The following is a 57,126-nucleotide window of genomic DNA, read 5'->3' on the forward strand; positions in this document are numbered from 1 at the left end:
GGAGCGGTTGGCTGACGCCTAACCGCTCCGGCGGCCCGGCTGAAACCTGAAACCTGAAACTACTGTGCGGCTACGGGAGCCGTGTATTTTCGGAGTTCGACGCAATCGCCGGGTAATGGATGCGGGTTCCAGTGGTGATGAATGGCCAAAGCCGCACCCAATGCCGAAGCCTGGGCTACCGAGGCCGCGTAGACCTCCACATCGGGAAAAGCCGTAGCCAGCAAATTCATATAAATCGGGTTGTTGCCGAAGCCTCCATCCACAAAAATCCGTCGAACAAGGGACCGTTGCGCTGGTGAGTCAGCAAGCACGAGCGAGGTTGATATGAGTTGCTGTGCCATGATGTCGAGGAGTAGCTGATGGTAGGCTTCGGCATACGAAGCAAATCCGGTTAGGTCGCGTTCGGCAAACAGCGACCCCTGCATCGAGATCATCGTTTGGCCTTTTGAATCCCCTTCCGACGTTACCTGACTTACCCGCTGGCGCAACTGGTCGATCAAACCGGGGTTATACGGCACCTGTTTATAGTGGTCTGCCGAAACCTGAAAATGATCGGCCAGTCGTTTTGTCTGCTGCTCATGTTCATACCCGGCAAACAGCCGCGACGATTTCACGGGCTGGCCTTTGTAGTGCATGAAGTTCAAACAATCATACTGTAGCTCTTCGGGTGTGAGCGGGCTACTGTTGAACGGATTCATGCTGACGCACCAGGTTCCGGTCGAAATCAGCACAAAAGCCTCCTGAAACGAGGCTAAGTACGGAATCAGAGCCGCCGAACTGTCGTGCAGACCTACCCCTACCAGAATCGAGGCACCGCCAATATCCAGTGGAACTGCCGAATCGGACGGAACAATGGGGGCGAAAACCGCGTCGAGGTTCTCCTGCCTGACCCACCTGTGGTAATCCTGCCGGTCGAAATCCCAGAGCAGGGTGTGGCACCCAATGCTGGTCAGTTCCGAAACGGGCCACTGGCTAACCAGATAACTCACGTATTGGGGCAAATGCAGCGAAAAGGCCACCCGGCCAAACAAATCAGGCCGCTCGTGTTTGAGCCGATAGACCTGTAAACCTGAGTTCAGGCTCCTCAGTGAAGGCGATGCCGTTTGCCGGGTGAGTTCATTCTCCGGCCCATACTCCTCAAAAAACCGCTTCAATAGGGAAGCCGGATACGCTTTGAGGTAGTTAGACAGCGGCCCAACCGGTTGCCCATCCCGGTCAATATGGACGAAACTGGCTCCATAGGCCGAAAAATTCACTGCCCGAACCGTAAACGGCGACAGTGCCATCACCTCAGCCAGCGACGATTTCACCCAGTCGATTAATCGGTTCAGGTCTTCGCACAGATCGCCCTCCTCGTCGACCACCTCGACAAACAGTTCTGATTTCTCCCAAACGATTTGATAGCGCTCGTCGAAGAGAAACAGCTTTTTATTGGTCTTACCAATGTCGAAGATGGCGATAACGTTCATAGGCAATGAGTGAATGAGTGAATGAGTGAATGAGTGAATAGCTGCCGCAAGCACGGTCCGGCGCTCCGGTTATTCACTCGTTCGCTCATTCGCTCATTCACAATTAGTTAAAGTCCCGTAGCTACCGTCTTTGCACCCCGTTCGCTGATGAGTTGCTGGCGGACGTTGGCCTGTCGATACAGGGCCAGTGGGTTTAAGGAGCCTCCTGCCCGGCGACGGGCCTCGGCGACCAAAGGCCGCACGTCGGTCCGAAAAGCGTCCTGCAAAATCTCCTGCGCGCGAACCGGGTCGTTGGCTTCGCGGGCTTCTTCGAGGGCTTCCCGGTCGACCAGCAGGGCCTGAGCATACGCCAACTGAATGGCTTCGACCGACTGAAGCAGGTCTTCGAGCGGGTCTTTCACGTTGTGGCTGGCATCAATCATCCAGCCCAGACTGGTGGCGTGGTTCATGCCGCGAGCGTCCATCCCGTCGACTAATTCGGTAAAAATCAGAAACAATTGATAAGGCTTAATGCTGCCCGCCGTGAGGTCGTCGTCGCCGTATTTGGAGTCGTTAAAGTGGAACCCGCCAAGTTTACCCTGATGCAGCAGAATGGCCACAATCTGTTCAATGTTGGCGTTGGGCAGGTGATGCCCCAAATCGACGAGGGTGTAGGCTTTCGGGCCGAGTTTAGTAGCGTATAAAAAGCTGCTGCCCCAGTCGCCAACGGTCATCGAATAGAAATTAGGCTCGTAAGCTTTGTACTCCACGAATACCTTCCAGTTATCGGGCAGGGCTGCGTAAATTTCCTCCAGACTCGACAGCGTCCGGTCGAAGGCTTTGCGGAAGTTGAGCTGGCCCGGAAAGCAGGACCCATCAGACAGCCAGACCGTCAGCGCGTCTGAACCTAAGGCCACCCCATGCCGGATAACCTCAATATTGTGCTCGATAGCCTGCCGACGAACGGCGGGGTCGGTATGGTGCAGTGACCCGAATTTATACGTTTGTTTTTGGTCGGGTTGATCCTGAAACGTGTTGGAGTTCACGGCATCGAACCGCAGTTTATGCCAGTCGGCTAATTCTTTAATACCCTGCGGGTCAGTCGGAATATCCCAGGGAATATGCAGCGAAATGGCACCACTGGCACGGTTCAGCGCGTGTAGCAGACCCACATCGGCAATTTTCTCTTCCAGCGAACGCGGCTCTCCCCCACCGGGAAACCGCCCGAAACGGGTGCCGCCCGTGCCCAACGCCCAGCTTGGAATGGCAATCTGAAACGCCATCAGTTTCTGAATAACTGGCTCGGCAGTAGCCACTTCCTGCGTCCAGTACGACAGTTTCCGCTGGTGGCTTTCCAGTTGGCTCTGGTTATACTCAGCTATGTGTTCGGGTTCGAGTTGCATAAAGGGTTTAAAATTGATATGTATCCATTTTACGGGATTTCAGTCCTATTGTCGGTTCGACAATTTATCAGCCCACACATTTACGTGTGGGTTTGCAAAACCAAATTCATTTCATTCCAACCGTTTCAACGGTTTTACACCCCCTACCCTCATGAGTCATTCCAAATCCAAAATCTGGGTTCACGTTGTCTTTTCCGCCAAAAACCGCCAACCATTAATTATACCCATCATTCGACAAACCGTGCATGATGAATTACAAAATCAACTCATTGCTCTGGACTGCTTTGTTGAGTGCATTGGCGGTGTGGCCGACCATGTGCATCTGCTGTTTCTGCTCAACCCCAAAAAAGCCGTTGCCGATGTGATCAAGCAACTCAAAGGCGGCAGATCTCATGCGTTTAATCAGGCTAAACTGACAGCCACTCATTTTGCCTGGCAAATTGGGTACGGCGCCTTTTCCGTCAGCGAAGCACATGTGCCGCGTGTTCGGACGTATATTCTAAATCAAGAAGAACACCATAAAAATGTAACATTCGCAGAGGAATATCGCCGATTTATGGTTCATTATGGGTTAGCGACCGATAATATTGGTTAACCCTGAAAACCGTTGAAACGGTTAAGAATGGCGCGGGATTCGTTTATTGAACCCACAAATGAATTTGTGGGCTGATAGAATGCAACCCCTGCTCCGCGCTCCATGCTCCCTGCCCATCATTACCGCACAAACGCCATCGCTACGCCACCGTCTACGTTCAGGACGTTGCCGGTCGATTTGGACAACAGCCCATTCACGAACGCTAAGCAGGCGTTGGCAATGTCGTCGGGCAGGATGACTTCGTTCAGGAGCGTCCGTTTGGCGTAATAGCCGGGCAATTCCTCTACCGTCACACCGTAGGCTTTGGCGCGGCCTTCGGCCCAGGCACCCGCCCATATTTTCGAGTCGGAAATGACCGCGTCGGGGTTGACGACGTTCACGCGGATGTGGTCTTTGCCCAACTCGGCGGCATTCAGGCGGCTCAGGTGCAGTTGAGCCGCTTTCGCCGAACCGTAGCCCGCGTTGTTTGGGCCGGACACTAAGCCGTTTTTGCTGACAATATTGATTATGTCACCGCCTAATTTCTGTTTCCGCATCACCTCAACGGCCTGCTGGGTGACAAAAAACTGACCTTTCACCAACACGTCGTACAGCAAATCCCAGTCTTTTTCGGTATGTTCCTCGATGGGTTTGGAAATACTCAGGCCCGCGCAGTTGACCACAATATCGACCCCACCGAACGCCAGCGCAGCCGCCTGATACGCATTGGCAATAGTTTCGCCGTTGGTCACGTCCAACTGGGCAGCGGTGTAGGCATCTTTGCCGTATTGCTTGTTGAACTCCTCATCAGCGCCCGCTAATCGGTCAGCATCGTTGTCGTTGATAACCACAACGGCCCCTTCAGCTAAGAACGATTTGGCAATGGCTTTGCCAATGCCGCCCGCACTGCCCGTAATGAGGGCAATCTTCCCCGACAGGGGTTTGGGCTTCGGCATCCGCTGGAGTTTGGCTTCTTCCAGCAGCCAGTATTCGATGTCGAAGGCTTCCTGTTCGGGCAGGCCCACGTAGTCCGAAACGGCTTCGGCCCCTTTCATGACGTTGATGGCGTTGGTGTAAAATTCAGCCGCTACCCGTGCCGTTTGTTTGTCTTTGGCAAAGGTAAACATGCCCACACCCGGCCACAGAATCACCACCGGATTCGGGTCACGAATGGCGGGGCTGTTCTCGTGTTTGCTGCGTTCGTAATAGGCCGCATAATCGGCGCGGTAGTCGGCAAAGGCTTTTCCTAAGTAGGCTTCGCTGTCGGCGGCAGAGAGTTGCACGGGGTCGAGCACCAACGGGCGAATTTTGGTCCGCAGAAAGTGGTCGGGGCAACTCGTGCCCAAACGGGCCAGCCGGGGCAGGTCGTTCGAGTTGACGAACTCCAGCACGCGCTCATCGTCGGTGAAATGGCCAATCATCCGGCGATGCCCCGACGCCAGACCGCGCAGCACGGGCATGAGCGAAGCCGCCTGTTTTTTGCGCGTGTCGGCATCCGTATTCTGGCGGGCTGCCCCCCCAAAGACGGGCCGTTTTTTACCGAAGTTCTGATTCAGAAATTCCGATGCCTGCTCAATGACTTCGAGCGTGTTCAGGTACGATTCGTAGGAGGTATCGCCCCAGGTGAACAGACCGTGTCCGCCGAGAATGACGCCCCGAAGGTTCGGGTTTTCGCGGACGGTCTGCTCGAGTTTCAGGCCCAGGTCGAAGCCAGGGCGCTGCCAGGGAAGCCAGGCTAACTGGTCGCCCCAGATTTGGTGCATAATAGCTTCGCCGTCGCGGCTGGCGGCAATGGCAATGAGCGCGTCGGGGTGGAGGTGGTCGATGTGTTTGAAGGGCAGCAGGCCGTGCAGGGGCGTGTCGATGGATGGAGCCGCGCACTTGGGGTCGAACAGGCAGTGGTTGAATAATTCGACCATTTCGTCCTCGAACTCCAGCCCCCGGTAGCGGTTTTTGAGGGCGTGCAACCGGTCGACGTACAGATTCGCGCAGCCTTTTTTGGTGAGCGTCCCGATGTCGCCCCCGGAACCTTTGACCCACATTACCTCAACGGGTTCGCCGGTGAGCGGATTGGTTTCCAACAGTTTAACCGATGTATTCCCTCCGGCATAGTTGGTCAGGCGCAGATCGGCGCCGAGCAAATTGGAACGGTAAATAAAGAGTGCGACCTCATCGCCAGCCAGTTCGGCCGCCTTTTGATCATCCCAGAGGTAGCTGACGTAGTTGAATGCCTGGATTGTATTCATATAAGTTCAGTAAGTAGTATCGATTCGAAATTGTATTTTAGTTAAGCAAAGTACGTCTTGCCGGTTTTCTCCTGCTTCATGTACTCTCCTGCATGAAAGAGATTCTTTGGTTACTATTGATTCTTTAGATTCTAATTGTTTCTGTGGATTCTATTGATTCTGTTGATTAGCTTTTTAACAAAACCATAGCATCCAAAGAAACAACAGAATCAACGAGCACAGGAGGGAGCAGGTAAGTTTCGGTAATAAACCAGGATAAATTTGTTACGAATTATGACTGGGTCACCGCTACGATGATTAACGTCTTTCATGGCCCCGTTCGTTATCGATGATTCCTAATTCATCATTAACGAAAGTGGCTGTATTCTTAGGGTCGAACAGCTTCTAAGGGCCTCACGAACGACAAAAATTTAGAATTGAGTCGGACAAAATCTGGCAACGTCAAGCTACAGGTCGTAACGGTTACCAACGGTTTAAAACAGTATTGTAATTGATTTCTTTATGCAAGTTCTGATTGGCATCATTTACCACACGATTGGTGGCGGTTTTTCGGGTAGCTTTTATATGCCCTTTAATAAAGTGAAAGGGTGGGCCTGGGAAAGCTACTGGATTGTTGGAGGCCTTTTTTCCTGGCTCATTGTACCTCCCTTAGCCGCCTACTTAACCATCCCCGATTTCGCAGCCATCATTGCCTCGGCTGATGTGAATGTTAAGATGCTCACGTTCGTATTTGGTTTGCTATGGGGCATCGGTGGGCTAACGTATGGCCTGGGCGTTCGCTATCTGGGCATGTCGCTGGGGAATTCAGTCGTATTAGGGTTCAGCTCGGCTTTCGGTGCACTGGTACCTTCCATATATTATAATGTCAACCCAGCTAAAGGGAAAGTCTCGTTTACCGATATGCTGGGCTCAGGTGGGGGTCAGTTAGTATTGCTGGGCGTACTGGTTTGCCTCATCGGAATTGCAATCTCGGGTAAAGCCGGCATGATGAAGGAAGCTGAACTTTCGGAAGCCGAGAAGAAAGCTTCTGTCAAAGAGTTCAGCATTGTGAAGGGCCTGACAATTGCCGTGATCTCCGGTATTTTAAGTGCCTTCTTCAACTATGGAATCGAAGCGGGCAAACCCCTGGCCAATCAGGCTGTTGTGCAAGGTTGTAATCCACTGTTTCAGAATAACGTAACCTACGTGGTACTGCTATGGGGCGGCCTGACCACCAACTTTTTGTGGTGCATGTACTTAAACGCCAGAAATAAAACCTTCGACAATTATACCAATACCCGGACGCCCATTCTGGCCAATGTTCTTTTTTCGGCAACCGCTGGTACCATGTGGTTTCTCCAGTTTTTCTTCTACGGGATGGGTGAAAGTAAGCTGGGCAATGGTGCCAGTTCCTGGATTACGCATATGGCCACCATCATTCTGACCGCGAATATGTGGGGCTTGTATCTGAAGGAGTGGTCGGGGGTGTCAGCCAATACCTTTCGCACCTTCATCACCGGCATTATCGTGATTCTTATTTCAATCGTCCTGGTGGGGATCGGCAATTCCCTTTGAGTAGAGAATGAACTCATGAGCACCACGTCCGGGCAGGTAATTGTGCTGGGTCTGGCCGTTTGTATGCTGGAAATTTCCATCTGCGGCATTGCCGGCATGATGAAAGAACGCACCCTGACCGACGAGCAAAAGAAGGAAACCATTGCTGAATTCGATATTCGCAACGGCTTCTACATGAACAATGCCGCGCTGGTGATTATTCTGCTGGGTGGCCTGACCACCAACGCCATCTGGACCATCTACCTGAACATCCGCAACCGAACCTATTCCGACTACGCAAACATCTCGACGCCCATCCTGACTAATATCATTTTCTGCGCGCTGGCCGGCTTCACCTGGTATTTCCAGTTCTTTTTTTACGCACTCTCGACAGTAGTAGTGGACTTTGGGAATTACCTGGCGGCCTGAGGAATAAATTCGGAAATTTCAGCCCACAAATTTATTTGTGGGTGTCAAAATGGTGAAAATGATTGTCGTTTTAACGACATTCCCTATTGATGGTAACGCAGAAAAACGGTTAAAACCGTTGCCGATACATATTGGCTGTTTTTTTGACCCACAAATAAATTTGTGGGCTATCAATTTCCATCTCCCTGCTCCCTGCTAAAACACCTCCCGCGCCACTTTCATGATGTTATCGGCTTTGCCCATGGTATAGAAGTGCAGCACGGGCGCACCGGCGGCTATCAGTTCGCGCCCCTGCTGAATGCACCACTCCACCCCTACCTGCCGGGCCTGCTGGTCGTTCTCACAGGCTTCCACCGCCCGCACGAGGTCGTCGGGGATTTCAAGGTGAAACAGTTTGGGTAATATCTGAAGCTGTTTGCGGGTACTAAGGGGCTTCAGGCCCGGAATAATGGGCACCGTAATGCCTTCCTGCCGACAGCGTTCGACAAAATCGAGGTACTTTTTGTTGTCGAAAAACATCTGCGTCACGATGTAATCCGCGCCTTTGTCAATTTTCTGTTTCAGATACTGAAAATCAATGTCGTGGTCAGCAGCTTCAAAGTGCTTTTCGGGATAGGCCGCCACACCGATGCAAAAGGCACTGGGCGCCAGGGCCGTATCTTCCTCGTGCAGGTAAATACCCCGGTTCATGTTGGCCACCTGCTCTACCAGTTCGCTGGCATACGCATAGCCGTTTTCTTTGGCTTTAAAAGTCGTAAACGGCTTGGCTGGGTCGCCCCGGAGCACCAGCGCGTTGTCGATGCCGAGGTAATGCAGGTCGATCAGGAAGTCTTCCGTTTCTTCGCGGGAGAAGCCCCCACACAGCACGTGCGGCACTGGATCGACGCCAAAGCGGTGCATGATAGCCGAGCAGATACCCACCGTACCGGGCCGTTTGCGGGTCACGATTTTCTGGATGGTGCCATCGGGCAGGGGCCGTTCGATGTATTCTTCGCGGTGATAGGTTACATCGATAAACGGCGGCTTAAACTCCATCAGCGGCTCGATGTTGTCGAGCAGGTTCTTCAGATTATCCCCTTTGATGGGCGGGATGACTTCAATCGAAAAAATGGGTTTGCCGCTGGCAGCTTTTATGTGATCGGTAATTTTAGTCATTAGCTACTTAAGGTGTTCCATTCATCCCGGCTGATGTTCGCTTGTTTGAGTAAGCGATTCAATAAATTTATACCAATAAGGCCGGAATAACATCTCCGTGTCGAATACCAACGAGTAGCCAGCCCTCAATGACCTCAACCAATTGATTTCGACATTCCTCCACTGTGGACCCATACGCCAACACGCCCGGTAACTCAGGCACATCTGCATAAAACATGCCTTCCTCCAATTCGTAATGTGCCCGGCGTAAGGCCGCCTGAATAAATTCAGCAATCATGCGTGGGGATATTAGGTTGTCTATCCGAACAAAAAGATATAGAATGAGCCTGTACTTCCATTCTCATGGACAATCATCAGCAAATATACGTACCATTCGCGAACCATTGCGCTGCCATTGCCCACAACCAATACCCTGACCACCTTCCAGGCTTAGTTGGGCAACTTCATCAATCAGAAACCTAAGTAAACCACTGCCCCTATCGTCCTTTGTTTCGCAAACCATATCAATATGCTTAACCTGAATAACCGGCACGCCCTGCAAACCAGTTTTATCGGGGTCGGCGTAGTCGCTTCCCTCCTGCTTGTCTCAATGGGTACGCGGCCTGTCGGACCGGAGATGGCGCCCGCCCCTAAGAACATTATTTTCATTCTGGCCGACGACCACCGCTATGATTTTATGGGCTTCACGGGCAAAGTGGCCGGTTTGCAAACGCCTAACCTCGACCGGCTGGCGGCCCAGGGCGCACATGTTCAGAATGCATTTGTCAGCACCGCGCTCTGTTCGCCCAGCCGGGCCAGCATTCTGTCGGGGCAGTACGCCCATACGCATAAGGTGGTCGATAATTTCGCACCCCTACCCAAAGGACTGACCTTTTTTCCGCAGTATTTGCAGAAAGCAGGCTACCAGACGGCTTTTCTGGGCAAGTGGCACATGGGCAACACCGACGACAACCCGCAACCGGGCTTCGATTACTGGCTGAGTTTCAAAGGCCAGGGCGTTTATTATAATCCGACCTTCAACATCAACGGCAAGCGGGTGTCGCATACCGACAGCAGCTACACCACCGACCTGCTGACCGACTACGCCCTGAAATGGCTGAACGGGGTAGACCGCAAAAAACCGTTTATGCTGTACCTGTCGCACAAAGCGGTTCATGCCCCATTTGAACCCGCCAAACGGCATCAGAACCGATACGCGGCCATTCCCATCAAGTACCCGCGCTCGATGTACCTGACCGCCACCGACACCAGCCGAGTCTGGGGACCTAAATCCACTACCGACCCTGAAAACGGGGGCCTGAAAACGAATCTGGCCGATATGCCCAACTGGGTGAAACAGCAGCGGTATAGCTGGCACGGCGTCGATTACATGTATCACGGGCAGATTGGCTTCAACGATTTTTACCACCGCTATGCCGAAACCCTGCTGGGCGTCGATGACAGCGTGGGGCGGGTGCTGAAATGGCTGGAAGACAATGGACAGTTGGCCAACACGATGGTCGTGTACATGGGCGACAACGGCTTCTCATTCGGGGAGCGCGGGCTGATCGACAAGCGGCACGCCTACGAGGAGTCGATGCGGGTGCCACTGCTGGTCCACTGCCCCACGCTCATCTCGCCGGGCCGGAGACTGACGCAGGTGGTGCAGAATATCGACATCGCGCCTACGTTGCTGGCCTATGCCGGACTGCCTAAACCCACGCAGATGCAGGGAAATTCGTTTCTGCCCCTGCTGCGGGGTCAGCCGACCGGAACGCCGGGCCGCCCATGGCGCGACCGGGCGTTTTATGAATACTACTGGGAAACGGACTTTCCGCAAACGCCCACGATGTTCGCCGTGCGAACCGACCGCTACAAGTACATTTTCAATTACGGTGTTTGGGATGCCAACGAACTCTATGACCTGCAAACCGACCCCGACGAGGTGAATAACCTGATTCGCAACCCGCAACATCAGGAAACAGCCCGGCAACTCCGCGACCAGCTTTTCGACTGGCTGGAAGGCTCAAAGGGGATGCAGATCCCCCTCAACCGCGTCCGGCAGCAGCGATTCGATCACCGGTTTAAGGGCACGTATTGATTGGGTATGCAGATAGAGCGTGTGGAACAATGCCTTTTAGCTTGGGTGAGTGACTGGGTCTTCGCGAGTCCTAAAGCTATGGACTGAAAATTGCCCCATACATCGGCGGGCGGATTTGTAAACAAAAATCACTACTTTAACACTTCGTCAACGCTCAACGCTGTGAATGTCCTAATGCGCTTGCCATCCAGATGGGGTTTATTGACCACGCTCCTGGTAACCCTGTATGCCTGTGTCGATTCCTTCAAACCAACCCTTGACCTGAACACAAACTTAGTTGTTGTCAACGGCATCATTACCGATCAGTCCGGCCCACAGGCGATCAACCTGCGCCGGTCCCGCTCCACCAACGACAGCAGCATTGTTACCCTCCCCATCCGCCGGGCAATGGTGCAGGTACTCGTCAACGGCATCACACTCATTAACCTGACCGAAGCCGCCGACTCGGGCCGCTATGACTTCCCGGTCAACTTCCGGGGGCGGGTCGGCGATAGTTACCAGCTTCGTTTTGTAACGGCAGAAGGGTCTCGCTATGAGTCCACTGTGGAAGTGATGCCCGCCGTACCGCCCATCCAGCGGGTATATGACCAGTATAATCCCAGCGGCCCCAATTCCACCGTCGACAAGCGACCCATACCCGTTAATGATGTATACGTGGATTACCAGGACCCCGCCGGGCAAGCCAACTTTTACCTTTGGCGGTGGACACTCTACGAAAGTCAGCAGTGGTGCAAAACCTGTCGGCAGGGCCGCTACCAACTGACCGATACGGGCAACGGCCTGACGGGAGCCTGCGTACCCGACCCCCGGCTGCTCACCTACGAATACTACGATTATAGCTGTTTAGGCTTCTGCTGGGATGTTTACCGCAGTCAGTTGATTAACGTATTTTCGGATATTTATACGAACGGTCAACCTCAGTTGGGCCGATTGGTGGCCCAGATTCCGGTTTACCAGCGAGATGCGGCACAACTCGACATTGAGCAATTTGCCCTGACAGCCGGAGCCTACCGCTATTATAAGCTGTTTGCCGACCAGACCCAGAACACTGGCACCCTCGCCGACACGCCCCCCGCGCCCACGGCCGGTAACGTCCGTAACCTCGACGATGATAGCGAGAACGTGGTGGGCTACTTCTCGGCGTCGGCGGTAGCGGTCAATCATTACCGGCTCGACCGTCAGAACGTTCCCGTCAGCGTTAGTAAGTTCGGGAATCTTTTTTACGCCCAGAATGGCCGTTCTCCGGTGCTTGAATCACCGCGTGGTGATCCGTCGATGCCCTTCGCGGGTTTGCCCTCGGCCCTGTGCATTCCCTGTGCCAATCGTACCGACAAGACGCCCATCGGCTGGCGTTAACCCCACCACTCACTCGTTATGAAACAATTTTACTGGCTGCTTTTGTTGCTGCTATGTTTTAATCACCACCGGGCCAGCGGGCAGTTGGTTACGCTGAGCGGCACCGTTCGCGACTCGGCCAGTAACCAGCCGTTGGTGAAGGCCGCCGTGATTATCGACTATAAAAAATCCCTGACTGGCACCACGACCGATGCTCAGGGACATTATTCGCTTCAACTGACACCCGGAGAACACCTGATTGTGGTGCGCCATATCGGCTACAAACCGTTTCGCCGGATTGTGAAACTGGCTGACCAGCAGACGGTAGTAAACGCGAAGATGGCCACCTTAGCGAGTCAGTTAGAGGAAATTGTGGTGTTGAGCAAGGGCTACGACCGCAACGTTCGGGAACCGCTGCTGGGTGTTAGTCAGATCAGTGTCGAAACCCTCCGCAAACTCCCCTCGGCACTGGGCGAAGTGGATTTGCTGCGCGGCTTGCAGATGCTGCCGGGCGTTACCAGTGTAGGCGAAGCGGCCAACGGGGTCAACATCCGGGGCGGCACCACCGACCAGACGCTGATTCTCTTAGACGACACGCCCATTTTCAATCCCACCCACATGTTTGGGTTGTTCTCGGTCTTCCCGCCCGATGCCGTGACGGGGCTGGACCTCTATAAAGGCAATGTTCCCGCCCGCTACGGCGGACGGGCCGCGTCGGTGATGGACATCAGCCTTCGGAACCCAAACCTGAACGAGTTTCGATTAACGGGCGGGGCCGGGTTCGTGTCGGAGCGATTGACCGCCGACATTCCCATCGTGAACGGGAAGTTGGGCCTGCTGCTTTCCGGGCGGGGCGCATTTACGGACTTTTTGCTGCCCCTGGCGTCGAGTCGGCTGGACGGTATCCGGGCTAAATTTGGCGACGGGGTTGCCAAGCTATTCTGGCGCGTCAACGAACGCAACACGCTCACGCTGATGGGGTACGCCAGTACCGATATTTTCCGAACGACGCTGCTGGGCAGCCTCGCCAATGTCAACGCAACGTCGAACCAGTACGACCACCAGTCCACCAACGCAATGGCCCGCTGGCTGCACGTTATCTCACCCCGATTGAACCTGCAAACGACCGCTATTTACACCCATTACGTCCCCAAAATCCGGTTGCCCGAACTCAACTCCACCAATGAGGTGGTGCTGCGGTCGAGTGTGCTGCAACGACAGGGTAAGGCAAACCTGAATTACCAGTTAACGAATCAGAAAGTAGAAGTGGGCATTAATGCGACGCACTACCGCATTGAGCCGGGAACGCTCTGGCCCGGCAGCAGCCCCAGCGTCAATTACCTGACAACGCCCAACGAAAATGCGCTCGAACTGTCCGCCTATGCCGACGACGAACTGAGTATTAGTCCCAAACTGGCTATCTCGGCGGGTCTGCGCTACTCGCGTTTTTTGTCGCTGGGACCGGGTGTGGTTCGGCACTACGCAGCCGGTGGACCGGTGGATGACTTCTCGGTCGTTGATTCGACCCGCTACGGCCGGGGACAGGTTAGCCAGACCTACGGCGGCTTAGAGCCACGGTTGGGCATCCGGTATGAACTTAGCCCGAGTTCGTCTGTCAAGCTGGGGTATAACCTCATGCGGCAATATTTGCAGGTAGTCACCAACACCACTACGCCCCTGCCCACCGCCCGCTGGAAAACCTCCGACGCGCACATTAAACCCCAGATCAGCCAGTTGGTATCGATTGGTTACTTCCGAAATCTGAAAGACAACATCTACGAACTGTCCGTTGAAGCGTATTACCGCGCCACCCAAAACGTGCTCGATTACAAACCGGGCACCAATTTTCTGCTACAGGCGTACCCCGAAACGGAATTGTTGCAGGGGCGCAGCCTGGCCTACGGCATCGAGACTATGATTGCCAAGAAGAAAGGCGAAATTACGGGCTGGCTCAACTACACTTACGCCCGCTCGCTGAACCGGGTCGATCAGGGACGGGGCATTCAGGAACGAATTAACGGCGGCAACTGGTACCAGGCCAACTACGACCGTCCGCACACCGTCAATGCGTCGCTCACTATCGCCATTGATAAACACAACAGCTTTGGGTTTACGTTTGCCTACAGCAGTGGCCGCCCCTACTCGGCTCCCACTGGCTACGTATCCTTCGAGACCATCACCGACCCGTATCAGGGAACGCGCACGCCCTTCGTGATTCCAGGCGGTGGTGACATTGTGCTGGGTCCGATTCAGACGAGTGTGTACCCGTATTTTGGCGCACGGAATCAGCAGCGTTTACCCGATTACCACCGGCTCGACTTCTCCTGGAACATCTATAACGCGACCATGAAAAGCCGACGCTGGCAGGGGAACTGGGTGTTTACAGTGTATAATGTGTACGGGCGAAAAAACGCGTATTCGGTTTTTTTCCGCACCGAGAACTACAAGACCAACGCCTACAAACTCCAGATTTTCGCGGCCCCTATCCTGTCGCTAACCTATAATTTTGTGTTTAAATAATGTTAATCAGCGCTTTATCGCAATAGTTCAGCAATACATTGCGCTGTGTACGGATGCGTTAGCATCGTTTCGTGACTGGCACCGGGGATGACTATGAATTTATCCTTTTTCGATAACGAAGCCTTTAGCTGATAAGCCACGCTATGCGTGTTTTCGGTACTGATCACCACAACGGGCGCCTGAGCCTTTTGAACAGCCGACTCGGTTGGAAAAATAAACCCATTTACGGAAGGTAACGGGTAAAACAATATGTCCGTAAAGCGATCACTGAAATCGCCACCCGCCGAAGCCGGGTCGAGGAGCAGGGTTAACTTAGGGGCATTATCTGCTGCTACATGAGCCGCAATACGTCCACCCAAGGAATAACCAACCACAACGATGTTTTTCTCCTGATAGCGTTGTTTCAGGTAATTGTAAATGGTTTGTGCATCACTGTAAAAATTGGCCAGCGTGATGGCCCCTTTGCTTTTACCGTGCTGTCGATAGTCCGTAATGAATAGATCGTAGTGAAGTGTAAGAAAGGAAGGCGCGATGGCTCGCCAGTGTGCCGCCGTTTCCCTTCCAGAAACAAACAACTCTCTTTGACTGCGGTGCTTTGAAGAGTAGCGCGTTCAGCAAACCCGCCTTTGGCGTTTTAATAGTCAGTTCCTCAAAATCCTGTGTGAACTCAAGTTAAACTCCGTTGGCAGCGAACGGGACCGGTAGCGATTTGTCTGTTGGGCTTTGGTCGAATAGAGAAATAAATAGGTGCTTATATACCCTAAGACCGCCAGGCTTAACCCTCCCCAGAGCCATATTTTTCGGTTCATTTTGGCCAGCATCTTTTCTTATAAAGGCAGACGAACCCAAAAGTAACTAATTGACAGAGAGCGGCTTGATTAAAAAATGTTAAATCCTTAACCTGTTCAGGATTTCTCAAAACAGTATGTTTTTGCCATCATTAAAATCCCAGGTAAGTAATTTTCATCAATGCAAGCAGTTTTAAAAAGGTGGTTGAGTTGGCAAAAGCTTCTAAAAAACGTCCTGTCTTCACCGCGAAAACATCACTAACCGGACATAAATGCCGTTGGCCGAAGCCGTGCTCCAGGGTTGAATGTCGAGCCGGCGGCCCAGTTCACTTCGATTTTTCACTTCGTGTAGTTTGGGAATCCCCCACCCCACCAACGAGCCGAAGGCTGCCCCTACCAGCAGGTCGCTTGGATAATGTTTTCCAGCTTCGTAGCGTAAAACCGCCGTAGCCGTGGCCAGCCCCAGCGAACCCACCCACACAATGGGCTTCAGGCGTGAATTCGGGAAATAGTGTCGGAATACTTCGCCCGTGAAGACTGCCGTAGCAAAGGCGTTTGTGGCATGGCCCGAAAAAAACGACTGTCGGGCATCACGGGTAAGTTTCTCATCCAGGGGCGCATTGGGGTTATAGACATATGGACGGCTACGCTGCGTTACGGCCTTCACGCTTCCTTCGATGCCATTGGCCAGCAGCAACGTTTCGATGTACATAACCCCCACCGTTTTAACCTCCTGCCGTATGGGTTTGGCACCGAGCGTAAGTACGCTTACCAGGGCCAGATTGCCCGCTAAAGTAATATCACTAAGACGGTCGGCGGTAGTTGACCAGTTGTAGGCAGCCTGCCGGTCGAAAGTGTTCAGATTAGCCCGGTTAAGGGCGGCAACTTCAGGTTTGGTGAGTGGGTCAACGGTTTTGTTGAGTACCACCGACGCGCCCAGGGAAGCGGCTCCTACGCCCAGAAACGTAATCTCGCGGCCTGTTCTTAACTCATAGGGCGACTGGGCGAAGGAGGGCGTAATAAATAATGAACAATGGATAATGAACAATGAGCAGCGTCTCATCTTAAGTCCATATACCTTCAAAGAACCGTCATCAAATCCAAGCATTACACATTATTCATTATTCATTACACATTATTCATTCCTACACCACCTTCACCACTTGCGGCTCTTCGGCCAGATACACTAACCGACCCTCCACTTCAGGAAAGCCCATTTCCCGATATAGGTTTGTAAAATACCGCAGCGAACTGACCGGGTCGCTAACGGGCGAGTCGGTAGTAGACACCGTAACTGATTCGTACTGAACCAGAACGATGCGCCCGTCGGGATAGTACACAACCCGGTGCGGGGCGCCGTGCATACGTTTGCTGCTCAGGATGCTCCGGTCAGTGTCAATTCGGAGCGACGAATCGAACAGAGCCGCCAGGGCGGGGTGCCTGACAATGGCCGTCAGATTGGCCTTCAACGCTTCGCACTCGACCTTGCGGACGAGGCCCTCGCTGACGAGTTGCCGGAGCACGCTGTCTATTTTTTCCGGGCCGCGCAACAGGCTCAACGCGGCACAGAGTTTACGGTCGCGTTCGCGGGTGCGCTCGAAGGTCGCCACGTCGAACATCCGGTCGGCCATCCGGCGCAACTGCAAATCCTGCCCGCGATGCCCGCTCACAATCTCGTCCAGAACTATCTCATCGAGTTCATCGTCCGCTTTCCTGACCGGACGAAACTCCCCGCAGAGGCTGATTTCATAGCTGTACTGGCCCTCCTGCCAGGCACAGCCGCAAGTACGGGCCACCTCACTGTCGCGCAGGAAAGCGTGTAGCCAGTGGCTGATGGTGTTCTGCGGGCCTTTGCTGAAGTCTTTGGCCTCACTGATGACATAGAGCCGGTCGGTGGGGCGCGTGAAGGCCACGTAGAGCAGGTTCATATTTTCCAGAAAGGTGCGGGTCATTTCGTCTTCGTACTGAGCCGCCACCGATTCGGGCGTGCCCCGCAGTTTGCTGGTCGTGTTGGCCGGGGCCGAGAGCAGGCGGGCAAACTGACCCGTGCCGGTTTCGTGCGCCAGCATATCGGTGCGAATGTCGGTCAGGTCGAGCCAGATGGTGCTGTCGTTGATGGGTTCGACCCGCCAGTTGGCGAACGGAATAATCACCACCGGAAACTCGAGCCCTTTGGCCTTGTGAATCGTTTGAATACTCACGGCGTTTCGGGCGTTGCCTTCCACCGAAATCTTCTGCCGGACGCCCTCCCAGTACAGCAAAAAATCGCTCAGATGCCCACTGCGTTTCTGGTTAAAGGCAAGCACTTCGTCCAGAAATCGAAACAGAAACGGATTATGCTCCGCCTGATTGAACAGGTTAAACTGGGCGGTCAGCCGCTCGGCTAATTCGTAGGGATTGAGCTGACCAAGTGCATACGGATCAAGCGGATAGCCTTCAGCCGCCAGATGATCGTACATGGCCGAAATATCGCCCTCGGCCACTTTTTGTAGTTTTTCCGTCAGGGCGTCGCCGGGAAAAATACCCTGCACCACCCGATGAAACAGATACAGCAGTTCGTAGCGCAGCATTCGCTGGTCGGGCCGCTGGAGCACCTGCATGAGCGTGACGAGCCACCGGACCGGTTCGGAAAACTCCAGCGACAGCGAATCGGCGGAGACCAGCGGAATCTGGCGGGCATTCAGTTCATTAGCTAATGCTTTCGCATGGGATTTTTTGCGGCACAGAATCGCAATATCGCCGTAGCGATAGCCATCGGCCAGCGACTTGTCCAAGTGCCCGATGGTTGTTTCGAGCATCCGGGCCGTGAGGTCTTTATCAGATTCGTCGGTCTCAGCGCCAGCTTTCGCCACAAAGTCAAGCTGCACATGCCCGGCTATCTGGGCATTGGGCTGGGCTTTCTGGTGAAACGCCTGTTGGGCATCGAACACCTCGGCTACTTTGGGATGCTGATGCTCGAACTTACGGGCTGTGAACTCAAAAAAGTCGTTGTTGAAGCGCACAATGGGTTCGGCGCTTCGCCAGTTGGTATCCAGCAGTTCATCCACCAGATGCCCATCGAGCATGTCGATCCGGTCGGCAGTCCAGGAACCGGGATTGTGCGCCTGTTTCAGGCTGGTCAGGTCTTTTCGGTGAAGGGCCACAATCTGGTCCATGTCGCCCCCCCGGAAGCGGTAAATCGCCTGTTTACCGTCGCCCACGGCCAAATTGAAATGGTCGGCGCCGAGGGCATTTTCGATGAGGGGCAGGAGATTGGCAAACTGGAGCCGGGAGGTATCCTGAAATTCGTCGATCAGAATGTGGTTGTATTTCGTGCCCAGCCGCTCGTACAGAAACGGCACGGGTTCGGAGGCTACGATGCTCAGAATCTTCTTGTTGAACTCCGAAATATGCACCCGGCCGTCTTTTCGGAGCAAGTCATCGAACTCCACCTTCATCTGCTTCAGCAGGGCGAGTTTCTGCAAATGGGGCAGCAAACACTCGAACAGCGTTACCTGCCGACCATTTGTCTCGCGGCTTGTGTTGATTTGGGTAATGCAGTCGCACAACTCAGCCGCCATGTTATCAATCATCGCCTGAACGGGCAGGGGCGTTTTTTTGCCGTACCAGTCGCCGTTGTTGATGGCGTTGTAGACCCGCGTTCCGGCTTCTTTTTGGGCATTCCCTTCGGCAACGGTTTTAATGAATCCTCCTACCCCACTGAGTCCATAACTAAAATCAGTTTCACTTAAACCTGCGCTGGTGATGAGCGTCCAGGCGCGTTTTCCAAGCCCAACAATCTCGTTTTCAACCTGTTGATTGTGATTCAGTAACTGCGTTCGGATGGCCCGCAATGCGGCCGGCGACAATTCCTGGGCGGCATTAACGGCTTCGTAGAACTGGTCGGAGGTGAGGTTTCGGCCAAACTCTTTGAGCACGTCGGGCAGTTGGTTCCAGCTTTTTCCTTCGGTGGCCGCGTGGGTATAATATTCGCTCAGAATGGTCGTAATTTCGTCCATTTCCTCGGTTCCGGCTTTTTCGATGAGGTTATCAATCGCCAGTTCGAGCACTTCGTCGGTTTCCAGTTCGACCTCAAACGAATACGGCAAACCGAGTTCGTCGGTAAAAGCCATGACCACACGCTGGGTGAACGAATCTATCGTGGTGACGCTGAAATCGGCGTAGCGATGCAGGATGGTTCTGAACACAGAGGAGGCCTTCCGGCGCAGGTCGGCTTTGGCAATCCCGAATGAATCGGCCGGAGGCAACACGCCATAAAGGTCGGCAACTAAATCATTGAGCAGGGGCGACTCATCGGTTCCGGCAATGTCGGCCAGGTTTTTCAGGATCCGGTTCTTCATCTCGTTGGCGGCTGCGTTGGTAAACGTCACCGCCAGAATATGCCGGAAATAATCGTCCTTCGCCCCCGGCTGCAAGGCCAGTTTCAGGTACTCTTTGGCGAGCGTGTACGTTTTGCCCGACCCCGCCGAAGAACTGTAGATTTTGAACATAAGAAGCGTGGCGCAGGAAGCCAGGCGCGCGGAAACAAACTCCCCGCTCCTGGCTTCCTGCTCCTGGCTAAAAATTATACCGCAACCCCACTCCCGTATTGAGGCTTAGGAAAAATGGAGCCTGAAGAACTTCAACGTAGGCGCCGGTTTCCAGAAAAAAGGAGTAGGGTTTACTGGCCGGGAAAACCTCCAGTCCGCCAATGCCCGAGCCGCCTAACGAGAGCGCATTTTCGTATTCACCATTGAGCCGGGGCGGATAATAGCGCCGGTTGTTAACCTGCCCGCCAAAGCCATAATAGGCCCGGATGCTTTCGCTTTTGGTGAGGGCCTTATGCCAGATAAGGTGCCCCTGAATGGTTAACCCAACACTTTTGTACTCGCCGGAGCGATAGCTTCGTTTGGTGCCATACAGCCCGCCATAGGTGCCGATGTTGAGGTCGAAGGCTTTATTGGTCCCAAAATATTTGCGGACATTCACGCCCGATGGTTCGCCAAGACGAAACCCGACCGACCAGTTGTTGTATTGTGCCTGGGCAAGATTAGTGGTCATCAGACAGCCCATCAGGGCGAATGTTAACCCCAAAAACAGTTTTTTCATAGAGTGATTTTTTGCCATGCTGACGAACCAGCTATCATCTTGTCACATTAAACTTGTCGTAGGGCGGATGGTCCGATGGTTGAGGCATTTGCCGAAGTACTGCCAACAGCCGCTCGTTTTCGGGTCGGGTACCCACCGATATTCGCAGGCACCCAGCACACAGTTTGACCTTCGAGCGGTCGCGAACAATCACCTGCTCCTCAATCAGGTACTCAAAAACCGCCTTTGCATCGGTGAACTGCACGAGCAAAAAGTTGGCATCCGACGGGTGAACAACCTGCACCATTGGCAAAGAACGCAGATTTTCGGTCAAAACCGTTCGTTCCGTCAAAATTTGGGCAACCATGTCATTCTTTTCCGCTTCGTGATGGAGGGCTTCGAGCGCGAGTGCCTGTGTGGGGGCCGAGATGTTGTAAGGCGGCTTAATTTTATTCAATACCCCAATCAACTCCTCCGAGGCAAAGCACATACCGAGCCGCAAAGCCGCCAGTCCCCACGCTTTCGAGAAGGTTTGCAGTACCACTAAATTCGGGTAGGTGTCCAGTTCGCTCGTCCAGGAAGGGGTACTGGCAAAGTCGATATAAGCCTCATCCACAATCACTAACGACTGCCGGGCCGCTTCGAGAATCGTCCGAATGGCATCGGCCTGAAGCAGATTGCCCGACGGATTATTGGGCGAACAGAGCCAGATGAGTTTGGTGGTATTCGTGATTGCCGACAGCACCGCGTCGACATCGACCTGAAAATCGGGCGTCAGTGGCACCTTGATTAGTTCGACATCATTCACGGCTGCTGAGACCTCGTACATGCCGTAGGTTGGCGGCATAATCAGCATACGGTCCGACGATTCGGAATCCCGGCCCGGCACACAGGTTGCCCGAACGAGCAGGTCGATGGGTTCGTCGGAGCCGTTGCCTAAGAAAATCTGCCCGGCCCGAACGCCTTTGATGGGAGCCAGCCGTTGCTTGATGGCCCACTGATGCGGGTCGGGGTAGCGGTTGTAGGCACCCTCTGAAGTTGTCGAGCCCCCGAGCGTCGGACCGTATGGGTTTTCGTTGGCGTCCAGAAACACGCCTATCGTGCCGGTGTACTCATCGCGGGCCGAGGAGTAGGGCGTGAGGGTAAGAATGTGCGGACGGAGGAGGTTGGTGAGGTTAAATGACTGCATTATATTAATTTCTGAAAGAATCGAGGATCGAATTCGATTGGCTCGACGGCCACTAATTGAACTTCGGCAAAATATTCCTGAGCCGGATTGAGCAGGTAATTGTATTCAGCCTTCACAATGACAGAAGGTACTCGTAACAGTAGCGACTCATTCGTATTCAGCCACTCGCTTCCGCGTTGTTGGGTATACGTCTCGTCAGCCTTCCAGTTTGCGGGCAATTCGCGGCTGGTAATACTTGTCAGCGGAACCGTATCCGGCACATATAAAACAACAATCCGATAGTCGACCGGGGGTTGCGACTGGTGAATATGAACCAACGTTTCCAGAATCGCCAGCGACCGACTACTGGCCGCATACAGAGCGGGCTGACCTATCTCGTTCCATCGGCCACCATACACGGCTGCTCCGTTGCCCGACAAATCCTGTTCGTACTTCTGCCGGGTAACTCTATATAACTCCATCAGGCAAAAATCCCGTGCTCGATCCGGCCCAACTCGCGGTCAATAATGCCAATTCCTTTGTGGGTTTTGAGAAAATCGACCGGCCGCCGATTACCGAGGGCTAAAATTTCGTCATGCAACCAATCGCGAAAATAGTCTTTTCCCAACGCATCTTCCCCGTGTTCAAACAGTTCAGCTAAGGCAACAACATGGTCCGAAACGATGTCACTAAGCCGGTCAGTATCCTGATACCGTTGTAGATTTCGGGATGTAACAGGCAGATACTGGACTAATTCCTTCGACTCGATTCCTAACGATTCAGCCAGATACCGAATGGTTGCTTTCGGAATTCCCTGCTCGATAAGATGAATCAGGTCAGCTTCATTACGAATAGATTGGCCCAGAATCTGGTGTCCGCCCAGACGCTTTGCAATGGCTGTAATCGTCATAAATAAGACTTGTTTCCTCAAAAATACCGACATTTTTCGCCAAAATCAAATTGGCTTAATCTGACCCGTCGGCCGTTGGCGTTGACCGCCACCGAAACGCCTGATTATCAATGGCCCGCATCGTGCAGAGAACGCCGTTCAGGTGATCGTATTCGTGCTGAATCAACTCCGACAGCCCCCAGTCTGTTACGTCCCACGTATGTGGTTGCCAGTGCTCATCGCGGTAGGTGAGCGTGAGAGAGTGGTGCCGCCGGACGCGCACGAGCAGATTTGGAAAACTCATGCAATCGTCCCAGAGTTCGTCGGTTTCCTCACTGACGGCCACGAGTTCGGGGTTGATGATGACCTGCGGCTGGTCAGCATTCAGATAAATCAGTCGTTTCAGGATGCCGAGTTGCGGGGCAGCAATGCCTCGCCCGAACTGGTATTTTGCCCGAATCTCTTCCATCACGTTATGCAAATCGGCCACCCAGCCCGGCACCAGCGGAAGTTCTGACTCCAGAACGGGGTCGCACGTTTCATACAAACGCGGGTCGCCCAAAAGCAGCAGGTCGGCGAGGTGTTTCATGAATGGAGTATATCCGCCAGGGCGATGACCTGCAAACCGCCGATGTCCGAAAAGTCACCTGCGTTGTTCGTTAGAACCGGCTGATTATAAAGCAGTCCGGTAGCGGCAATAATCGAATCGCCCAGTGAGCGTTTGCGCTGCTGACGCAGCCGAATGGCTTCATGGATGATAGCTTCATCTATGGGCAGTGTAGTGATAGTAGCAAAAAAAAGTTCGAACTGCTGTTTTTCACTATCATTCAGCTTATGAAAGCCTACTACTTCGAGCTTTGTAATCGCCGAAGCGTAAACTTGATCAACTCGTTCTAACAGATAATCCTGTATGGATTCATAACCTGGCTGAATGGAATAGATAATAACGTTACTGTCAACGATCATGCGTCACGACCAGCTAAAGGTTTATCCTGGCGGGTTTCACGTTGCCACTCAGACGGATCTCCATACTTATCGGCTACTCCGCTTTGGGTCAACCTCGTAAATACGTCTTTGAGCGAGTCTCTTTTTGAAGGGATTTCTGGTGTATTTCTTTTTTCAATAAACCGGCTATTGAATTTTGGCAGCACCTGCCTCAACAATGCTTCGTCTTCCGGCGTGTCAATTTCAATTATCCACTGGCTCATAGCTACTCTTCTATTTATTCAGCAAGTTAACAAAAATCAAACCGGATTTGTCTCCCGCAAACTCGCTAATCGCAGACTTACCGCCCGCTTGTGGGCATCTAATGATTCGGCTTCGGCCATGGCCTCCACCACCGGGCCGAGGTGCTGCAAGCCTTCGGGCGTAATGTGCTGAACGGTGATTTTCTTCACGAAGCTATCCAGCGATACGCCACTGTAGGCCCGCGCATAGCCATTGGTTGGCAGCGTGTGGTTCGTGCCCGACGCGTAATCACCCGCCGATTCGGGGGTGTAGTTACCCAGAAAAATCGACCCGGCATTGATGATTTGGTCGGCCACTGCTTCGGCGTTTTCGATACTCAGAATCAGGTGTTCGGCGGCATACTGGTTTAATAAATCAATCGCGTCGGTCTGACTCTCGACCAGGATCATCCTGCTGTTTTGCAGTGCTTTAGCCGCCAGCGCCTGCCGGGGCAACCGGCCAAGCTGCGTCGTGAGGGTCAGGTGAACACTATTAAGGAGTTTCTTGCTGGTCGATACCAGCAGTACCTGACTATCGGCGCCATGTTCGGCCTGCGAGAGCAAATCAGCCGCCACAAACGACGGAATCGCCGAATCGTCGGCATACACGGCCACTTCGCTCGGTCCGGCGGGCATGTCGATGGCTATGCCTTCCTTTGCCACCAGCATTTTGGCGGCTGTAACATACTGATTGCCCGGCCCGAAGATTTTGTATACTTGCGGCACCGACTCGGTTCCGTAGGCCATAGCCGCAATCGCCTGCGCCCCGCCAATCCGGAAAACCTTCGTGACCCCAACAAGTTTGGCGGCAAAGTAAATGGCGGGGTGGCTGCCGGGTGTACACAGAACAACCTCGCGGCAACCGGCCAGTTGGGCCGGAATCCCCAGCATCAGCACCGTGCTGAAGAGCGGGGCCGTGCCGCCGGGAATGTATAGTCCAACCTTTTCGATGCCCACGCTTTTGCGCCAGCACGTTACGCCCGGCATGGTTTCAATTTTCTCAACGGGTTGTTTTTGCCGCTCATGAAACAGCCGGATATTCTGATACGCCTGCCGGATAGCCGCCTTGAGTTCGTCGCTGAGTTGACTTTCGGCTGCGTCAAGTTCATCGGGACCAACTCCCAGTCCACTCGTCGTCAAATCGACTTTGTCAAACGTTTTGGCCAGTTCAACCAGAGCTGCGTCGCCCCCGGTGCGAACCTGAGCCAGAATAGGCGCAACGACTGCATCAATCTGCCCGGTCGATTGCACAGGGCGGGCCAGCAGGGTGGGCCATTCGCTGCGGGCGGGAAAAGGAATGATGGTCATAGTTGTAATACCCCCAAGCCCCCAAAGGGGGGTGTCAGGACAGTCACTGGCTGCCGCCGGAGGTGGGCAAGTCCTGACACCCCCCTTTGGGGGCTTGGGGGCTTTTTAGTAAATCATTTTCTCAATTGGAATGACCAGAATGCCTTCCGCACCGGCGGCCCGGATGGCTTCGATATTTTCCCAAAATTCGTTTTCGTTCAATACGGAATGCACCGAACTCCAGCCTTTGGTGGCTAAGGGCGTTACGGTCGGACTTTTCATGCCCGGCAACAGGGCCGTTATCTGATCGAGAGCGTGGTTGGGCGCATTCAGCACAATGTATTTGTTATTTTTGGCCGCCTGCACCGATTTAATCCGGAACAGGAGTTTATCGAGTAACGCCTGTTTGTCAGCATCGAGTTCAGGACGGGCAATAAGAATGGCTTCGGAGCGAAAAATCGTTTCGACTTCCTTCAGGCCGTTGCTCAGGAGCGTGCTGCCCGACGAGACAATATCGCAAACAGCTTCGGCCAGCCCGATGCTGGGCGCAATCTCTACCGACCCACTGATCTGGTGAATTTCAGCCCGAACGCCTTCACCCGCTAAGTAATGGCCCAGCAGGTTGGGGTAGGACGTGGCGATGTTTTTCCCTTCCAGACTCTGGACACCCGTCCAGTCGGTGCCGCGCGGGATAGCGATGGACAGGCGGCATTTGGAAAAACCGAGTTTATGCACCGTTACCACCGGGCGACCCGTTTCGACGGCCACGTTCTCGCCCACGATGCCGAGATCGGCCACGCCATCTTCCACGTAGCCGGGAATATCGTCGTCGCGCAGGAACAGGAATTCGGCGGGAAAATTGGACGAAACGGATTTGAGTTTACCGGTGCCGTAGTCGAAGCGGATACCGCACTCTTTAAAAAGCTGGTACGAATCGTCGCTCAGCCGACCGGATTTTTGCAGGGCAATGCGTAATACAGAAGACATTGGGTAATGGATAATGGATGATGTATAATGGCATACACCACGTAATTCGTTGATTTTAGGATGGAACCAGCAATCGACCGCAGGGCCGAACGGTTGATTTTATCCAATCAGGGGGCAAAAGTACGGGAAAACGGACAAAGACCGACGGGTAGACTTAGCAATCGTGATGATAGCGACGATGTCGGAAAGGAGAATGAGTAGCCCGTTGGGAAATCATGGCGCAAAGGTAAGCAGAAAAGTCTGCTCCACCAGACCTAAAAGGTTTTAAAAACCTTTTAGGTCTATGCGTATCTTTGCCCTATGCTTTTGACACAGAAACAACAAACCATAAATACTCAAACTGAATCTGCGTTGGATCGTCGCACGGCGGTACTGCCCGTTATGGAAGCTTTCTACACGCTTCAGGGCGAGGGGGCACATACGGGCCGGGCCGCCTATTTTATCCGGCTGGGCGGCTGCGACGTTGGCTGCCACTGGTGCGACGTGAAAGAATCATGGGATGCCAGCGCCCACCCAAAACTAACCGTCGACACCATCGTTGACGGCGCGTTGCAACACCCCGGCCGAATGGTGGTCATTACGGGAGGGGAGCCGCTCATGCACGATCTTACTGACCTAACGGCCTCCCTCCAAACGGCTGGTTTTCAAACTAATATCGAAACGTCGGGGGTGTGCCAGGCCGTTACGGGTTCGTGGGACTGGATTTGTTTTTCGCCCAAGAAGTTTAAGAAGCCCAACCCGGCTATATACGATGAAGCCGACGAATTAAAAGTCATTATTTACAACTCATCCGATTTCGCCTTTGCCGAGTCGTTTGTGCCCCATCTGCGGCCTGATTGCAAACTCTTTTTGCAATCCGAGTGGAGTCGTTCCAATGAAATGCTGCCTCGCATCGTTGAGTACGTAAAAGATAATCCGCAATGGCAAATCTCGTTGCAGACGCACAAGTATCTGGATATTCCGTAGGCAGGGAGCACGGGGCAGGGAGCACGGGGCAGGGAGCACGGGGGGCGGGGCACGGAGTAAAGCTCTTTACCCGGCTGCTGGCTCCTGGCTCCCTGCTATTCACCCTACTCCTGGCTCCCTGCTCCCCGCTCCTCGCCCAAAGCCCCAAAGCTAAAGAACTCTACGCCCAGTCCATCCGGCTCTTTAGCGAACGGAAAGCGTCTGAGGCCATTCCCTATATGGAGCAGGCCGTGAAGGAAGACCCCAATTTTACGGATGCCTACCTGAAACTCGGTCAGTTATATGAGTTCACAAAACGCTACGACCCCGCGCTGGCGGCCTATCGTAACGCCCTAAAACTCCAGCCCGACAGTCCGGCGTCGGGGGCGGCCTACCAGTCGCTGAGTAACACGCTGCTGCGGCTGGGGCGCTACAGCGAAGCCCTGCCCTATCTCGAAAAATACCAAACCCTGTTTGCGCCACAATCGGTGCAGAGCAAACGCATTGCGCGTCAGATCGAAACCGCCCGCTTTGGCCAGGAGGCTCTGCAACACCCGCAGGCCGTTGACCCCAAGCCGTTGTCGCCGGTGCTGCAAACGACTCCCTCGCAGTATTTTCCGGTGCTGACCGCCGATGAGCAAACGCTGGTGTTTACGGCCCTGAAACCCGAAGGCGATGAAGACCTGATGACGGCCACCTTCAATGGCGAAAGCTGGTCGCCACCGGTCTCGCTGGCGGCTAACATTAACACCCCCGACAATGAAGGAACGGCCAGTTTATCCGCCGATGGTCACACCATTGTGTTCACCATCTGCCAGGGGCGCAAAGGTTTCGGTGGTTGTGATTTATACATGAGCCGCAAAACGGGCAGCGACTGGTCAAACCCGGATAATCTTGGGGCCACCATCAATACGCACCATTACGAATCCCAGCCTGCGCTCTCGGCAGATGGGCGCCGGTTATACTTTGTTTCTGACCGACCCGGCGGTAAAGGTCGGCGCGACATCTGGCAAAGTGAACTCGGCGCCGATGGCAACTGGACCGCGCCGGTCAACCTCGGCGAGCCCGTCAACACGCCCGCCAACGAAGCATCACCGTTTATTCATCCAAACGGGCAAAGCCTGTTTTTTGCGTCGGAAGGGCACATTGGTATGGGCGGCTATGATTTGTTCGTGACCGATAGCGGGCCATCGGGCTGGTCGGCTCCGGCCAACTTAGGGTATCCCATCAACACCTCGGAAGACCAGGCTTCGCTGTTTGTATCGGCCAATGGCAGCCGGGCCTACTACTCGTTTGAAGAACAAAAAGAGGGCGTTTCGCAGAAGTCGCGGCTCTACACCTTTGATTTGCCCGAATCGTTACGTGAACGCATCAAGCCGGTGAGTTTCCTGAAAGGGATTGTAGCCGATGTGAAAACGAAAAAGCCTCTCGCAGCTACGGTTGAGTTGATTGATCTGAAAACGAATCAGGTACTCTCGCGGGTGCAGGCCGATGCCCAAACGGGCCAGTATACAACCGTACTGCCCAGCGGGGGCGACTACGCGCTGTATGTGAGCATTCCGGGCTACCTGTTCAAAAGCCTTTCGTTCGATTTTACGCAAAAAACCAAAGGCGACGCTATGGTACTCAGTGTGCCGCTGGAACCGGTTACCGGCGGCAAGTCGGCCAGCGAGACCCTGAATAATTTGTTTTTTGAGTCGGGCCGTTATGATTTAGCCGATAAATCGCGTACCGAACTTGACCGGCTGTCATCTTTTTTACAGGTCAATCCAGGCGTTAACGTTGAGATTTCGGGCCATACCGACGACAAAGGCGATGCAGCCGCCAACCTGACGCTCTCGCAGAAGCGGGCGCAGTCGGTAGTGACCTACCTGACCAAAGCCGGTATAGCCTCAACGCGTATCAAGGCCGTTGGCTATGGTAAAACCCGGCCGGTTGCTCCCAACACAACCGACGAAAACCGGCGGCTAAACCGGCGAATCGAGTGGCGGGTGTTATAGCAAAGAGCGGGGAGCACGGGGCGCGGAGCAAGGTAGTCCACGCCCGGCTCCGCGCTTCTTGCCCCGCGCTCCCTGCTTCCCGCTCCCTGCTCTTTGCATTCTGCGGGATTTTTTTCAATTTTGTGTATGTTGTCCATATACTCTGGCTTATATAGACAGGTTATTTTGATTCGTTACCGACAACATCGCACCCAGTATAATGACTCCCGAACACGTTAAGTGCTTGATTATAGGCTCTGGCCCGGCTGGTTATACGGCGGCTATTTATGCCGCCCGCGCCAACATGAAACCCGTGCTGTATCAGGGCGCACAGCCCGGCGGGCAACTCACCATCACCACCGAAGTTGACAATTTTCCGGGTTATCCCGACGGTGTGCAAGGCCCGCAGATGATGCAGGACCTTGAAAACCAGGCGCGTCGATTCGGCACCGACATTCGCTACGGGATGGTTACGCAGGTTACCTTTGCCGGGCAGCCGGGGCCGGGCAATCCGCACGTCGTCATTGTCGATGACAAGCAGGAAATTACCGCCGACTCGGTCATTATCTCAACGGGAGCATCGGCCAAGTGGCTCGGCCTGCCCTCCGAAATGCGGCTCAATGGCCGGGGCGTATCGGCCTGTGCGGTTTGCGACGGCTTCTTTTTCCGGGGGCAAGACGTGGCCATTGTGGGTGCGGGCGACACAGCCGCCGAGGAAGCCAGCTATCTGGCGAACCTCTGCCGGAAAGTGTATATGATTGTTCGGCGCGATGAAATGCGGGCTTCGCAGTTTATGCAGCAAAGGGTGAAAACTGCCCATAATATCGAAATCCTGTACAATGCCGTGACCGAAGAAATCCTGGGCGACGATGAGGTGTCCGGTGCGCGGTTAAAGAATACAGTAACCAATGAAGAGTACATTTTAGATGTGACCGGCTTTTTCGTAGCCATTGGTCATAAACCCAACACGGATATTTTCCGGGCGTTTCTCGATTTGGATGATAATGGCTACATTCTCACCGAAAAAGGAAGCACCCGAACCAATATAGCCGGCGTATTTGCCTGCGGAGACGCTCAGGATAACATCTATCGTCAGGCTGTCACAGCGGCCGGAACGGGTTGCATGGCAGCCCTCGACGCCGAACGTTATTTAGTCACGCTGGAAATGCAGGGCGAAGAAATTGTTCATTAACCAGTTTATAGTGTCAAGTTTCAGGTTCAACGTTTCAGGTTAATCGCGACGCAGTTTTTAACCCGGAACATTGAACCTGAAACCTGGAACCTTAAACTCATCTTAGAGTACGATGAGAGAAACCGCTACACGATGGCTACTGGCCATCGGGTGCCTGTGTTTGACCGTAACGACACAGGCCCAGGAGCGCGGGCGATTTAAAAATAACCTGCGTATTACCCCTAAAAATGGGGCTAACCCGAATGCTCCAGTCGTTGAACAGCCGCAGAAAGCGAACGACCAGTTTGACCAGGAAACGACTCAACTGCGCTTCAACAGCCAGTTTGAACCTAAAAAAGAATTAAACCCGGTTGTTAGCGAAGATACCAGCCAACTCGACCAGGGCCAGACCAGCGTTGTGGAGGTGATTGATTCGGTGCTGGTGGGCAACGAATGGGTGAAAATCGCTGATTATTATGCCGTCTGGGATTCGCGCACGATTGACCCCTACAACATTAACCCGCTGGAGTTCGACGAAGCCATCGACATTAAGTTGTATGACCCACCGGCCAATCGGTACTGGTCGGCCCCGCTCGAAGAAGGCAAGATGACCTCCAATTTCGGGTACCGCTGGGGCCGCTGGCATACCGGCACCGACCTCGACCTCGAAACCGGCAACCCGGTCTATGCTGCTTTCGATGGCATTGTGCGGGTGGTAGGCTGGGATGGAAATGGGTATGGTCGTTACGTACTGATTCGGCACTACAACGGGCTTGAGACGCTCTACGGTCATTTGTCGAAGCAGACTGTTGAAACCGGGCAGCTTGTCAAGGCGGGTGATCAGCTTGGTTTGGGTGGCAGCACGGGCCGCAGTTCTGGACCGCACCTGCACTTCGAGACGCGCTACGAAGGCAACCCCTTCAGCCCACTTAACATCTACTCGTTTCCGGAAAATACCATCAATTCCGACCATTTTCTGCTGACAGGCTCCGTTTGGGATTACCTGCGCGGGGGTCGGTCGTCATCATTTTCGTCGGAGGTGTCGAAGCCGCGCTTCAAGCGAACGGTGCTGCACCGGGTGCGGTCGGGCGAAACGCTCAGTTCCATCGCCGACCGGTATGGCCTGTCGGTATCGTCGCTGAAACGCAAAAATCACATCTCAAGCTCACGGCTCCGGCCGGGTCAGAAACTCAGGGTACATTGACGGGTGGATTTAGGCGTTCTCTGACGGCGTCGTTGCAGAAGTTAGGTTAGGTTAAGATAAGGCTGTTTAAGATTTTGATTTTGGCTGACATATTAGTTATAAAAGGGCGTGTTTTTGTCATCCCGACGAAGGAGGGATTTTGACTTTTCCTGACGTTTGAGATCCCTCCTTCGTCGGGATGACAAAAACACGCCCTTTCAGCAAACCCTAAACAGTTTCGATAGCTGTACATATACACTAACTGTTCCCATGAAATTCACGCTGGTTAGACAACTGCTTTTAACGGTTTGCCTGGGACTTTTGTCAACTCCTTATTCCCTACTGGCCCAATCAACAGTGGTCAAACAAGTATTCGATTATTATGAGCTGAAAGGGCTGCTTTTAAAGCATAAGCCAACGGTAGAGAGTATACTCAGCCTGAAGCGACTCAAACTTACTGCCAGCAGGGAACGACCCGAAAGCACTATTTACGCCTACCAACGGGAACGTGATACGACACAAATCCTTGTCCGTATTCGTAAAAGCGATGGGTTAGTCAGTGAAATAGCCTGGGCTGAAGGTTGGTCGACGCTTGGCAGCCTGACTCATGATGCTGTTTATGATGGCTTTACGCCAGTGGCAGGCAATAGCCGGTATTACAACCGATTCCAGAAGATAGCTCTTTTCGTTAATTATAAACTGGCTGAAGATAAGATTGTACCCTGCATCCTACGATCAGTTGAGTAGGGTGTCTCATTCTATGAGGGTCTCTTTATTCATCACGTTCATAGGAAATACCATTTTTCAATTTCTTTAGAGGCCGTCTAAAATATTAAAATTGACTGATTGTCCCCGTTGCTGTATCCTCACAGCAATGGGGAATTTACACCTAATTTGTGAATTTTGAATAGCCGCTTATACCACGCAGATTTTCGCATAACTGCACGTCTGTCAGGCAGGCACAGAGTTCTTTTGTGATGTGGCCCGCTGTTGCCGAAACGATTTGTCCATACAAATCCGCATGGTTGTCAAGGCAACGTTCACCGAGTTATAGACGCTCTTTAGGGTAATGTCCATCACCTCAGCCGCCTGCGAATAGGTAAGCCCTTTCATATACACTAAGTATAAAATCTCCTTCTGGCGTTTGGGCAAACGGTTCAGTTCCTGGAGTAACACTTGTTTTTGCAAATCAAGTGTCTGTTCCTCAATCAAATGACTTTCGCAGGACTGAATGATGAACTCGGCTTTGTCGAACAGATAGGCATCGGAATCATACTTGTTTAATCGACCAACCGTATCCAGTAGCCGTCGGCGCAGAGCGCGGTACAGATAAAACCGAATGTTATTGGTTGACCCCAACCGCAGCCGGTTTTCGTAGAGATGTAAAAACAACTCGTGCTGACAATCTTCTACCACCTGCCGGTTTCGAACCAGGTTATACCCGTACCGATACAAATCAGCAGCAAATAACTCATAGAGCGTCGAGAAGGCGTCCCGGTTGCCAAACCGAAATGCATCCCAAAGGCTAACGTGTTCATCAGAAGTGAGTTGACTCGTCATACACGGGTAGGCAAAACGTGGTGAAGTAAGGGGTTAAATTGATCAGAGAACCAACAAATGAACTTCATGTTGGCTACCTCTGTATAAACTGACTACTGAAGTTTAGCCGCAAGATGTTTTACAGAGTACGATGATAAATATCTTATCAAATTCATTAATAGTAAATTTCAATTTAACATTACAATACTATTGTTTTATTTTGAGTTAGCCAATAGTTTTTATCATTAAATTTTCATTTAGTAGGACAACGCCCGTCGTACCAACCTGGTAGGATGATTAGACGAAGCCTAAACTTAGCGGAAGGCGGCTGCATTCTTCGCTGGCACCAGCCGGATTAGAAACAGGTTGGCCAACTTCATTTACAACCAGTTGCGGTAAACGAAGTAGCCCATTTTCTCAGGAGCCCACTTATGGCACGTCCTGTAGAAAATGGGCTACTTCGTTCACAAGCAGTCAATGGCAACGGCTTAAAGGCGGAGCAAGCACCCTAATCCCATATTCACAGCACTTATCTACTTCTGGTCGTACTTTTCTTTATACATCTTATAAAGCCGCTTGTGCCGGTCGTCTAAGTTCACCTTGCGACCCTGTATAAAAACGTGTTCGACCACATTCGTCCGCATGTCCAGGGCGTCGCCCGCCGACACGAACAACGTCGCTTGTTTGCCTTTTTCGAGGGTGCCGACAAGGTTGTCGATGCCGAGAATTTTAGCGGTATTCGACGTAACTAATTTCAGGGCTTCTTCGCGGTCCGTTATGCCGAAACCGGCGGCTGTGCCAGCCAGAAACGGCAGGTTGCGTGTCCGCCACCATTCGTCGGCATAACTCAGCCCGACCAGAATACCCGCTTTTTGCAGAATGCCCGGCATCCGGTACGGTAAGTCCACGTCTTCGTCCTCGCGGTTAGGCAGCCGGTGTAACGCGCTCAGAATCACCGACACCTTGTTGTCTTTCAGGAACGTGACGGCGCGGTTCGCTTCTTCGCCACCAACGAGCACCACCTTCGGAACGCCCACCGATTTGGCAAACGTGACGGCCTCAATGATATCTTTGGCGTAATCGGCCCGGACATACAAATTCTGTTTCCCCGAAAACAAGCCCCGCATGGCCTCTAATTTAAGGTTCATGGGCATCGGACTGGGCAGAGCTGCGTAGGCTTTGGCGTCGGCGAAAGTAGCCCGCAATGCGCTGATGGCTTCATCCCGTTTCTCATTTTTCTTGAGCGTAATGGTGAAATCCTCGAAGTTGAAATCGCGGGAAAAATAGGTCGGCCAGTTGAGCCAGATCCCATCATCTTTTTTCAGAACGGCATCTTCCCAGTTCCAGCCATCGGCCATCATCACACTCGAACTCCCCGACACGGTTCCGCCCTGAGGCATGGCCTGAGTGAGCAGCACACCGTTGTTGCGAATAGTAGGAATGATTTCCGAGTCGGTGTTGTAGGCAATCAGGGCGCGGACGTTGGGATTCAGTATGCCCACTTCCCGCGTATCGACCGTTGACCGAACGGCCGCGATTTCCTGCAATCCCACTGTCGAAGCGGGTGAGATAATGCCCGGGTAAACGTGCTTGCCCGACACGTCGATGGTCTCGACATCGGTAAGGTTCAACCGAACAATTGTGCCATCGACCACATTGGTAATGAGGCCATTGCTGAACAGCACCACGCCGTTCGGAATCACCTGCCCATTGCCAGTGTGAACGGTGCCGCCCATCAGGGCAATGGTTTTCGTCTGCGGTTTTGCCGGAGCCGGATTCTGGGCAACGCTCGTGAGTGAAGCCAGGGTGAGTAGTATCAGTAGGTGTTTCATTTGGTTCAAGTTCTTTCAAGTTCAAGGTTTCAGGTTCCAGGTTCCTGCGGCAGCAACCAACTTGGAACATTGAACCTGAAACTATTTTTCTTCCCCTTCGGCCATTACGCCTTCAATATCCTCGCAATGCCACATCCGTGCCCGGCGGAAACTGGGCTTCTGGGTCGGTGTTCCGCTTGCTTTGGCCGCTAACGTTTTCTGAATCAGGCGGGCGCGTTCGGCCTGCATGGCATCGCGTTTGGCATCTTCGTCTTTCAGACTGAAATAGATTGCCCCATCGATCAGTGTGTATTCGGGCCGGGCGTAGATCGACAGTGGATGGGCGTTCCAGAGTACCAGATCGGCATCTTTGCCCACGTTGATGCTGCCAAGCCGGTTGTCTAAGTGCAGAAGTTTGGCCGGGTTGAGGGTCACCATTTTCCAGGCGTCTTCCTCCGTCATACCGCCATATTCGACGGTTTTGGCCGCTTCCTGATTCAACCGGCGGGCCATTTCTGCATCGTCGGAGTTGATAGATACCGTTACACCCTGTCGGTGCATGAGAGCCGCGTTATACGGAATAGCGTCTTTCACCTCCATCTTGTAGGCCCACCAATCGGCGAACGACGAGCCGCCCGCGCCATGCTTAGCCATCTTGTCGGCTAACTTGTACCCTTCCAGAATATGCGTGAACGTGTTCACTTTGAAGCCCAGCGAGTCGGCCACTTTCATCAGCATATTAATCTCCGACTGCACATACGAGTGGCAGGTAATGAACCGTTTGGCGGCCAGAATCTCCGCCAGCGCGTCGAGTTCGATGTCCCGGCGGGGCGCCACGGCCGTTGCTTTTTGTTTGGCGTTCAACTTGTTGTACGTCGCCCACCCTTTGGCGTACTCTTTAGCCCGCATGAAGTGGTCCATATACACCTGCTCCACACCCATGCGCGACTGCGGAAAACGCACCCGGTTGGCATCGCCCCAGTTGGCCTGTTTCACGTTCTCGCCGAGGGCAAACTTGATAAACCCATCGGCTCCATTGATGAGCAGCGCGTCCGGCGATTCGCCCCACTTCAGCTTAATGAGAGCCGACTGTCCACCAATGGCATTGGCCGAACCGTGCAGCAGTTGCGACGTTGTGACGCCACCGGCTAACTGCCGGTAAATATTGACGTCCTCGGAGTTCACCACATCGGCCATCCGCACCTCTGCCGTACTTGACTGCGAAGCCTCGTTGACCGACAGCAGGGCAATGTGCGAATGTTCGTCGATGATGCCGCTGGTGAGGTGCTTACCAGTGCCGTCGAGCACCTTCGTGTTAGCAGGAAGGGGCAGATTTTTACCCACTTTAGCAATTTTACCGCCCGTGATGAACACATCGGTGTTGGTCAGAATACCGTCTTTTTCGTTGGTCCAGACCGTTGCATTCCGAATCAGAATCGTCTCGGCTTTAGGCTTTTGGCCATTCCCCATGCCAACGAATGGATACATAACCACCGTTGATGAAGTCGCCGACGTCGATACGGCGCTGGTCGATCTGGCGGCAGTTAGTGCCGTTGATGAGATTGCCGACGTGGATACGGCCGACGTGGATACGGCCGACGTGGACACGGGTGCATCGCCGGTTCGGGTTGCCAACCAGGTGATGACTTTCCCATCCGGCGATTCGCCATCGCCTTTCATCGTTGTCGGCGACGTGCGGTAGCCTGTCAGGCGGGTTGTGCCACCCGGCCCAGGCTTTTTGTCCAATTGCACCTGCATCGAAATCAGGTCGCCACTAACGGCCACTTTGGGCGTTAGTTTGACGGTATCGGCCAGGATCTGGTACTCCGGTTTGTCCAGCGATTTTCCCGTGATGTTCAGTTTCAGATCGCTCCGGTCGGCGACCGTTAATTGCCAGGTGCCGCGCAGATCGGCAACGTCTTTGTTGGTAACGATGTATTGCCTGCCGCGAATCCAGTTTTCGTAGATCACGTTATCGGCGCTGAACAGATTGCCCGATGTAATGATGAAATTCGCCACCCGGCCTTTTTGCAGCGTGCCGACCTGATCGTCGGCTTTGATGAACCGGGCGGGAACGGTCGTCAGGCTCTCTAACGCTTTCTGCTCGGTCAATCCGTTTTCAACGGCTTTGCGAATGTTGGCCCAGAAATCGGCTTTGGTTTTCAGGCCCGCCGTCGTCAGCGCGAATGGAATATTGGCCCCGGCCAGCCGCCCGGCATTCATCGGCGCCATTTCCCAATGCTTCAGTTCCGAGAAGGCGACATTATCGGCATCCCAGGCATCTTCAACGTCGTAGGCGGGGGGATAATTGACCGGCACAATCAGCGGGGCACCCGTGGCCTTGATCTCGTCAAGGCGCTGGTATTCGTCGCCCGACCCTTTTATAATGTACTGAATGCCAAACTCATCCCCGATTTTGTCGGCCCGCAGGATACCCAGTTTATCGTTGGCCTCAAAGATGGCGGGCAGCGACTGGATTCGGTTCAGGGCCGCCAGCGACAGATTCGCCTGGTCTTTGCTGCCACCCCGTTTATACCAGTCGGCATCGTACAGGGCCTGGCGAATCAACGCCACCGACCCCATCATCGAGTTCGGGTAGGTCTGCCCCGACGAACCTTTGCTGAATGAATAGTGGGCTGTGGCGTCGGGTTTGAGCACGAGCGTATTCTCACGATCATCGGCGAGGGTGACGAGCGCGCCCGTCCCCCGAACGAGACCGTCGTGTGGATGCGTCAGCACAGTCCCAAACCCCAATTTACGGAGTTCATCGGCTTTGGCGGGCGTAGCTTTGAACACTAAATCCGCTTCATTTTCGGGTTGAATAGCCTGATTCCAGTAGTAGGCTCCTTTTTTGGTTGATTCATACTGCGGTGGCGCTCCGAATGGCCGGCGTTCCTGCCTGACCTCCGGCATCCCGTAATCCGAATCGATGTCGATGAGCGACGGGTAAATCCGTTTACCTGTCAAATCGGCAACGACAGTGCCAGCGGGCAGGCTGACGCTGGCGCCAACGGCTTCGATGCGGCCATCGCGGATAAGCAGCGTGGCCTTCTGCAGCGTCGTTTGGGGGTCAACGACAATCGTGGCATTGGTAAACGCATACAGGCCGGATCGTTCGTCGTAGACCCCATTTTGGGGGAAGGTTGTCTGAGCCACAGCCGAGCAGGTCAGGCTGGCCGCCAGCATGGCTGTCAGAAGATGTTTGGTCATGAACTTGATTGATGGTTGATGATTGGGGTTAACCGTCAAAAATACGCAAAAATAGCACGCCTTTCGGCATGTTTGCCAATGAAGATTTTGTCCGGCGGGGCATCGGCGGCTGTTCTGTTTTAGCGCTAAAAATCGTTTATTTGTCCCGTCTTAGTCTGGCAAATTCACGTACTCTACTATGCGTTTCGCTGCTTTCCTGATTAACTTTATGGGAGCCCTATCGGCAACTTTTGCACAGTCCCAGCCGAATTATGCGGATCAGCTCACCCGCGAACGGATCAACTACGCCAACCAGAATAATGTGAATCTCACCAGCAACACATTCACCCTATTTACCATCAAAGGCGAACCGGGCAAACTCCTGGGCGATCCGTATCTGGACACGACCTGGCAGGCGGGTAACGTGCGCTTTTACAACAAAGTCGGGACCTCGTTAACGACCGACTCTATTGCGGGCGTTCCGGTGCGGCTCGACCTGGTGGCGAACGAGGTAGAAATCCGAGCCGGGGCTACCGACATCAGGGCCGTAAAAGCTACGGCTGTTCGGTATGTCGATGTGAATAACCGGCTGGGAACGGTTAGCCGGTTCGTTAATGTGCACGACTACCAGGGCGATGCAGATAAATTGACGGGCTTTTTCGAGCAGTTTGTCACCGGGAAAGTCGATCTGCTTCAGCACCCGTCGGTCCATATCCTGAAGGCCAACTACAACGTGGCGATGAACGTTGGCACCAAAGATGATGAGCTGGTCAAAAAAATGGACTGGTACGTAGCCTGGAACAAAAAAGCCGTTAAGTTTTCGCCCGGCAAAAAAGCCGTGCTGGAGCTAATGGCCGACAAGAAAGACCAGATCGAAACCTTCCTGAAAACTGAAAAACCCGACCTGAAATCCCGGTCGGGCCTGATGGCGGTATTTTCGTATTACAACAGTCTTTGAGCACCTGCCTTACCAGCAGCCCGTCTAAAAGGCAGATGCTACCCCAGTTTTCTTTATCTTTGTGTAACGTGAGTTTGCTATGAGCAATAATGTCAGGTATCAGCAGGGGGTCATGGAAAAAGACCCGCGTAACATGACAGACCAGGAGTTTAGGGTCTGGCAACAGCAGTGCGACGAGAACGCCCGTACTTACTTGTTTTCCATTAATCAACCCTTAGTCTATATCCGGGAAGATGGGCATACAGTTGCCGAATACAAGGACGGCCATGTGCTTGTGATTCGATGAACATTTAGGTGATTGCGGGGCCGCCCGGTATCGGCAAGAGCACCAATGCCAAAAACTTCATTCCCCGCAAAACGCCGATCATTGATCAGGATTTAGCCGGTTATCAATACAAGAAACAGGGGTTTGCCGACTATCAGGATTTGGCCTCCTTAACCACCCAGCAGAAAACGAGGGACTATCTGTTTGCCAGAAAAAGCTTTGCTCTCGAATTGAATTTAGGTTTCCAATCCCACTATGAGTACCTACGATCCATTGCCGGGTTCGATCCTTCCAACTGGGTCCACCTGCTGCTTTTCTACACCGATAATCTTGCCCTTTGCATCGACCGGGCTAAGGTTCGGCATTTAAGTGGTGGCCATGAGGTCAGGCAGAACATTATTGAGGAAATGTATGCGAACACCTTTCCTTTTTGAGCAGAATAAAAACCTGTTCGCCAGTGTTCGACTGATTGATGTTCAAAACACGACGATGATTGAACCCAGCATGCGTAATGAAAACCTACCAGGATGGGTCATTACGAATAACTTACAGGCGTATTTACCACAGTGACGGGTCGTTAAACCCATTTTGTACTGACGATTTCCCGATAACTTTGCGTTAGATTACCAGTCTGTCTCTGTTTTCGCTAACCTGCTGCAGTACCTTTCGCTTATGAAACGTCTACTTTATAGTGCCCTCCTGGCCTTACTTCTATCGTGCAGCGATAGCAACACGGCTCCCGTACTTCCTCTGGAGTTTCAGGGATTTGATGGCAGCCGGATGTTGGTCGTTACCCCGTTGGGTGCACTGAAAATCAAGCTGAATCAGTCTGTCAACTGGCGGAGTACGGGCGGAACAGTAGCCCAGGGGCAAAACGACACGCTGACCTATACGGCCCCCGCAACGGCTGGTTTTCAGCAAGTTGTGATTAAACGTCCGGGCAATTCGGCGGATAGCCTTGTGCTTAACATTGCCGTTACACCCAGCGCGGCCCTGTTCAAATTGCTCCAGGGGGGCAACCACAGCCTCATTTTCCGTCATGCCGCTGCCGACGTAGGGGCTGACCAGCTTTCCAGCTCGACAATTCCTGACTGGTGGAAGTCCTGCGATTCGAAACTGGCCCGCCAATTGAATAGCCAGGGCCTGAGTGATGCAGCCGCTATAGGCAAAACCCTCAAACGGCTCCAACTGCCTGTTGGCCGGCTTATTTCCAGCGAATATTGCCGGGCCTTTACCAGTGCCGAAAAGCTGGAAACGGGCTTGCCCATTCAGCAAGTTAAGGAGTTGAACCTGAGTGTTTCCGACGAAACCAAACGCTGCGAGAACACGCTGAAACTGGCTGCGAATCAGCCATTAGATGCAAAAAACACGGTTTTCATTACCCATACCGGTCTGCTTGCCAGCCAGTCTGACTGCAATGCACTGAACCAGTTGCAATGGGGCGATGCGGCTGTGTTTTCGGTGAAGGCGGATAAAACGATCAGTTTTATGGGCTTCATCCGGGTTAAAGACTGGACGGATTTGGGTAAGTAAAGCGACGCGTTTGACCACTAAATAATGAAGAGAATAGTCGTAACCGGTTCATCAGGGCAATTAGGAAATGTAATCGTTAACCTCCTGAAACAGCAGGGCTACCGGGTTACCGGAATCGATGTCGTTGAGAGTGAAACGACGGACGAAACCGTTGATATTCGCCATGCCGAAGCGGTGCTGGCGGTTACCAGGTCTGTTGACGCCATCATCCACACAGCAGCCATTCATGGCAAACAGTACGCATTGAATTATCCGAGAGAAGAATTTATCCAAACGAATATTAATGGAACGTTCAATCTGTTAAATGCCTGCGTGAAAAATGGGATTTCTAAATTCCTCTATACAAGTACGACGTCAATCTATGGCAATGCCTTAGTTGGTGATAAACAAGCCGTTTGGGTAACCGAAAACCTCACACCTGACCCAAGAGATATTTACGACATCACCAAGCTTACCGCCGAATTACTGTGCCGGGATTATTTTGAAAAAGAAGCCATCGAAACGACTGTTTTACGGGTTTCACGATTTTTACCCGAAACAGACAACCTCAAAGCCCTACACCGGCTCTATAGAGGCCTGGCCGAAGAAGATGGGGCCATTGCCCACTTGTTAGCGCTTCAAACGCATTTTGACCGGTTTGAAATCTTCAATATTTCCAATCAAAGTCCATTCACCGAACGTGACTTAATTGGGTTATATGCAAATCCTAAACAGGTCATCACGTCCTATTACCCAACGGCTGAGGAAGTTTTTGCCCGTAAGCATTGGCTGTTTCCCGAAAAAATTGACCGGGTTTACGTCATTGATAAGGCCAAAAACCTGCTTGGTTATCAGCCGAAGCAAAATTTCGACACCTTTCTCCATTAACTCTTCCAGTCAAGCTGAATTTTGCGGCCCGTGTCGGCGGCCTGCAGAATGGCCTCAATCAATTTCATGTCTTTCCAGCCCTCTTCGCCTGAGGCTTCGGGTTTGCTTTTGGTGCGGATGGCCTGGACAAACGCGTCCATCTGAGCAATTTGCTGGAAGTTAGGGGAAGGAACATCCATTAGCCCTTTACTGGTAATGCCCTGTGCGCCCGTTGCGTTGAAGGCTGGTTCAAGTTTGAACCAGCCGCGTTCGCAGGTGGCGTAGAGCCGGTCGACGTAGGACGAATACGTGGTGCTGCAATGGGCGACGGTACCCCCCGGAAACTCGAACTGCCAGAAAACCGTCTCGTGAATATCTTTGAAATGAACCTTGTCGAAGGTGAACGCCTGGGCTGTCACGCTGACGGGGTCCAGCCCGAGGGTTCGGCGGGCACCCTGAATGGCATAAACGCCTAAATCCATGATGGCCCCGCCCCCACCGATTTTCTTATCTAACCGCCACGAATTTGGGCCCGGCACGGTGAATCCTAATCCTGACTCAATCACTTTCACGTGCCCAAATGTTTTCTCGGCGGCTAACCGGCGCATTTCCAGATGGTGCGGCTCAAAATACAGCCGGTAGCCCACCGACAACTGCACACCCGCTTTTTCGCAGGCCGTCATCATTTGCCGGGCTTCGGCGGGATTCATGGCCATCGGTTTCTCGCAGATGACGTGCTTACCCGCCTGAGCCGCCCGAATGCTGTATTCGGCATGGAGGAAATTAGGCAACACGATGTAAATGATGTCAATGTCGGGGTTATTCCGAATCTGGTCGAAGGTCTGGTAATTGTAGATGTTCCTGGCCGGGATCGTATATTTTTCAGCCCAGGTTTTGGCCTTATCGGGCGATCCCGTCACAATGCCCGCAAGGTAACAGTTTTGGGTTTCGAGCAATGCCGGAGCCAGTTGGTTGGTGGCGTAGTTGCCTAAGCCGACCAGGGCGATGCCTACTTTTTTGGGCGCGGGTTGCCCGACGATGATGCCCGGTTGGGTTAACAGCCCGCCAACTGTGGCAGACATAACTTTTAAGGAATCCCGTCGGGAAATAAGAGCGGACATCGGCGCTAAAGGTTTCGTTCAACCCACAAAAGATAACAAAAAAGACAGCCCGTTGCATAGATCAGGCTGTCTGATAACATAAATTAGTCCAGAATTTTCAACTCAACCAAACCCTACTCCCCAGGCGGTGCCGACACCGTCGTTTGACTTTGTCGGGATGCGCGGTCCGGCGACCCTGCCTCACCGCTCGCACTGCCTTCCCCGCGTGGCCGCCGGCGTTTTTTCCGGCGTTTGGCTTTATCCGCTCCGTCGGTCTGGGTAGATTGTGCCACAGGCGTAACCGTGCCTGGCAGAGAAGCATCAGCCACGGGTGCGCCTTCCAGGCGGGGCTGCCGATCGGCATCGCGGTCGTTGCGGGGCTGATCACGGCGAGTCTCCCGCTGTTCGGCAGTGGCATTATCCGGGCGACGCTGTGCGTCTCCACGGCCAGGGCTGTCTCCACGGGAGGAATTGCCACGCCCACCATCGCGGCCACCTCTACCTGAACCACCCGCTCCACGAGGGCCACCTTTGCCCCGCAGGCCACTGAACCGTTTTGGGTCGAACACGGGCGATTTGCCCATGCCCAGTTCTTCGGTAATTGACCGTTTTTCAACGTCGCGCTCAATCAGCCGCTCAATACTGACGATGCGGTTCTGGTCCTGATCGCTGATAAAGGTGATGGCCGTGCCGGTTGTAGCCGCCCGCGCTGTGCGGCCAATCCGGTGAACGTAATCTTCGGCATCGCGCGGAATGTCGTAGTTGACTACGTGCGTCAGGTTGTCGATGTCGATGCCCCGCGACAGCACATCGGTAGCGACTAAAATGGGGAAGGCTTTATTTTTGAAGTCACGCAGAACAACCTCGCGGTCGTCCTGCTCCAAATCGGAGCTGATACCACGGGCTTCGTAGCCGAGTTTGCTCAGGGCACGCACAATGCCGTTTACTTCCGACTTCCGCGAGGTAAACAGCACCATGCTCAGTACCGGCTTTGTGCTGGTTTCTATCAGATGAGACAGCAGGGGAAGTTTCTGGTTATCGAAGGCTAAGTAAAACTGCTGGTCGATACCGGCAGCCGGTTTGGAAACCGCCAGGCGTATCTCTTCGGGGTCGATCAGAATCCGCTTCGAGAATTCCCGGATTTTATTGGGCATTGTCGCCGAGAAAAGCAGCGTTTGCCGTTTGGCCGGAATTTTATCGACGATGTTCAGGATGTCGTCGGAAAAGCCCATATCGAGCATTTTGTCGGCCTCATCGAGCACTAAATAGTCAATTTTGTCGAACTTGACATAGCCAAGCTGCATGTGAGCAATGAGCCGCCCCGGCGTGGCGATGATAATGTCGGCCCCGGTTTCCAGGGCTTTGCGCTGCTTGTCCCAGTCGTCGCCTTTACCCCCGCCGTAGATGGCGATGCTGTTGGCCTGTACGAAATAGCCGAAGCCTTCCACCTGCTCGTCAATCTGTTTGGCCAGTTCACGGGTGGGCACCAGAATGAGCGTGCTGGTATGGTCGTGGTCGGCGTGGGAGATTCGGTCGAGAAGCGGAATCAGGTAAGCCGCCGTTTTGCCGGTGCCGGTCTGGGCACTGGCAATGAGGTCTTTACCGTCGAGAATTTTGGGGATGGCCAGTTCCTGAATGGGCGTAGCCTTCAGGTAGTTCATGGCGTCCACGCCAGCCAACAGGTCGTCGTGGAGGTTAAATTCGGAAAATGTCAAGGTAACAGCGTAATGAAAGTGAAAAACCGCTGACCTTAATTTCCCGGTCAGCAAACCGTCGCAAATCCTGCGCGACTCCGAGACGAACCGTCGCATCGGCGAACCGTCGCATCGGCGAACCGTTTGATTTGGAAACAAATATACCGAAAAACAGGGATTTATTCAGTATGTTATCTTCCTAATTCCCTTTGCCCGGATAGCCGCTCCGCTCCAGCGCAGTCTACTACCAGCAGTATTTTATTAACTCATTCATTATCAGCAATATAATAACTCGATGCAACGCCAATACAACCTGCGAATTAACTCACATAGACCGATGAAACGCCGGATTAAACTACTACTCACCGCCCCGATGATTCGTTTAATCAGCCTGTTTGGTTTGCTGCTTCCGGCTATTTGGGCGGCAATCTCCCCAGTAATGGCCCCTAAGCCAGCCGCCCCCATTCGGACGGGGGCTGACCAGACGAACCTCTACCTGCCTTACCTTACCGGTAAACGTGTGGGCATGGTGGTCAACCAAACGTCCATCATCGGCACCCGGCCCAGCGTGGACAGTTTGCTGAGCCGGGGCGTTCAGATTGTGAAACTATTTGGGCCGGAACACGGGTTCCGGGGCAATGCCAGCAACGGCGCCAAAGTGGCCGACGAAGGCGATGCAAAAACTGGTATCCCGGTCATTTCGTTGTACGGTAAACATAAAAAACCGTCGCGGGAGCAATTGGCCGACGTGGACTTGCTGATTTATGACATTCAGGATGTGGGTGCCCGCTTTTACACCTACATCAACACCTTAGATAATGTGATGGAAGCCTGCGCCGAACACAAGAAGGAGTTGCTGATTCTGGACCGGCCCAACCCCAATGGCTACGTTGTCGACGGCCCTATTCTGGAGGATCACCTGCGATCGGGTATTGGCATGCACCGGATTCCCATTACCCACGGAATGACCATTGCCGAATTCGCGCAACTCATCAACGGGGCAGGGTGGCTGCCTAACCGGGCCACCTGTAAGCTGCGGATTATCAAGGTGGCGAACTACACCCACGATAGGGCTTACCCACTGCCGGTTATGCCTTCGCCCAACCTCAACACGCAACAATCAGTGTTGCTTTACCCCAGCATCTGCTTGTTTGAGGGCACCATACTGAGTCAGGGGCGAGGCACCTACATGCCGTTCACGGTGCTGGGGGCACCCGCTTTCAAGGGAAAATATACGTTTTCGTTTCGGCCCGTGAGTTTAAAAGGGATGAGCGAAACGCCACTTCATCAGGATACGGACTGCTATGGCCTCGACCTGCGGCAGTATGATATAACCAAACTCCGCAAAACGAAACAACTAAATCTGGGGTGGCTGATGGAATTATACAAAGCCTACCCTGATAAAGATCGCTTTTTCGATAGCAGTCAAAGCAAACAGATGGGCAACTTCGACAAGCTGGCGGGCACCGAAACCCTTAAACGACAGATCATCGCAGGCGCGTCTGAAGCCGAGATTCGCCGAAGCTGGGAGCCGGACCTGTCGGCGTTCAAAACGCTCCGCAAACGGTATCTGCTCTATCCGTGATTAACCGGTCGGGATGACAGGTCGGCAAGGAGTTCAACCAATTACTTCACGGCCTTCTCCTGCCGGTGAAAAATTTTGCTGACGATTTGCCAGCGACCGTCGATCAGCAACAGGTTGAAATAATCAATAAACCGGAACGTCGGGCAGTCGGATTCGACACGGGCCTGGGCCGCTCTGCCCGTTATTTCGCGGTGGGCGATGCGCGTGGTCCGCTGGATAGTCTTGCCCGCCCCAGCTTTGGCCCGGTTCAGGTAATCGGCGATGGGAACGCCTTCGAACTGGCCGGTGGCTCCATCAATGTAGTTCATGGACGCGCTGGGATGAAAGGCCCGAATCAGCCGGGTCGTATCGCCGTTGGTGCCACCCTCGAGGTAATCGCGTAAGGTGGCGTCGAGGGCGATTTCGGCGTCGGTTGCGGGCAGCGGCTCGGTGAGTGGTTGATAAAAACGAATGTCCCGCAACTCAGCCGGGGCCGGGCCAGTTGCCCAACGGCTGGTCCGGCTGCACTGCCCGGCAAGCCGAACAAATAGCGCCATGTATGCTGCCCAATCTATTGATGCTGTACTTGCATGATGACCTGCCTGATTGTCGACGACGAACCCTTAGCGGTGCATCTGCTGACCGACCATGTGGCACAGGTGCCGTTTCTGGATTTAGTGTGCCAGTGCCATCACGCGCTCGACGCGCTGCTGTTTATCCAGAAGCAGGCCGTCGATTTGCTGTTTCTGGATATTAATATGCCCAGGCTGACGGGCATGGACTTAACCGACCTGGCTCCCGCCACAACCGGGCTGATTTTTACGACAGCCTACTCCGACTATGCCGTGCGGAGCTACGAGAAAAACGCCATCGACTACCTGCTGAAACCCATCACGTTCGAGCGATTTTTGCGGGCGGCTACCAAAGCGCATGACCTCCACACGACCAGCCTGGTTCCCACCCTACAGCCGGGCAAAATGCCGGACCAACCGGTGTTATTTGTGAAGAGCGGCCGTAGTTTAGTCCGGCTCGATTACGGGCAGGTGTTGTACATCGAAGGCCTAAAGGATTACGTTACCTTCCACACCGACACCGGCCCCGTGATTGTTCACAAACGCCTGCGCGACCTGGAGCAAACGCTGCCGACGACCTTCCACCGGATTCATTATTCGCACATTATCAACCTCACCAAAGTGCAGAAGATTGAGGACAACCATGTTCACATTGGGCCGGCTCGTCTTTCCATCAGCGACACCTACCGGCAGGCGTTTCTGCACCGGCTGAGTTCGTTGATTGGTTAAAGTACATAAACCTGTCAACGTTAAAAATCTGCCTGACAGGGCCGTTTTCAACGCCTGGATATACGCAGGTTTCGTGTCTATGGTTAACAACATAATCCCCGCTTCGCTACGTCTATGTACCGTGAATTCGGGATTAAATCTATTGTTGTTCATCCTGTTAAGTGCCGTAGTGCGTACTAATTACGGTCTGCTTTGGCTACAACCATTGGATCGCTACGCGATCAATCTAAGCTGGTCTATGGGGCTATTGTCTATACTCCGGTCATCCCCGCTCCGGCGGCCCGGTTCGGGATTAGTTGACACTGGCGTAACATCTGTTTAGTAGTTCTGTCCTGAAAATACCTTTTTTAACCAGCCGATTTTTACTGATTAAGCGATGCCTTCATCCCGACGAAAATTTCTCCAGCAATCTTCCCAGTTAGCCGCCGGTTTGGGCCTAACATCGACTCTCCCAGGCAGCAAAACTGCCACAATTCAGCAGTCGATGGCCCCATCCGACACGGTCAACATAGCCCTGATTGGGGTCAACAGCATGGGCTGGGCCGATTTAACCGCCATGCTCAAAACGCCGGGGGTTGTCTGCACGGCCCTGTGCGACGTAGATAGCAACGTACTTAACAAACGAGCGGCTGAGCTGGAAAAGCGCACGGGCAAACGGGCGACGTTGTATAGCGACTTTCGGAAGGTACTGGACGACAAAACCATCAACGCCGTGATTGTGGGCACACCCGACCACTGGCATTGTTTGCCAACGGTACTGGCCTGTCAGGCAGGTAAGGATGTGTATGTCGAAAAACCGTTGGCCAACTCCATCGAAGAGTGCGACCTGATGGTGGCCGCAGCCAAACAATACAATCGAATTGTGCAGGTAGGGCAATGGCAGCGCAGTGGCGACCACTGGAAAGCCGCACTGGAGTATGTAAAGTCGGGGCAGATTGGCCGCATCCGTTCGGTGAAAACCTGGGCGTTCATGGGCTATGGCAAAGATTTTCCCGTTCGGCCCGACGAGCCGGTCCCGGCAGGCGTCGATTATGACCGGTGGCTTGGCCCGGCTCCGCAACGGCCCTTTAACCGCAACCGCTTTCACGGCAGTTTCCGCTATTTCTGGGATTATGCCGGGGGGCTAATGACCGATTGGGGCGCTCACATGATTGACATGGCCCTGTGGGGTATGAACGTAACGGCCCCACACGCGGTAGTAGCAACCGGCGGCAAGTACGGCTTTCCCGACCACGCCAGCGAAACGCCCGACACCATGCAGGTCGTTTATGATTATGGTACCTTTTCGGTGCTCTGGGAACAGTCGCTGGGAACCATCCGGGGGCCGTATGACCGCGACCACGGCGTGGCGTTCATCGGCAATCTGGGCACGGTCGTTATTGACCGGAGCAAGTGGGAGGTGCTGCCCGAAGTAGACGGAAACCGCTATCTGACACCGGCCATGCCCACCCAACGCGGCAACGGCAACGATTTGGACAACCATACCCGTAATTTTATCGAGTGTATCCGCTCCCGACAGCCGCCGAACTGCCCCGCCGACGTTGGGCGCAACGTTGCCCTCCACGCGCATTTAGGCAATATTGCCTACCGAACGGGGCAGAAATTAGTTTGGGATGCGGGGCAGAACAGTATTGTCGGCAACGCACCGGCGCAGCAACTGACTAAAGCCCACTACCGGGCGCCCTGGTCGCTGCCGCGTCTGCCGTGAGTGTCTTCGATTAATTCTTCGCCACTCCCTTCACCTGCCCGATGCCGAACTGATCGCTTGCTGCTACGGCTTTGCCGTTACTAAACTGGATTTCAATCGCACCGGCGACCCGGCATTTTTTCGCTCTGAACGCTATTGTACTGCTGATCTTCCAGGGTAGCGACGATCGTTCGGGTCTTCACGTTAATTACGTCACCGGTTGAGGGATAGGCGTATTTACCATCTACACTAAAGGTAATCCAGCCCGGCATATCCCGCACCAGAATCGACGTTTTCTGCACGAGTACTGGGGCAGCTATGCCGTTTTACTTCACCGATGTTGAATCCTTCGACAACGACGCGATGAAGGAATTTGCCGCTCACAAGGTCGCCGATTTCGAACCCAAGCAAGCCATTCACATTCACGTAAACGAGTGCCTGAGCGCCGTTAATGGTAAAGGGTCGAATGTCTGCCCCAAACGGGACAACCTGCTTCGTAACTGTATGGGTTTTGGCGTCGGCCACATTGAGCAGGGTGGATTTAAGCCCGGCCAGATACACGTAGTTTCCATCGGGGATACTGAGATGCGGTCTACGCCCCCCTCGTATTGTTTTTCCCACAGGCGTTTTTCGGCATTGATGTCGATGCACTGAAGGGCTTCGAGCGTGCTGATGTCGATGCAGTTAGTAGCCAGACTCACGTCAATTCCTTTTACATTCGAGGGTTTTCCGTCGTTGCGAAGCCCTCCCGTTTTTATGAACTTTACGAACCGGTGTCCTTTATCAATATCGAAGACCTGAATGCCATGCCCGCCATAGCCTGAATAGTTCCGAACGCCCGGCGTTGCTACATACAGATAGCGTTGTACTTTCGGGGCGGGTTTCGCAACATTTACGGCGGGGTTGTGTCTGGAAGCGCCTACCCAGGCGGTTGCTGTTGTCAGGAATAAGCCGCTGACAAGTAAAAAAAGAGGTTCGGTTTAGATTTCATTGCTCACGTTCCTATCAAATTGCTCTATGCTAAAGTACGTTTCTCTTGCGGCCCTACTCTTTGGTTCCAGCTCACTGCGCCTGCTCTACGCCCAAACGAACGCGCCCACTTCGTTAGATGACACGCTCCAACTCAATGAAGTTGTTGTGCGGGGGTATGCTACCAACCGAAGGCTGCTGGAAACGGCGGCTTCGGTTGGGCTGCTTACGCGCCGGGAGTTGAACCAGCGGTTTGGTACGCCAACGCTTGTGCCCGCGCTCAACACACTGCCGGGCGTGCGGGCCGACGAGCGGTCGCCGGGGAGTTACCGGCTGGCGATTCGGGGCAGCGCCATTCGTTCGCCGTTTGGCGTGCGGAACATCAAAGCGTACTGGAACGAACTCCCACTCACCGACGCGGGCGGCAATACGCCGTTGAATGCGCTGGATGTGCGGGCGTTAGGCCGTATTGAAGTGATTAAAGGCCCATCGGGAAGTTTATACGGGGCCGGAACGGGTGGCACTGTTTTATTCAGTGGTCTGGCGGTTCCGGCCGGAAAAACCAGTGTCGAGGTGTCGGCGTTGGGTGGCAGTTATGGGCTGTTCGGCAATGGCATTTCGCTGCAGACGGGAAAGAACAATTCAGCCATTGCTCTCAATTACAACCATTTGCAAAGCAGCGGCTACCGCGATCATAGCGCCCTGGTGCGCGACAATCTGAGCCTGACAGGCTCCTTTACGGTCAGTCCCAAACGGACGGTGTCGGTGCTGGGTTTCTACTCCGATTTGCACTACCAAACGCCCGGCGGCCTCAACAGCGCCCAGTTCCAGGCGAACCCGCGCGGCTCTCGCCCGGCCACCCCTACCCTGCCTGGCAGCGCCGACCAGCAGGCGGGCATCTATCAGAAACTTGGCTACCTCGGCCTCTCGCACGAATACCGCTGGAGCGACCGGTTTCAGAACACAACGGTCATTTACGGCTCCCTCACCGACTTTGCCAATCCGTTCATTACCAACTACGAAAAACGCGCCGACCAGGGCCTTGGGGGACGAACGATTACGCAAATCCGGTTCCCCAACGGCCCGCTGCCCACCACCGTGACGGTCGGGGGCGAGTTGCTGCGGAATTTCACCATCGTCCGTAACTTCGGCAACCGGCGCGGCATTGCCGATACCATCCAGACCGACGAGGAACTCACTGCCCGGCAATCGACGCTGTTTTTACAGGCCGAAAGCGAATTGCCCGGCCGCTTCCGACTGACGGCGGGCCTGAGCCGGAATGATGTTCGGTACGGGTTCACGCGCTTTCCGACGCGGGCGTTGGGCGCCCTGCCAGCCGAACTCCTGACCCGGAATTTTTCGCCGGTCTGGTTGCCACGAGTGGCCCTGCTCCGAACCTTTGGGCAAAACGTATCGGCTTTCGCGAGCATCAGCACGGGCTATTCGGCTCCATCGAGCCAGGAGGTGCGCCCATCGGCGGGGGGCTTCAACACAACCCTCAATCCCGAACGCGGCACGAGTTATGAGATTGGTCTGCGGGGGTCGGCAGTTAACAGTCGACTGCGATTCGATGTGTCGGTTTATCAGTTTCAACTGCGCGAAACCATCGTTCGGCGGTCCGATGCAGCCGGGGCCGAATTCTTCGTGAACGCGGGCCGAACGGACCAGCGCGGCCTGGAAGCGCAGCTTTCCTTCGATTTCATTGCCCCGGCTGCAATGACAGCCCGTGCATCCTCTGCCTTTTCGCTCCTACGCTTCTGGAACAGCCTGACGCTGACCGATTTCCGCTTTCGCGACTACCAGCAGGGCACCGTCGACCTGTCGAATAACCGGGTACCGGGTGTGGCCCCAATTACCTGGGTAACGGGTCTCGACGCCGAAACCCAGGTCGGGTTATACGCCCACGTAACCTACCAGTTTCTGAATCCATTTCCGCTCAACGACGCCAACACCGTCGTGGCTGACCCAACGCGACTTCTGCAGGCCACCGTCGGTTTTCGTAGACGTCTAAGTGAACAGTGGGCCCTCGACGTGTATGCCAGTGGCGACAATCTACTGAACCAAACCTATTCGCTGGGCTACGACCTGAACGCGCTGGGTAATCGGTATTACAACGCGTCGCCAGCCCGAAATGGCCTGGCAGGCGTGCGGCTGAAACTTATGTGGTGAGACCACCCCCAACCCCTGACCCGTCGGACCAGTACTGGTGGTAAAAAAAATAACACAAACATCTTATCAACGTCCACCCGTACAGTTCGAACGCTAAACGACGTTTATGCTCCAGAAGTTAATTACGGCCACAGGTCGCGTGTACTCATTCATCATGTCGCTCCTTATCGCTGCGATTCTGGGCGTTACGACCTGGGCGTTCTGGGGACTTTATGAGGATGTTCAGCTACAGGGAAAATTTGTAAAGGAAGGACAGCTTGTTTCTATAACCGTTGACCGGGCTGAACATGAGCAGCGGACCTGGCGGGATGTCCTGAGCAACAGCGCCTACCTGACCTTTCGGTATCAGGGTAAAGACTACACGAGCCGGTTCGTGACGGACACAGCCTATGTCGGCAACGGCGACCGGGTTCAGTTACTGTATCATCCGGCTTACGATGCGTTCCGGCAACCCCATGATGAGGTCCATTTCGACCAGTCTACCCGGAAATCGCGGCTGATCGGGTGGACAACCGTGCGGGCGTTCAGTGATGAAAATCGCCTGCTACTGCTGTGCTTACTTCTTTCCACCGCGTCTTTTTTCTTTATTTCCGGGGTTATCGTGACCATCATTCCGATACCGTTTCTTCAGGACATAGCCCGGCTTGCCCTTCTCCTTGCGCTCGCTATCGCGGCTGTTTTCTTTACCTATGACACCTATCAGTATTTCCAGTATTTCCAGCACCTGAAAACAAGCGGGCAACAGGTGACGGTCCGGGTTCTGGATACGGACCGGCGGACGCACGGGAGAGGCTCCGGTAGTACACACTGGTACGACTACGAAGCAACGATTGGATACCGGCAGCAGGAGCGTGTGATTCCCATCAGCGAGGCTGATTATGAAACTCTGAAGCCCAACGATACCCTGAAAGCGTATTATGACGAATCCGTGAACGACTTCATGTCCGTCACGTATCGACCCGACTATTGGCTTGTGATCGTACCTGCCTTTTTTCTGCTGATTACCCTTCTGTTAATCCGATCCGGATTTATCAGCCAAAAACACTAACAAGTTCCAGGTTTGCCGGTCAGTCCCCTCATCATTCATCATTCATCATCCCTTGCTCACCGTCTCAAACCTCACTAAAGCCTACACCGGCCACGTCGTTTTGACGGTGCCGGACCTGCACCTGTCGCCGGGCATTCACTATTTTCGGGGGAGCAACGGCTCCGGCAAAACAACCTTTTTTCGGACTGTAGCGGGTCTGCTGCCGTTTTCAGGGGAGATTTTGCTGGATAGGCAACACGAGATCAGCCGTGATCCGGTAGCGTATCGGCTGCGGGTCAACTATGCCGAAGCGGAGCCGTTATACCCCTCGTTCCTGACCGCCCGCGACCTGGCTGGGTTCGTGGGCAAGGCCAAAAAATCGCCCACCGGACAAGTTGATGTGCTGGCCGAAACGCTGGGCGTAAACGCCTTCTGGACCCAGCCGACGGGCCAGTTTTCGAGCGGGATGCTCAAGAAATTATCTCTGCTGCTGGCCCTCCTCGGAACACCCCGACTTGTTCTGCTGGATGAACCTCTGACCACGTTAGACGTAGCCACAGCCGCCCGGTTATTTGAGTACATCCGGCAACTCCGCACCAACCACGACGTTTCGTTTCTGCTGACAACCCATCAGGACGTGAGCCTGACGGGGTTATCGCTAACGGGCATCTGGCAGGTAGTCAATGGTGTAATCACGCCCACAACCTGAGTCCATTCCATGCTGCCTGTTCTCAACCGAATCTTCGTTCGCCAGTTTTACGCCCAAAATGCCGGAACGTTTCTGGTTATCATCCTGCTGGCGTTTGGTTTCCTCAGCGCCGTTGAACACCGGGCGTTGATTACGGCTGCACTTGGCTCACCCCTTCTGCTGACTATCGTGTTCATGCTGTGGGGGCTATACCTGCTGAAAACCAGCGCCTTTGTCTGGCAGCAACTAACTGCGCCGGAGCATTTGTTTCTGCAAAGCTTCTGGCTTGTGCCAGTCACAAAACGATGGACCTTGTGGCTGGCCCTGCAAACGGCGTTGTTATTTCCCGTTATCGCCTACGCGGGCTGGATGGTACAGATAGCCACGAGCTACCAGAAATGGGATTCGCTCAGTGCCATCGGGGGGGTTATTCTGGCCCTGACTGGCGCTGGTGCAGCCCTGGCCGATTACCGCTTACGGCACCCCAGCCCCGACTCACTCCGGCTGCCGCACGTTAGCGTCAGGTTACCCTACGAGTTGTTCTTTCCAGTGTACTGGCTGCGGCACGAACCCCTCTCCTTTGTGCTGACAAAAGCCTTTTCGGGCCTGCTGCTGGCGGGCGTTTGCCGACTCTACCCCACCGACGACTACGACCAGCGGTTGCTGCTCATTGGGCTGTTGCTGGCCGTGCTGGGCCATTCGCAGGTGGGTGGGCAAGTGAGCGCCTTCGAGCGGCAGTACCTGCTTATTCTGCCCAATTTACCCTTATCCGGGCTACAGCGTTTCGGTCGGTATGCCCTCACCTACGGCCTGCTCTGGCTACCCGAACTGGTCATTTTACTCCGCAACTACCCACCCGAAATCCAGCTTGATTACGTTGGCTGGCTTTGGCTAACGGGCTGGGGCTACCTGCTGCTCCTGCACGGCCTTGCCTACAGACCTGACCTCCTGCCCGAACGCTGGCTGTCGGGTGTGTTAGCCAGTTTCATTGGGGGGCTATTGCTCATTATGTTTGGCCTGCCGGTGGGGGCCTGGTTAAGCATGGGTTGGCTGGGAGCCATTGCCCTGGCCTTGCGGAGAAGTGTATAAACAGGCAACTGCCCAGAAAGGCTGCTCCTTGTTTTCGGCATTCTAAGTCAGCTTATCCTACCAATAGGCCGAATAAAGCAATAGAAAACAACGATCGTTTCTCAGAAATCAGGTAGTATTGATGCTGGATTTATTCCCTATGTGCCAGTGCTGCCCATCGAGTATCGAACGATAATTGGCAAACCAAATGCTTACCATACACATCGACGAAAAAGACCCCGCCCTGCTGGCCGTGCGTTTTCCTGAAGACCCTGTGGGGAATGACTTACTGCGCGAAGTGCCGGGTCGTCGGTGGAGCTATTCGCGCCGTTGCTGGCTTATTCCCAACACCCGCCGGGCCGTCGTGCAGGTGGGCAAACTCTTTGGTAAAGCCTACTGCCGCTTCGATGAAGCCATCGTGCGGCTCTACAAACCCAACGCCACCGCTACCGAAATCGGGCAGGCAACCCACCCGGCATGGCCCCCGGCGCATAAACCGCAAAGCCCAAAACCGTTTCGGTATGCCCCACCCCTGACCGACTATGACAAACACCCCGCCGTCGTCGCCCTCTGCAACAAGCTGCGTGTGCTGAACTACAGTATCAAAACCCTCAGAAATTACAAACAAGCCATCATTGCCCTGATTCGGTATGCCGACCCAAAACCACTTGACGCGCTGACCAAAGCCCACTACCAGAACTACCTGCTGTTTCTGATGGACAGAAAACGGCTCAGCAGTTCCACGATCAACGTCCACATCAACGCCTATAAATTCTACCAGGAAAAAATCCTGGAGCGCGACAAAACGTTTTATGACGTTGACCTTTCCCGCACACCCACAAAACTACCAACGGTTTACAGCGTAGCCGAAGTGAAGGCCATTTTCAGTGCCACCACCAGTCTAAAATACCGCACTCTGTTTCAGGTCGTTTATGCCACCGGCCTGCGGCTCGATGAGGTGGCCCACCTTCGGCTTGTCGATATTGACCGAACCCGCAACCTAATCACCGTTAAGGCTGGGAAAGGCAAAAAAGACCGGGTGGTGATGCTCACCGAAAAACTACGTGCTTATCTTGATGACTATTTGCGCCAGTACAGGCCCAACACATTCCTGTTTGAGAACGCTGAAAACCAGGAGCCTGTAGCCAATCGCACGATTCAGTTCGTGTATAGCGAAACTGTTCGCTTTGCCAGCATTCAGAAACGGGGCGGCATCCACACGCTGCGCCATAGCTTTGCGACGCACCTGCTCGAAGCGGGCACCGATATTCGCTATATTCAGCAACTGCTGGGCCACGAGAGCATCCTGACCACCATGCGCTACACCCACGTCAGCGCCGACAAAATCAGCACCCTCAAAAGCCCGCTGGATAATCTGTAGGAACGTGCCGCCGGAGCATCGGGCGCAGTTGTGACAGGCTGTAAAATTTGCTTTTCAGCGTATAGCCCTGCGTGTACCGTTTCATGCACCGCCGATTGCGCCGAATGTCTCCCCGCTTAGTGATTCGGTACAATTCACTATCACCCCCAAAGAAGTAGTCTGGGTATCCTTCGATGTCCCAAACCCGTTGTATGGAACGTTGTATATACCGTTTAGTCAATTCGTTAATTGATAATTTGGAACTGTTCGGGCGAACGTGTTCCTTTAGTCCAAAACTAACGTGCCAGTCAGTATTTAGACAATCACGGAATCAAAAGTAACTGATACCCTGGAAAATGTAGTTCTGCGCTGTTGCGTACAATACCTTGTTGGGTGCATAGCACAAGTATAAAAAAAGCGTGTATTCGGTCGCTCCGGCGACAGGTCGCACGTCCCGACAGGTGGGCTTTTGGGTCTCCATCTCCGGGTCGCTTGCGACAACGTGAACGCCCCGGTTGGGCCAGTTGAAACGTGAGTTTTCTGCCTTTTGGCCGACAAGCCAAACGCCTGAGTTGGCGGTCTTTGACAGGCGGGGCCGGGTTGCGGACGACACAGGCAACGCCCCGGTTCTTGCGGCCTGACAGAAGCGGATTGGTGCGTTGTTGAGCTTCGCCCGATGGCGTAAAAAATCGGACTGTACGTTGTGTTCGCTCCGCGTGGGCGGGCTTCCGCTGACAAGATGCACGTCCCGCAGGAGACTTTGCAGCCCAACCAGGAAAGGGTGTAAAGGTGGCAAGTACATTTGTTTTAGTGAGCTGACTCGGACACCATCAGCCCTTTCGGGCGTTGGGTGGAACATACAAGCATAAAAAAATACTCGTTTGCCGGGTCCCCTGCGACAAGGCGCACGTCCCGACAGGAAGCTCAAAAGTGAGTTAGGCAGGT

At 53.8% G+C, this 57,126-nt stretch carries 51 protein-coding genes; 25 read left to right on the plus strand and 26 right to left on the minus strand.

Annotated features, from left to right (window positions below):
* Positions 1-59 precede the first annotated feature (59 nt).
* Positions 60-1,469 (minus strand): FGGY-family carbohydrate kinase, encoded by a 1,410-nt coding sequence (locus tag ACYVI1_RS02140; protein WP_460906210.1) that lies wholly within the window; start codon positions 1,467-1,469, stop codon positions 60-62.
* Between the two features lie 107 nt (positions 1,470-1,576).
* Positions 1,577-2,851, minus strand: coding sequence for a sugar isomerase (locus ACYVI1_RS02145; protein ID WP_460906212.1), 1,275 nt, complete (start codon positions 2,849-2,851; stop codon positions 1,577-1,579).
* A 151-nt stretch (positions 2,852-3,002) separates the two neighbouring features.
* On the opposite strand from ACYVI1_RS02145, the gene tnpA reads away from it, so the two are divergent.
* The gene (tnpA, locus tag ACYVI1_RS02150; protein WP_460906214.1) at positions 3,003-3,446 is read left to right on the plus strand and encodes an IS200/IS605 family transposase; all 444 of its coding nucleotides are present in this window, start codon (positions 3,003-3,005) and stop codon (positions 3,444-3,446) included.
* 119 nt (positions 3,447-3,565) lie between these two features.
* Here the strand turns inward: tnpA and ACYVI1_RS02155 are convergent, their stop codons facing one another.
* Positions 3,566-5,671, minus strand: coding sequence for a bifunctional aldolase/short-chain dehydrogenase (locus tag ACYVI1_RS02155; protein WP_460906216.1), 2,106 nt, complete (start codon positions 5,669-5,671; stop codon positions 3,566-3,568).
* 501 nt (positions 5,672-6,172) lie between these two features.
* Between ACYVI1_RS02155 and rhaT the strand changes: the two genes are divergently transcribed.
* On the plus strand, positions 6,173-7,225 hold the full coding sequence (gene rhaT / locus ACYVI1_RS02160; protein ID WP_460906218.1) for an L-rhamnose/proton symporter RhaT: 1,053 nt from the start codon (positions 6,173-6,175) through the stop codon (positions 7,223-7,225).
* Between the two features lie 15 nt (positions 7,226-7,240).
* Positions 7,241-7,633: an L-rhamnose/proton symporter RhaT gene (locus tag ACYVI1_RS02165; protein WP_460906219.1), complete on the plus strand. Its 393-nt coding sequence runs from the start codon at positions 7,241-7,243 to the stop codon at positions 7,631-7,633.
* Between the two features lie 195 nt (positions 7,634-7,828).
* On the opposite strand, the gene metF is transcribed toward ACYVI1_RS02165, so the two are convergent.
* On the minus strand, positions 7,829-8,788 hold the full coding sequence (metF, locus tag ACYVI1_RS02170) for a methylenetetrahydrofolate reductase [NAD(P)H] (protein ID WP_460906221.1): 960 nt from the start codon (positions 8,786-8,788) through the stop codon (positions 7,829-7,831).
* A 67-nt stretch (positions 8,789-8,855) separates the two neighbouring features.
* Entirely contained in the window at positions 8,856-9,065 is a 210-nt protein-coding gene (locus ACYVI1_RS02175; RefSeq protein WP_460906223.1) for a type II toxin-antitoxin system HicB family antitoxin, read from the minus strand.
* A 231-nt stretch (positions 9,066-9,296) separates the two neighbouring features.
* Here ACYVI1_RS02175 and ACYVI1_RS02180 point away from each other — a divergent pair, with 231 nt between their 5' ends.
* The 3 genes from ACYVI1_RS02180 to ACYVI1_RS02190 all read left to right on the plus strand — a co-directional run bounded on the left by ACYVI1_RS02180 (position 9,297) and on the right by ACYVI1_RS02190 (position 14,723).
* The gene (locus ACYVI1_RS02180) at positions 9,297-10,868 is read left to right on the plus strand and encodes a sulfatase family protein (RefSeq protein WP_460906225.1); all 1,572 of its coding nucleotides are present in this window, start codon (positions 9,297-9,299) and stop codon (positions 10,866-10,868) included.
* Between the two features lie 162 nt (positions 10,869-11,030).
* Positions 11,031-12,224, plus strand: a complete 1,194-nt coding sequence (locus tag ACYVI1_RS02185; RefSeq protein ID WP_460906227.1) for a DUF4249 domain-containing protein — start codon at positions 11,031-11,033, stop codon at positions 12,222-12,224.
* Between the two features lie 18 nt (positions 12,225-12,242).
* Positions 12,243-14,723: a TonB-dependent receptor gene (locus ACYVI1_RS02190; protein WP_460906229.1), complete on the plus strand. Its 2,481-nt coding sequence runs from the start codon at positions 12,243-12,245 to the stop codon at positions 14,721-14,723.
* Between the two features lie 14 nt (positions 14,724-14,737).
* Here ACYVI1_RS02190 and ACYVI1_RS02195 read toward each other — a convergent pair whose 3' ends face one another.
* The 12 genes from ACYVI1_RS02195 to hisG all read right to left on the minus strand — a co-directional run bounded on the left by ACYVI1_RS02195 (position 14,738) and on the right by hisG (position 26,135).
* Positions 14,738-15,298 carry an alpha/beta hydrolase gene (locus ACYVI1_RS02195; protein WP_460906231.1) on the minus strand — a complete coding sequence of 187 codons (561 nt, stop codon included), beginning with the start codon at positions 15,296-15,298 and terminating at the stop codon, positions 14,738-14,740.
* Between the two features lie 454 nt (positions 15,299-15,752).
* A complete protein-coding gene (locus tag ACYVI1_RS02200; RefSeq protein WP_460906233.1) occupies positions 15,753-16,574 on the minus strand; it encodes a phosphatase PAP2 family protein in 822 nt (273 codons plus the stop codon).
* Positions 16,575-16,656: 82 nt separating this feature from the next.
* Positions 16,657-20,001 carry a UvrD-helicase domain-containing protein gene (locus ACYVI1_RS02205; protein WP_460906235.1) on the minus strand — a complete coding sequence of 1,115 codons (3,345 nt, stop codon included), beginning with the start codon at positions 19,999-20,001 and terminating at the stop codon, positions 16,657-16,659.
* Positions 20,002-20,068: 67 nt separating this feature from the next.
* The gene (locus tag ACYVI1_RS02210; protein WP_460906237.1) at positions 20,069-20,599 is read right to left on the minus strand and encodes a hypothetical protein; all 531 of its coding nucleotides are present in this window, start codon (positions 20,597-20,599) and stop codon (positions 20,069-20,071) included.
* A 34-nt stretch (positions 20,600-20,633) separates the two neighbouring features.
* Positions 20,634-21,767 (minus strand): histidinol-phosphate transaminase, encoded by a 1,134-nt coding sequence (hisC, locus tag ACYVI1_RS02215; protein WP_460906239.1) that lies wholly within the window; start codon positions 21,765-21,767, stop codon positions 20,634-20,636.
* On the minus strand, positions 21,767-22,228 hold the full coding sequence (locus ACYVI1_RS02220; RefSeq protein ID WP_460906241.1) for an RES family NAD+ phosphorylase: 462 nt from the start codon (positions 22,226-22,228) through the stop codon (positions 21,767-21,769). Before ACYVI1_RS02220 ends, hisC begins: the two co-directional genes overlap by 1 nt.
* Positions 22,228-22,656 (minus strand): antitoxin Xre/MbcA/ParS toxin-binding domain-containing protein, encoded by a 429-nt coding sequence (locus tag ACYVI1_RS02225; protein ID WP_460906243.1) that lies wholly within the window; start codon positions 22,654-22,656, stop codon positions 22,228-22,230. The genes ACYVI1_RS02220 and ACYVI1_RS02225 overlap by 1 nt, the downstream gene beginning before the upstream one ends.
* A 55-nt stretch (positions 22,657-22,711) precedes the next feature.
* Entirely contained in the window at positions 22,712-23,224 is a 513-nt protein-coding gene (locus ACYVI1_RS02230; RefSeq protein ID WP_460906245.1) for a peptide deformylase, read from the minus strand.
* Entirely contained in the window at positions 23,221-23,601 is a 381-nt protein-coding gene (locus tag ACYVI1_RS02235; RefSeq protein WP_460906247.1) for a type II toxin-antitoxin system VapC family toxin, read from the minus strand. Before ACYVI1_RS02235 ends, ACYVI1_RS02230 begins: the two co-directional genes overlap by 4 nt.
* Complete coding sequence (locus ACYVI1_RS02240; protein ID WP_460906249.1) at positions 23,598-23,843, minus strand: hypothetical protein; 246 nt, start codon at positions 23,841-23,843, stop codon at positions 23,598-23,600. Before ACYVI1_RS02240 ends, ACYVI1_RS02235 begins: the two co-directional genes overlap by 4 nt.
* Positions 23,844-23,879: 36 nt before the next feature.
* On the minus strand, positions 23,880-25,169 hold the full coding sequence (hisD, locus tag ACYVI1_RS02245; protein ID WP_460906251.1) for a histidinol dehydrogenase: 1,290 nt from the start codon (positions 25,167-25,169) through the stop codon (positions 23,880-23,882).
* A 105-nt stretch (positions 25,170-25,274) separates the two neighbouring features.
* Positions 25,275-26,135: an ATP phosphoribosyltransferase gene (gene hisG, locus ACYVI1_RS02250; RefSeq protein WP_460906253.1), complete on the minus strand. Its 861-nt coding sequence runs from the start codon at positions 26,133-26,135 to the stop codon at positions 25,275-25,277.
* Positions 26,136-26,435: 300 nt separating this feature from the next.
* Between hisG and ACYVI1_RS02255 the strand changes: the two genes are divergently transcribed.
* From ACYVI1_RS02255 to ACYVI1_RS02275, 5 genes are all read left to right on the plus strand, one after another.
* On the plus strand, positions 26,436-27,101 hold the full coding sequence (locus ACYVI1_RS02255) for a 7-carboxy-7-deazaguanine synthase QueE (protein ID WP_460906255.1): 666 nt from the start codon (positions 26,436-26,438) through the stop codon (positions 27,099-27,101).
* Positions 27,056-29,080, plus strand: a complete 2,025-nt coding sequence (locus tag ACYVI1_RS02260; RefSeq protein WP_460906257.1) for an OmpA family protein — start codon at positions 27,056-27,058, stop codon at positions 29,078-29,080. The genes ACYVI1_RS02255 and ACYVI1_RS02260 overlap by 46 nt, the downstream gene beginning before the upstream one ends.
* A gap of 199 nt (positions 29,081-29,279) precedes the next feature.
* Positions 29,280-30,251 (plus strand): thioredoxin-disulfide reductase, encoded by a 972-nt coding sequence (gene trxB / locus ACYVI1_RS02265; RefSeq protein WP_460906259.1) that lies wholly within the window; start codon positions 29,280-29,282, stop codon positions 30,249-30,251.
* A 112-nt stretch (positions 30,252-30,363) separates the two neighbouring features.
* Complete coding sequence (locus tag ACYVI1_RS02270) at positions 30,364-31,434, plus strand: peptidoglycan DD-metalloendopeptidase family protein (RefSeq protein ID WP_460906261.1); 1,071 nt, start codon at positions 30,364-30,366, stop codon at positions 31,432-31,434.
* Positions 31,435-31,590: 156 nt separating this feature from the next.
* Positions 31,591-32,160 (plus strand): hypothetical protein, encoded by a 570-nt coding sequence (locus tag ACYVI1_RS02275; protein ID WP_460906263.1) that lies wholly within the window; start codon positions 31,591-31,593, stop codon positions 32,158-32,160.
* Between the two features lie 204 nt (positions 32,161-32,364).
* On the opposite strand, the gene ACYVI1_RS02280 is transcribed toward ACYVI1_RS02275, so the two are convergent.
* The 3 genes from ACYVI1_RS02280 to ACYVI1_RS02290 form a co-directional block, all read right to left on the minus strand.
* Positions 32,365-32,973: an RNA polymerase sigma factor gene (locus tag ACYVI1_RS02280; RefSeq protein WP_460906265.1), complete on the minus strand. Its 609-nt coding sequence runs from the start codon at positions 32,971-32,973 to the stop codon at positions 32,365-32,367.
* A gap of 512 nt (positions 32,974-33,485) precedes the next feature.
* Positions 33,486-34,784, minus strand: coding sequence for an amidohydrolase family protein (locus tag ACYVI1_RS02285; protein WP_460906267.1), 1,299 nt, complete (start codon positions 34,782-34,784; stop codon positions 33,486-33,488).
* 81 nt (positions 34,785-34,865) lie between these two features.
* Positions 34,866-37,973, minus strand: coding sequence for an amidohydrolase family protein (locus tag ACYVI1_RS02290; protein ID WP_460906269.1), 3,108 nt, complete (start codon positions 37,971-37,973; stop codon positions 34,866-34,868).
* 178 nt (positions 37,974-38,151) lie between these two features.
* Here ACYVI1_RS02290 and ACYVI1_RS02295 point away from each other — a divergent pair, with 178 nt between their 5' ends.
* From ACYVI1_RS02295 to ACYVI1_RS02315, 5 genes are all read left to right on the plus strand, one after another.
* Complete coding sequence (locus tag ACYVI1_RS02295; protein ID WP_460906271.1) at positions 38,152-38,910, plus strand: hypothetical protein; 759 nt, start codon at positions 38,152-38,154, stop codon at positions 38,908-38,910.
* A gap of 79 nt (positions 38,911-38,989) precedes the next feature.
* Positions 38,990-39,196, plus strand: coding sequence for a hypothetical protein (locus ACYVI1_RS02300; RefSeq protein ID WP_460906273.1), 207 nt, complete (start codon positions 38,990-38,992; stop codon positions 39,194-39,196).
* An 8-nt stretch (positions 39,197-39,204) separates the two neighbouring features.
* Positions 39,205-39,609: a hypothetical protein gene (locus tag ACYVI1_RS02305; RefSeq protein ID WP_460906275.1), complete on the plus strand. Its 405-nt coding sequence runs from the start codon at positions 39,205-39,207 to the stop codon at positions 39,607-39,609.
* Positions 39,610-39,847: 238 nt separating this feature from the next.
* On the plus strand, positions 39,848-40,708 hold the full coding sequence (locus ACYVI1_RS02310; RefSeq protein ID WP_460906277.1) for a histidine phosphatase family protein: 861 nt from the start codon (positions 39,848-39,850) through the stop codon (positions 40,706-40,708).
* 24 nt (positions 40,709-40,732) lie between these two features.
* Positions 40,733-41,575 (plus strand): NAD-dependent epimerase/dehydratase family protein, encoded by an 843-nt coding sequence (locus ACYVI1_RS02315; RefSeq protein WP_460906279.1) that lies wholly within the window; start codon positions 40,733-40,735, stop codon positions 41,573-41,575.
* On the opposite strand, the gene ACYVI1_RS02320 is transcribed toward ACYVI1_RS02315, so the two are convergent.
* Entirely contained in the window at positions 41,572-42,636 is a 1,065-nt protein-coding gene (locus ACYVI1_RS02320; RefSeq protein WP_460906281.1) for a Gfo/Idh/MocA family protein, read from the minus strand. The genes ACYVI1_RS02315 and ACYVI1_RS02320 overlap by 4 nt on opposite strands.
* A gap of 152 nt (positions 42,637-42,788) precedes the next feature.
* Positions 42,789-44,315, minus strand: a complete 1,527-nt coding sequence (locus ACYVI1_RS02325; protein WP_460906309.1) for a DEAD/DEAH box helicase — start codon at positions 44,313-44,315, stop codon at positions 42,789-42,791.
* A 370-nt stretch (positions 44,316-44,685) separates the two neighbouring features.
* Between ACYVI1_RS02325 and ACYVI1_RS02330 the strand changes: the two genes are divergently transcribed.
* The gene (locus tag ACYVI1_RS02330; protein ID WP_460906283.1) at positions 44,686-45,933 is read left to right on the plus strand and encodes an exo-beta-N-acetylmuramidase NamZ family protein; all 1,248 of its coding nucleotides are present in this window, start codon (positions 44,686-44,688) and stop codon (positions 45,931-45,933) included.
* 41 nt (positions 45,934-45,974) lie between these two features.
* On the opposite strand, the gene ACYVI1_RS02335 is transcribed toward ACYVI1_RS02330, so the two are convergent.
* Positions 45,975-46,469 carry a nuclear transport factor 2 family protein gene (locus tag ACYVI1_RS02335; RefSeq protein WP_460906285.1) on the minus strand — a complete coding sequence of 165 codons (495 nt, stop codon included), beginning with the start codon at positions 46,467-46,469 and terminating at the stop codon, positions 45,975-45,977.
* Positions 46,470-46,502: 33 nt separating this feature from the next.
* On the opposite strand from ACYVI1_RS02335, the gene ACYVI1_RS02340 reads away from it, so the two are divergent.
* Positions 46,503-47,213: a LytR/AlgR family response regulator transcription factor gene (locus tag ACYVI1_RS02340; protein ID WP_460906287.1), complete on the plus strand. Its 711-nt coding sequence runs from the start codon at positions 46,503-46,505 to the stop codon at positions 47,211-47,213.
* A gap of 376 nt (positions 47,214-47,589) precedes the next feature.
* Positions 47,590-48,921 carry a Gfo/Idh/MocA family protein gene (locus ACYVI1_RS02345; RefSeq protein WP_460906289.1) on the plus strand — a complete coding sequence of 444 codons (1,332 nt, stop codon included), beginning with the start codon at positions 47,590-47,592 and terminating at the stop codon, positions 48,919-48,921.
* A 92-nt stretch (positions 48,922-49,013) separates the two neighbouring features.
* Here the strand turns inward: ACYVI1_RS02345 and ACYVI1_RS02350 are convergent, their stop codons facing one another.
* Positions 49,014-49,202, minus strand: coding sequence for a hypothetical protein (locus tag ACYVI1_RS02350; protein WP_460906291.1), 189 nt, complete (start codon positions 49,200-49,202; stop codon positions 49,014-49,016).
* A 16-nt stretch (positions 49,203-49,218) separates the two neighbouring features.
* Between ACYVI1_RS02350 and ACYVI1_RS02355 the strand changes: the two genes are divergently transcribed.
* The 6 genes from ACYVI1_RS02355 (at position 49,219) to ACYVI1_RS02380 (ending at position 56,202) form a co-directional block, all read left to right on the plus strand.
* Positions 49,219-49,554: a hypothetical protein gene (locus ACYVI1_RS02355; RefSeq protein WP_460906293.1), complete on the plus strand. Its 336-nt coding sequence runs from the start codon at positions 49,219-49,221 to the stop codon at positions 49,552-49,554.
* Between the two features lie 363 nt (positions 49,555-49,917).
* Positions 49,918-52,038: a TonB-dependent receptor gene (locus tag ACYVI1_RS02360; protein WP_460906295.1), complete on the plus strand. Its 2,121-nt coding sequence runs from the start codon at positions 49,918-49,920 to the stop codon at positions 52,036-52,038.
* A gap of 106 nt (positions 52,039-52,144) precedes the next feature.
* Positions 52,145-53,086: a hypothetical protein gene (locus tag ACYVI1_RS02365; protein WP_460906297.1), complete on the plus strand. Its 942-nt coding sequence runs from the start codon at positions 52,145-52,147 to the stop codon at positions 53,084-53,086.
* A 52-nt stretch (positions 53,087-53,138) separates the two neighbouring features.
* Entirely contained in the window at positions 53,139-53,774 is a 636-nt protein-coding gene (locus ACYVI1_RS02370) for an ABC transporter ATP-binding protein (RefSeq protein ID WP_460906299.1), read from the plus strand.
* Positions 53,775-53,783: 9 nt separating this feature from the next.
* Positions 53,784-54,842, plus strand: a complete 1,059-nt coding sequence (locus tag ACYVI1_RS02375) for a hypothetical protein (RefSeq protein ID WP_460906301.1) — start codon at positions 53,784-53,786, stop codon at positions 54,840-54,842.
* Positions 54,843-55,029: 187 nt separating this feature from the next.
* Positions 55,030-56,202: a tyrosine-type recombinase/integrase gene (locus ACYVI1_RS02380; RefSeq protein WP_460906303.1), complete on the plus strand. Its 1,173-nt coding sequence runs from the start codon at positions 55,030-55,032 to the stop codon at positions 56,200-56,202.
* Here the strand turns inward: ACYVI1_RS02380 and ACYVI1_RS02385 are convergent.
* Together ACYVI1_RS02385 and ACYVI1_RS02390 are read right to left on the minus strand one after the other, a co-directional pair.
* Positions 56,177-56,422 (minus strand): hypothetical protein, encoded by a 246-nt coding sequence (locus ACYVI1_RS02385; protein ID WP_460906305.1) that lies wholly within the window; start codon positions 56,420-56,422, stop codon positions 56,177-56,179. The genes ACYVI1_RS02380 and ACYVI1_RS02385 overlap by 26 nt on opposite strands.
* Positions 56,423-56,512: 90 nt before the next feature.
* A complete protein-coding gene (locus ACYVI1_RS02390) occupies positions 56,513-56,977 on the minus strand; it encodes a hypothetical protein (RefSeq protein WP_460906307.1) in 465 nt (154 codons plus the stop codon).
* Positions 56,978-57,126: the final 149 nt, after the last annotated feature.

It is taken from the genome of Spirosoma areae, assembly GCF_054781775.1.

Bases quoted from the DNA above. Each gene is read 5' to 3' on its own strand.
- ACYVI1_RS02295 (WP_460906271.1), top strand. From the start codon at position 38,152: ATGCGTTTCGCTGCTTTCCTGATTAACTTTATGGGAGCCCTATCGGCA.
- ACYVI1_RS02155 (WP_460906216.1), bottom strand. From the start codon at position 5,671: ATGAATACAATCCAGGCATTCAACTACGTCAGCTACCTCTGGGATGAT.
- ACYVI1_RS02210 (WP_460906237.1), bottom strand. From the start codon at position 20,599: ATGAAAAAACTGTTTTTGGGGTTAACATTCGCCCTGATGGGCTGTCTG.
- ACYVI1_RS02190 (WP_460906229.1), top strand. From the start codon at position 12,243: ATGAAACAATTTTACTGGCTGCTTTTGTTGCTGCTATGTTTTAATCAC.
- ACYVI1_RS02280 (WP_460906265.1), bottom strand. From the start codon at position 32,973: ATGACGAGTCAACTCACTTCTGATGAACACGTTAGCCTTTGGGATGCA.
- ACYVI1_RS02330 (WP_460906283.1), top strand. From the start codon at position 44,686: ATGAAACGCCGGATTAAACTACTACTCACCGCCCCGATGATTCGTTTA.
- ACYVI1_RS02270 (WP_460906261.1), top strand. From the start codon at position 30,364: ATGAGAGAAACCGCTACACGATGGCTACTGGCCATCGGGTGCCTGTGT.
- ACYVI1_RS02310 (WP_460906277.1), top strand. From the start codon at position 39,848: ATGAAACGTCTACTTTATAGTGCCCTCCTGGCCTTACTTCTATCGTGC.
- trxB (WP_460906259.1), top strand. From the start codon at position 29,280: ATGACTCCCGAACACGTTAAGTGCTTGATTATAGGCTCTGGCCCGGCT.
- ACYVI1_RS02355 (WP_460906293.1), top strand. From the start codon at position 49,219: ATGCCGTTTTACTTCACCGATGTTGAATCCTTCGACAACGACGCGATG.
- ACYVI1_RS02145 (WP_460906212.1), bottom strand. From the start codon at position 2,851: ATGCAACTCGAACCCGAACACATAGCTGAGTATAACCAGAGCCAACTG.
- ACYVI1_RS02375 (WP_460906301.1), top strand. From the start codon at position 53,784: ATGCTGCCTGTTCTCAACCGAATCTTCGTTCGCCAGTTTTACGCCCAA.
- ACYVI1_RS02335 (WP_460906285.1), bottom strand. From the start codon at position 46,469: ATGGCGCTATTTGTTCGGCTTGCCGGGCAGTGCAGCCGGACCAGCCGT.
- ACYVI1_RS02360 (WP_460906295.1), top strand. From the start codon at position 49,918: ATGCTAAAGTACGTTTCTCTTGCGGCCCTACTCTTTGGTTCCAGCTCA.
- ACYVI1_RS02205 (WP_460906235.1), bottom strand. From the start codon at position 20,001: ATGTTCAAAATCTACAGTTCTTCGGCGGGGTCGGGCAAAACGTACACG.
- ACYVI1_RS02140 (WP_460906210.1), bottom strand. From the start codon at position 1,469: ATGAACGTTATCGCCATCTTCGACATTGGTAAGACCAATAAAAAGCTG.
- ACYVI1_RS02300 (WP_460906273.1), top strand. From the start codon at position 38,990: ATGAGCAATAATGTCAGGTATCAGCAGGGGGTCATGGAAAAAGACCCG.
- hisG (WP_460906253.1), bottom strand. From the start codon at position 26,135: ATGTCTTCTGTATTACGCATTGCCCTGCAAAAATCCGGTCGGCTGAGC.
- ACYVI1_RS02365 (WP_460906297.1), top strand. From the start codon at position 52,145: ATGCTCCAGAAGTTAATTACGGCCACAGGTCGCGTGTACTCATTCATC.
- ACYVI1_RS02345 (WP_460906289.1), top strand. From the start codon at position 47,590: ATGCCTTCATCCCGACGAAAATTTCTCCAGCAATCTTCCCAGTTAGCC.
- metF (WP_460906221.1), bottom strand. From the start codon at position 8,788: ATGACTAAAATTACCGATCACATAAAAGCTGCCAGCGGCAAACCCATT.
- hisD (WP_460906251.1), bottom strand. From the start codon at position 25,169: ATGACCATCATTCCTTTTCCCGCCCGCAGCGAATGGCCCACCCTGCTG.
- ACYVI1_RS02220 (WP_460906241.1), bottom strand. From the start codon at position 22,228: ATGGAGTTATATAGAGTTACCCGGCAGAAGTACGAACAGGATTTGTCG.
- ACYVI1_RS02320 (WP_460906281.1), bottom strand. From the start codon at position 42,636: ATGTCTGCCACAGTTGGCGGGCTGTTAACCCAACCGGGCATCATCGTC.
- ACYVI1_RS02240 (WP_460906249.1), bottom strand. From the start codon at position 23,843: ATGAGCCAGTGGATAATTGAAATTGACACGCCGGAAGACGAAGCATTG.
- rhaT (WP_460906218.1), top strand. From the start codon at position 6,173: ATGCAAGTTCTGATTGGCATCATTTACCACACGATTGGTGGCGGTTTT.
- ACYVI1_RS02325 (WP_460906309.1), bottom strand. From the start codon at position 44,315: ATGAACTACCTGAAGGCTACGCCCATTCAGGAACTGGCCATCCCCAAA.
- tnpA (WP_460906214.1), top strand. From the start codon at position 3,003: ATGAGTCATTCCAAATCCAAAATCTGGGTTCACGTTGTCTTTTCCGCC.
- ACYVI1_RS02165 (WP_460906219.1), top strand. From the start codon at position 7,241: ATGAGCACCACGTCCGGGCAGGTAATTGTGCTGGGTCTGGCCGTTTGT.
- ACYVI1_RS02380 (WP_460906303.1), top strand. From the start codon at position 55,030: ATGCTTACCATACACATCGACGAAAAAGACCCCGCCCTGCTGGCCGTG.
- ACYVI1_RS02235 (WP_460906247.1), bottom strand. From the start codon at position 23,601: ATGATCGTTGACAGTAACGTTATTATCTATTCCATTCAGCCAGGTTAT.
- ACYVI1_RS02285 (WP_460906267.1), bottom strand. From the start codon at position 34,784: ATGAAACACCTACTGATACTACTCACCCTGGCTTCACTCACGAGCGTT.
- ACYVI1_RS02175 (WP_460906223.1), bottom strand. From the start codon at position 9,065: ATGATTGCTGAATTTATTCAGGCGGCCTTACGCCGGGCACATTACGAA.
- ACYVI1_RS02230 (WP_460906245.1), bottom strand. From the start codon at position 23,224: ATGAAACACCTCGCCGACCTGCTGCTTTTGGGCGACCCGCGTTTGTAT.
- ACYVI1_RS02200 (WP_460906233.1), bottom strand. From the start codon at position 16,574: ATGAGACGCTGCTCATTGTTCATTATCCATTGTTCATTATTTATTACG.
- ACYVI1_RS02315 (WP_460906279.1), top strand. From the start codon at position 40,733: ATGAAGAGAATAGTCGTAACCGGTTCATCAGGGCAATTAGGAAATGTA.
- ACYVI1_RS02290 (WP_460906269.1), bottom strand. From the start codon at position 37,973: ATGACCAAACATCTTCTGACAGCCATGCTGGCGGCCAGCCTGACCTGC.
- hisC (WP_460906239.1), bottom strand. From the start codon at position 21,767: ATGCAGTCATTTAACCTCACCAACCTCCTCCGTCCGCACATTCTTACC.
- ACYVI1_RS02340 (WP_460906287.1), top strand. From the start codon at position 46,503: ATGATGACCTGCCTGATTGTCGACGACGAACCCTTAGCGGTGCATCTG.
- ACYVI1_RS02180 (WP_460906225.1), top strand. From the start codon at position 9,297: ATGCTTAACCTGAATAACCGGCACGCCCTGCAAACCAGTTTTATCGGG.
- ACYVI1_RS02255 (WP_460906255.1), top strand. From the start codon at position 26,436: ATGCTTTTGACACAGAAACAACAAACCATAAATACTCAAACTGAATCT.
- ACYVI1_RS02260 (WP_460906257.1), top strand. From the start codon at position 27,056: ATGGCAAATCTCGTTGCAGACGCACAAGTATCTGGATATTCCGTAGGC.
- ACYVI1_RS02225 (WP_460906243.1), bottom strand. From the start codon at position 22,656: ATGACGATTACAGCCATTGCAAAGCGTCTGGGCGGACACCAGATTCTG.